Raw genomic sequence first — 55639 nt, 5'->3', positions numbered from 1 at the left:
CCAACGAGGATATTTCGACGTAGTGCGGAAAAAATCATGACAAGCCCCTGTGTTTTCTTATGAAGATGCGGTTGGGAAATGCAGGTCAATCGGTGAGCCGGAACAAGCGCCTTATCCTGCCCTAATGCAGCGTATGCGTCTCTTGGCAAATTCGCCTGCGGCGCGACTATAAGGGGCGCTTTTTAGGTGTAAAAATAATAAAAATTCACATTGTTATGCTTTTTATAAATATGCATCCCTGTAGCCGCTGCCGCAGGCTGCGACAGGTCCGCAGGACCTCCTGCGATCTCAAGTCCTGCGCCCCCCTTCGGTACGGAATGCCGCCCAATCGAGCGCAGCCTGCGCCAGCGGCTACAGGCATGGGTTATGCAAACAAGCCGGCATAAGCGAACAGTGCCGGCGCGCCGCCGGTGTGCAGGAAGAGGATCGGGCCGTCGTCGAAGCGCTGGCGGCCGATGCCGTCGAGCAGGCCGGCCATGGCCTTGCCGGTGTAGACCGGGTCCAGCAGCAGGCCTTCCTGGCTCGCCAGCAGCTTCAGCGCGGCCAGGGTGCCGGCATTCGGCTCGCCATAGCGCGGGGCGAAATACTCATCCCACAACTGCACCTTGAAGTGCTCGGGCAGCGGCACCCCGAGCAATTCGGCGGTGCGTTCGGCCAGGCCCTGGACCTTCGGCCGTTGCGCTTGCTCGGTGCGCGACACGGTGACGCCGATCACCGGCAACTGCGGCAGCACTTCGCTCAAGGCCAGGGCCAGGCCGCTGTGGGTGCCGGCGCTGCCCGAAGCCAGGACCACCGCGGCAAAGTCGAGCCCGGTGTTGTTGATCTGCTCCGCCAGCTCCAGGCCGGCGCGCACGTAGCCCAGGGCGCCCAGGGCGTTGGAACCGCCAATCGGCACCAGGTACGGCTGTTTGCCGCTGCGGCGCAGGCGCTCGGCCAGGGCCTGCAATTGTTCGTCGGCGTTGTCCAGGTTCTCCACCAGTTCGACCTTGGCGTCGAACAGGTCGAGCAGCAGGCGGTTGCCGTTGCCCAGGTAATTGCTGTCATCGGTGCCGATGGGGTTTTCCAGCAGGGCGACGCAGCCCAGGCCCAGCTTGGCGGCGATGGCCGCGGTCTGGCGCACGTGGTTGGACTGGATGGCGCCCGCGGTAATCAGGGTGTCGGCGTCCCGGGCCAGGGCATCGGCGGCCAGGTATTCGAGTTTGCGCAATTTGTTGCCGCCCATGGCCAGCGGCGTGGTGTCGTCGCGCTTGACGTAGACATCGCGACCCAGCCAGATGGACAGGCGTTCGAGTTTTTCCAGGGCGGTGGCGCCGCCCAGCAGGTCGAGACGGTGAAAACGGTCGAGCTGTTGTTTGATCATGAGGCCGCACGGGTTGTAAAAGGTGTCAGGGACTATAGGCAGCGATATTTGCCGGAGCAACCGCCAATCGCTTATGCCAAAAGGTGCTTAAGCCAGCACAATTAGTTCTTAATTTGGCCTGGGACGCATACCGTAAAGTGACATCGTTTACGCGGCCAGACAGTCCGGCCGCCTGAGTGAGGAGTCTTATCGTGAGCGAGCGTTCCAGCCATTGGCAATTGCAGACCATCGTCGGTCAACTGCGTGATGCCCGCGACCAATGGCGTACCCGCAACGGGCGGGTCAGTGGCGAGCAGGGCGGTCGTGAACTGCCGTCGCGCGCGGCCATGGCCGAGATTCTCGAGGCGCTGTGCGGCGCCCTGTTCCCGATGCGCCTGGGGCCGGTGGACCTGCGCGAGGAAAGCGAGGACTTCTACGTCGGCCACACCCTGGACGCGGCGCTCAATGCGCTGCTCGCCCAGGCTCGCCTGGAGCTGCGCTACGCCGCGCGCCAAAACGCCGAGGCCGACCAGGACGTCAACGCCAAGGCCATCCGCATCATCCAGGATTTCGCCCTGGCCTTGCCGGGCCTGCGGGTGCTGCTCGACACCGACGTGCTGGCCGCCTACCACGGCGACCCGGCGGCGCGCAGCGTCGATGAAGTGCTGCTGTGCTACCCGGGCATCCTGGCAGTGATCCACCATCGCCTGGCCCACCACCTGTACCGCGCCGGCCTGCCGCTGCTGGCGCGGATCAGCGCGGAAATCGCCCACTCGGCCACCGGCATCGACATTCACCCGGGGGCGCAGATCGGCCGCAGTTTCTTCATCGACCACGGCACCGGCGTGGTGATCGGCGAGACCGCGATCATCGGCGAGCGCGTGCGCATCTACCAGGCCGTGACCCTGGGCGCCAAACGCTTCCCGGCGGACGAGGACGGCCAACTGCAGAAGGGCCACCCGCGCCACCCGATCGTCGAGGACGACGTGGTGATCTACGCCGGCGCGACCATTCTCGGGCGCATCACCATTGGCAAGGGTTCGACCATCGGCGGCAACGTCTGGCTGACCCGCAGCGTGCCGGCCGGGTGCAACCTGACCCAGGCCAACCTGCAACATGACGATGGGTCGCAGAAGTAAGAGCCTTCCGCGCCTGTTCGATGTTTCGCGCGCAAGCCGCGTATACCTCTGTAGGAGCGAGGCTTGCCCGCGAAGCTTTTCAGGCCGTCTCGGGGTCTTTTGAAGGCCCCGCGCCCCTTGGCGCATCCTTCCGCAGCGGCTGATGGCACTTCGCTTATTTAGTGCTGAACGATTCGCCGCGCCACACGTCATACCCTTCCCCGAGCTAACGTAACCAGGCGACCGCCGAGCCCGGCGATTAGTCCTTGCGCGCTTATCCGTGTTTAACTTGAACGCTTGTTCAAGTTAAACCGGCAGCTTGCTGCCCGCTCACAACAGGAGGCTTACCTTTGCTGAGTCCGATCTTTTCAGCCGCGTTTTACCCCCTCGAGGTGCACGTTTGATGAGTGCATCGTCCATTCCTCCCAGCGGTCTGATCCGCATGAATCCGCCGGTGTTCTACTTCGCCGCGAGCTTTATCCTGGCCTTCGGCCTGGTGGTCATCGCCCTGCCGGAACAGGCCGGTGCCTGGTTGCTGGCCGCGCAGAACTGGGCGGCCAACACGGTCGGCTGGTACTACATGCTGGCCATGACCCTGTACCTGATCTTCGTGGTGGTCACCGCCTTGTCCGGCTACGGCAAGATCAAGCTCGGTGCCGACCACGACGAACCGGAATTCAGTTACCTGTCCTGGGCCGGCATGCTGTTCGCCGCCGGGATCAGCATCACGCTGTTTTTCTTCTGCGTCTCGGAACCCCTGACCCACATGCTGCAACCGCCCCAGGGCGAGGCCGGGACCGCTGACGCGGCGCGCCAGGCCATGCAGATTCTCTTCCTGCACTGGGGCCTGCACGGCTGGGGCGTGTTCGCCTTCGTCGGCATGGCCCTGGCGTATTTCGCCTACCGGCATAACCTGCCGCTGGCCCTGCGCTCGGCGCTGTACCCGCTGATCGGCAAGCGCATCAACGGCCCGATCGGCTACGCGGTGGACGGCTTCGGCATCATCGCCACGGTGTTCGGCCTGGGCGCCGACATGGGCTTTGGCGTGCTGCACCTCAACTCCGGCCTGGACTACCTGTTCGGCATCGCCCACACCCAGTGGGTCCAGGTGGGCCTGATCACCCTGATGATGGGCGCGGCGATCATCGTCGCGGTGTCCGGCGTCGACAAGGGCGTGCGGGTGATGTCCGACATCAACATGCTGCTGGCCTGTGCGCTGCTGCTGTTCGTGTTGTTCGCCGGCCCCACGCAGCATCTGCTCAACACCCTGATCCAGAACCTTGGCGACTACCTCGGCGCGCTGCCGATGAAGAGTTTCGACCTCTACGCCTACGACAAGCCCAGCGACTGGCTGGGTGGCTGGACTGTCTTCTACTGGGCCTGGTGGATTGCATGGTCGCCGTTCGTGGGCCTGTTCATCGCGCGGATTTCCCGTGGCCGGACCATCCGCGAATTCGTGTTCGGCGTGTTGCTGATTCCCCTGGGCTTCACCCTGGCCTGGATGTCGATCTTCGGTAACAGCGCCATCGACCAGGTGCTCAACCACGGCATGAGCGCGCTGGGCATGTCGGCCATCGAGAACCCGTCGATGACCCTCTACCTGCTGCTGGAAACCTACCCCTGGAGCAAGACCGTCATCGCTGTGACGGTGTTCATCAGCTTCGTGTTCTTCGTCACCTCGGCCGACTCCGGCACCGTGGTGCTCTCGACCCTGTCGGCCAAGGGCGGCAATGCCGATGAGGACGGGCCGAAATGGCTGCGGGTGTTCTGGGGCGCAATGACCGCGCTGGTCACCAGCGCGCTGCTGTTCGCCGGCAGCATCGACTCGCTGAAGTCGGCGGTGGTGCTGACCTCGCTGCCGTTCTCGATGATTCTGCTGCTGATGATGTGGGGGCTGCACAAGGCCTTCTACCTCGAGTCGCAGAAGCAGATCGCCCAACTGCATTCGCTGGCGCCGGTCTCGTCGTCTTCGCGGCGCGGCAAGGGCGGCTGGCGCCAGCGCCTGAGCCAGGCGGTGCATTTCCCGTCGCGCGACGAGGTGTATCGCTTCCTCGACCAGACGGTGCGACCGGCTATCGAAGAGGTGACGGCGGTCTTCGTCGAGAAAGGCCTGAACGTGATCACCCAGCCGGACCCGGCCAACGATAACGTCAGCCTGGAAATCGGCCACGGCGACCAGCATCCCTTTGTCTATCAGGTGCAGATGCGCGGCTACTTCACGCCGTCCTTCGCCCGTGGCGGCATGGGGCCCAAGGAGATGCGCAACCGGCGTTACTACCGGGCCGAGGTGCACCTGGCCGAGGGTAGCCAGGATTACGATCTGATGGGCTACACCAAGGAACAGATCATCAACGACATCCTCGACCAGTACGAACGCCATATGCAGTTCCTGCATCTGGTGCGTTGATCGCCGGCGGTGGCATTCGTGCCACCGCCATCGCGGGCAAGCCTCGCTCCTACAGATTGTGCGTGCTTCTGTAGGAGCGAGGCTTGCCCGCGACTAGGGCCCCTCAGCCCTGGCTCAACACCGTGAACAGCACCAGCGCTGCCACCGGCACGCCAAATACCACACTGCCCACCGCCAGTTCCGTGCTCAGGGACTGGCCGGCATGGACCATCCCCACCGCCCCGTTAATCACCGTCAGCGCCAGCCAGAGCACGACAAAGCTGTAGGCCAGGGTCTGGCGGCCGAGGCCGAGTTTTTCGCCGATGAACAGCATCAGTGCCAGGAGCGCCAGGCCGAAGCTGGTGATGATCGCGGTGTGCATGGTGAAGTCCTCACAAGCGGGATTCAGGCTGGCTTCAAGGTCGATGGCGCTCGAAGCTTTCGACCTAGAGTGTGGCCGAGGGCGTAGCGTCCTGCTGCGCGAAACAGAATGTAGATCGCCAAAAAACGTCAGCAGCACCGGGTATTCCGTGACCGATCAGGCTTCCCCCTGGTCGGGCGCACGGCAGGGCTCCGGGCGCGGGCCATCGGCAAGCGCTAATGGGCCCGTGGGTGAGGCGACTCAGACAAGGCCGCCGTTGGCGCGCAGGATCTGCCCGTTGACCCAGGCGGCGGCCGGGCTGACTAGGAAGGCGACGATGCCGGCGATGTCTTCCGGCTGGCCGAGGCGTTCCAGGGGCGGCATCTTGGCGAAGTTCTGGATCTGCTCTTCGCTCTTGCCGTGCAGGAACAGCTCGGTGGCCACCGGGCCGGGGGCGACGGCGTTGACCGTGATGCTGCGCCCGCGCAGTTCCTTGGCGAACACCTGGGTCAGGGATTCCACCGCCGCCTTGCTGGCGATGTACACCGCATAGCCCGGCAGGTTGAGGCCGACGGTGCTGCTGGAGAAATTGACGATGCGCCCGCCGGTGTTCAGCCGGGTGGCGGCCTCGCGCAGGGTGTTGAAGGTGCCGCGGGTGTTGATGGCGAAGGTCTGCTCGAACAGCTCGTCGCTGTGCTGCGCCAGGGGCAGGACCTTGAGGATGCCGGCGTTGTTGACCAGCACGTCGACCTTGCCCAGTTGCGTTTCGGTCTGCTCGAACAGCCGGCGCACGTCGTCGGCATTGGCCACGTCGGCCTTGATCGCTATGGCCCGGTGGCCGGCCTGGCGCAACTCCACCACCAGGGCCGAGGCTTCGGCGGCGCTGCTGGCGTAGTTGATGGCGACGGCGAAGCCTTCGCTGGCCAGTTGCCTGGCGATCACCGCGCCAATGCCGCGGGAGGCGCCGGTCACGATGGCAACTTTCGAAGTCTGGCTAGTCATGCGAATTTCCTTTCTGGTGGGTGAGGGCTGCGGTGCGGGAGCAGGTTCACATGTTTGTCCGGGGCGATAAATGCACCAGGGTTGGCTTTACTGTTCAATAATTGCCAACAATCCAATAACCCTGGAGCTCTCGTTCGTGGACCAAGTCAAAGCGATGAAGGTGTTCGTGCGGATCTACGAGCGCAGCAGTTTCACCCTGGCCGCCGCCGACCTGAACCTGCCGCGCGCCACCCTGACCCATACCCTCAACCAGTTCGAAGCCTGGCTCGGCACCCGCCTGCTGGAACGCAGCACCCGCCGCGTGCGCCCGACCCTCGACGGCGAGGCCTATTACCAGCGCTGCGTACAGCTGCTGGCGGAGCTGGAAGAGGCCGAGCTGGCCTTTCGCACGGTGGCGCCGAAGGGGCGTTTGCGGGTCGACCTGCATGGCACCCTGGCCAAGCATTTCGTGATTCCGGCCCTGCCCGAATTCATGGCGCGCTACCCGGAGATCGAGCTGTCCATCAGCGAGGCCGATCGTTTCGTCGACCTGATCGCCGAAGGGGTGGACTGCGTGCTGCGCGCCGGCGCGTTGGGAGACTCGACGCTGATCGGGCGGCGGGTGGCCAACCTGCAGCAGATCACCTGCGCCAGCCCGGCCTACCTGCGCAAATACGGTGAGCCAGCGAGCCTCGACGAACTGTCGCGGCACCGTGCGGTGAACTACGTCTCACGCACCACGGCCAAGCTGTTTCCGTTCGAATTCATGGTCGATGGCGAACTGCGGGAAGTCGCCATCGAGGGCGCGCTGTCGGTGTTTGGCGCGGAAATCTACGCCGCCTCGGCAGTGGCAGGCCTGGGCCTTATCCAGTGCCCGCGCTACCGCATGGTGCAGCAGATTTCCCAGGGGCTGGTGCGGGAAATCCTTACCGCCACGCCGCCGCCACCGATGCCGGTTTCCGTGCTCTATCCGCACAACCGCCACATGTCGCCACGGGTGCGGGTGTTCGTGGACTGGCTGGCGGAGGTGTTTGCCCAGGCGCAATAAGACGGCAGGCGCGAATTCTTTCGGCGCCATGCCGGAGTAACTACGGAACGACCAGACCTTCACGCGCGATCGGCGCTACCGCTCACATCCTGGCTTCCTCGCCGCAGATGTCCCTCCCAGGCATGGCCCGCTCCCCTCCCAGAGTTCCCCATGGGGGCATTGCCCGGCCTCTTCCCTCGATATTTTTCCTGTACCGCCCAGGCGTCGGAACCTCCGTTTCGGCCCGGCAGGGCGGTGTTTTCCCGTCTATAAACAATGGATGCAGCGCCTCGTTCGGTGCCGGCGTTGCCGGGCTATTCCGGGCCGCGCCGCACCGCTGTAGCCCCGTGTTTCCGGAGTTTTGGCCGTCAGTTCAGCCGCCTGGCCAAAGGGGCCTTTAGCCGAGATTTTGCAGCGTTCGAGACTGCCCATGAGCTACGATTTCGTACTGTGCTATGTGGTACGTAATATAATATTTCGTTGGTAATATTTTTCTTGGGGTTTTGGCCGGTGTCGGGTACAGCGCCGACATTGGTATTTTGGTTTTTGAGAAGGGGAAGTGCCGTTGCGGGGGCAGCGCGTCTGTTGAAGGCAGGTTTGTCGGTGGAGCATGGGGTGCCGCTATCGCGAGCAAGCTTCGCTCCTACGGGAATTGCGGTTTAGGCCTCGAGTGGCGGTCAGGGGGGGGGCGTTTCGATCTACCGCCAGGCGATGCGTCCGGCTGGGGACGCATCAGTTCCGACAGCACATTGGTGTCGAGCACGATCATTCGTCCAGGTCCGCCGCGCGTGCCGGATCGGTACGTGCTGGCAGCTCGAGCTTCACCCCGCCGGCCTCGGCAAAGCGTGCCCGGATATGACCGGCCAGGCCTTGGCTGTCGGCCGTTCTGCTCAGTGCGCGCTGCAAAATCAATCGGGCTTCTTCTTCCATGGAGTGGCCTTTATGAGCGGCCTCGATGCGCAGGCGTTCTTTGATGTGCTCGTCGAGGTGTCGGATTGTCAGGCTGGCCATGAGCTCCTCCGAATGAAATCAGTGAAATCATTGAAAGCCTAGCCGCGGGCCATCGCGGGCGCACAACCCCTTGTCGTCTGGTGAGGGCGCGACCCCTGGCCAGCCCAGCTGCAGGCAGGCTGGCGAGTAGCGGTTATCGAAAAAACGGCACATCCCCGAGAATCGTCGCGCGGTGCATCACCCGGCGCTGCGGGCGGTAGTCGTCGACCGCGTAATGCTGGGTCACGCGGTTGTCCCAGAAGGCCACGTCGTTGGTCTGCCAGCGCCAGCGGAGGGTGAATTCCGGACGGGTGGCGTGGGCGAACAGCAGTTTCAGGATCACTTCGCTTTCGCTGTCCGACAGCTCATTGATCCTGGTGGTGAAGCCTTCGTTGACGAACAGCGACTTGCGCCCGCTCACCGGATGGGTGCGGATCACCGGGTGCGATCGCGGCGGGTTTTTCCGCTTGGCTTCTTCCCAGCGCGCCAGGTCCTCCGGGGTATTGCCGAAGCGTTCCAGAGGGAAGGACTTGATGAATTCATGAGTCGCGGTCAGGCCTTGCAGCAGCTGCTTCATCGGTTCCGAGAGCGCCTCATAGGCCGCGATGCCGCTGGCCCACAGGGTATCGCCGCCGAAGGCCGGCAACAGCTTGGCGCTGAGCACCGCGCCCAGGGCCGGGGTGGGCAGGAAGGTCACGTCGGTGTGCCAGATGGCGTTGTCGCGCACATCGGTCTGCGCGGTGTCGAGGATCAGCACTTCCGGCTGTTCCGGCACGTTGGGGTAGATCGGGTGGATGTGCAACTCGCCAAAATTCGCCGCGAAGCGTGCCTGTTGCTGCGGGTCGATCGGCTGGTCGCGGAAGAACAGCACCTGATGCTGGAGCAACGCTTGCTCGAGGGTGTCGCGCTGTTCGCTGTCCAGTGGCTGGCTGATGTCGACGCCGCTGATCTGGGCGCCCAGGGCGGCGCTTAAAGGGGTGATGGTCAGGCTCATGTCGTTCTCGAATGGAGCGCCGAATTGCCGGCGTGGTCAGTTCTGTCTGCAAGAAGTCTTGCCCGCTACCTCTGTAGCCGCTGCCGAGCCCCGGCGAGGCTGCGATCGAGCGCAAAGCGTTCGCAAAACCTGGCGCCGCGGTATTCCAGATACAACGCGTCAGGCGGGTTGTGCCTGCTGCGCAGGCGATCGCAGCCTCGCCGGGGCTCGGCAGCGGCTACAGGGTTGCCGGGTCTCAATGGGCTTGGCCATGCCAGGGCACCAGCTTGCGTTGCAGGGCGCGCAGGCCCATTTCCATGGCGAAGGCGATCAGGGCGATGACCAGGATTCCCAGCACCACCACATCGGTGACCAAAAACTGCGCGGCGGATTGCACCATGAAGCCCAGGCCGCTGGTGGCGGCGATCAGCTCGGCGGCGACCAGGGTCGACCAGCCCACCCCGAGGCCGATGCGCACGCCGGTGAGAATGTCCGGCAGGGCGCTGGGCACGATCACATGGCGAATCAGCTGGGCCCGGGTCGCGCCCAGGGACTGCGCGGCGCGCAGCCGGGTCGGGTCGACGGTGCGCACGCCGGTGGCGGTGGCGATGGCGATCGGGGCGAAGATCGCCAGGTAGATCAGCAGCACCTTGGACAGCTCGCCGATGCCGCACCAGATGACGATCAGCGGCAGGTAGGCCAGGGGCGGGATCGGCCGGTAGAACTCGATCAGCGGGTCCAGCACGCCACGGGCGATGCGGCTGTGGCCGATGGCGATGCCCACCGGAATCGCCGTCAGCACGGCAAAGCCCAGGGCCAGGCCGATACGTCCGAGGCTCGCGCCCAGATGCTGCCACAGGGTGGAGTCCATATAGCCGCTGGTCGTCAGCAGCCAGGCCTTTTGCAGTACGGCGGCAGGCGAGGGCAGGAACAGTGGCTCGATCAGGCCGCTGGCCGTCACCGCCCACCACAGGGCGAGCAGCACGACCAGGGTCAGCCCGCTGATCCAGCGGGTACTCAAGCTGCGGCGCAGCGGCACCGTCGGCTGCGCGGTGGTGGTTTTGCCCGTGGTGGCCGGGAGGTCGTAGCTGCTCATGCGCGCTCCTGCCGCAAGGCGGCACTGCGTTGGGAGAACACCCGGGCCAGCACGTGTTCGCGGGTCTCGATAAAGCGCGGGTCGGACTTGATTGCCCGGGCCGATTCGCCCGCCGCATAACGCCGGCCGAAGTCCAGGCTCAGGCGCTCGACAATCTGCCCCGGGTTGGGCGCCAGCAGGACCAGCTCGGTAGCCAGGAACACCGCTTCCTCGATGTCGTGGGTAATCAGGAACACCGGCTTGGCGGTGCGTTGCCAGACTTGCAGCAACAGCTCCTGCATCTGCTCGCGGGTGAAGGCATCGAGGGCGCCGAAAGGTTCGTCCATCAGCAGCACGCGCGGGTCGGCGGCCAGGGCGCGGGCCAGGCCCACGCGCTGGCGTTGCCCGCCGGAGAGCTGCCAGATGCGCCGCTTGTCGAAGCCGGCCAGATCCACCAGCGCCAGCATCTCGCGGGCGCGGGCTTCGCGTGGCTCGCGGGCGACGCCGGCCAGCTCGAGGCCGAAACCGACATTGGCCAGCACGTCCTGCCAGGGCAGCAGGGCATCGTCCTGGAACACCACGCCGCGTTCGGCGCTCGGGCCGGCGACCGCTACGCCGTCCAGGGTGATGCGCCCGGCGCTGGGCTCGATGAAACCGGCAATCAGGTTCAGCAGCGAGGTCTTGCCACTGCCGGATGGGCCGAGGGCAACCAGCAGTTGCTGGGGGCCGAGCGTCAGGGAAATATCCGCCAGCACCGGCTCGGCGGCGCCGGGGTACTGTGCGCTGATGCGCTCCAGTTGAAGCAGGGCCATGACGGGCTCTCCTTTATTTTGCAGGGCTTTGGATGCCGCCCCTTTGCCTTGTCGATGCAGCGCGTCGTACGAGGCGCGCCGGGCCCTGGGCCCGGCGACCCCTGCGGCAGGCATTCAGTGGGTGATGTATTTGGCGCTGACGTATGGCGCGTAATCCGGCAGCACCGCCTCGACCTTGCCCTGCTCCTTGAGGAACACCGCGGTGTCGGTAATGGCCTGGGTGGTCGGCGCGCCAAGGCTGGTGACCTGGTCGGCCGCCAGCGGGTAGACGTTGCCCTGCAACAGCAGCGGAATGTCGCTGGCCTTGGCGCCGGAGAGTTTCACCAGCTTGTCGACGTTGCTCTGCTCGGCCAGCCAGGCCTTTGGATCCTTGCGGTAGTCGGCATAGGCATCCAGGGTCACCTTGGCGAAGGCGGTGACGATCTGCGGATGCTTCTCGGCGAAGTCCTTGCGCACGATCCAGGCATCGAAGGTCGGCGCACCGGAGCGGGCCAGTTCGCCGGAAGTGATCAGCACCTTGCCGTTTTCCTTGGCCACGCCCAGCGCCGGGTCCCAGACGTAGGTGGCGTCGATGTCGCCGCGTTTCCAGGCGGCGATGATCGCCGGTGGCGCGAGGTTGAGAATCTGTACTTTCGCCGGGTCGATTTTCCACTGTTTGAGCGCGGCCAGCAGGCTGTAATGGCCGGTGGAAACGAAGGGCACGGCGACTTTCTTGCCGACCAGGTCCTGGGGGCTGTTGATCCCGGACCCGTCGCGGGCCACCAGGGCCTCGGCGGCGCCGATCTGCGTGGCGATGAGGAAGGTTTCCACCGGCACCTTGCGGGTGATCGCGGCGGTCAGCGGGCTGGAACCCAGGTAGCCGATCTGCACATCGCCGGACGCGATGGCGGCGATGATGTCGGCGCCGTTGTCGAACTTGCGCCAGTCAATGCTGGCCTGGGTGGCTTTTTCGTAGGTGCCGTCGGCCTGGGCGACTTTCGCCGGATCGACGGTGGTCTGGTAGGCGACGGTGACGTCGGCCGCCTGGGCGAACAGGCTCGCGGTGGCCAGGGACACGGCCGCCAGGAGGCGAAGGGGGAAGTGCCGTTTCATCATGAAGCTCCTTGATAGGCGGCCGGTGTGGACGTCAGAGGAGGCTAAATGATCTAAGAATCTAAAAATAAATAACTTTTTAGAATTAGCTTAAAAGAGGAATCTTCTAAAGAGAGCACTTTTTTGAAGGGGAGCGCTTTGCGCTCCATCGCGGGCAAGCCTCGCTCCTACAGGACGGCACTGTGTAGGAGCGAGGCTTGCCCGCGAAAAGCGCCGCAGGCGCTTAGCTCAGTTACTGATCGCCAGGATGCTTGCCTGATACGCACCGACAAACACGTCGAAATCACCAACTTCGTTCTGTTCCAGCTCGGCTTGTTGCAACAGGGAGCTGCGCGCGGCTTCTTCGAAGCGCGCCTGGTCTTCCCTGCTCAGCGGTTCGCTGCGGAAGAACTCGGCGTGGGCCAGGCTCTGGCGCATGGAGAACTGGCTGAAGCTTTCCTTGTGCTCCTGCATGGCGGCCAGGACCTGGGCCGAAGGCGTCAGGGACGGATCCTTGACCTTGGCCAGCTGCGCGTCCAGCGCCTTGCTGTGGGCGTCGCTGCCTTGGCTGCGGTCGAGCAGGGCGGCCAGCGGGGCGATTTTCTCCAGCAGTTCGCCGGCCCATTCCTTGAGTTCCACCAGCTGGCCCTGGCGCAGCAGGTGCAGGCCTGGACGGCGACCTTCCTTGACCACCTTGAGGAAGTTGGACGTGGCGTTGCCGCACTCGTTGTTTTCCAGCAGCGGGCTCTCGTTGAGCGCGCAATACAGCAGGAACGCGTCGAGGAAGCGGGCTTCCTGCACGTCGATGCCCATCGGCAGGAACGGGTTGATGTCCAGGCAGCGCACTTCGACGTACTGGATGCCGCGGGCCATCAGCGCCTGGATCGGCCGCTCGCCGGTGTAAGTCACGCGTTTGGGGCGGATGTTGGAGTAATACTCGTTTTCGATCTGCAGGATGTTGGTGTTGAGCTGGACCCACTCGCCGTCCTGGTGGGTGCCGATCTCCACGTAAGGCGCGTACGGCGTGGCGACGGCCTTGCGCAGGCTGTCGGTGTAGCTGTTCAGGTCGTTGTAGCAAGGGGTCAGGCCGGCCTGGGCGTTGCTCTGGTAGCCCAGGTCGCTCATGCGCAGGCTGGTGGCGTACGGCAGGTACAGGGTGTCGGCGTCCAACTGTTCCAGCTGGTGCGAGCGCCCGCGCAAAAAGCCTGCGTCCAGCGCCGGCGAGGCGCCGAACAGGTACATCAGCAGCCAGCTGTAGCGGCGGAAGTTGCGGATCAGCGCGATATACGCCGAGGACTGATAGTCACGGTCGCTGCCGACGAAACCTTCGGCCTGCTTGAGCAGCGGCCACAGCGGCTCCGGCAGGGAGAAGTTGTAGTGGATCCCGGCGATACACTGCATGGTCTTGCCGTAACGCAGGGCCAGGCCCTTGCGGTACACGTACTTGAGCTGGCCGATGTTGGAGCTGCCGTAATAGGCGATCGGGATGTCTTCCTCGGCCGGCAACGGGCACGGCATCGATGGACTCCACAGGTACTCGTTGCCGAGCTTGCTGTAGGCGAAACGGTGAATCTTGTCGAGGCTGGCCAGGGTGTCTGCCGGATCGGCCAGGGCCGGAGTGATGAACTCCAGAAGCGACTCGGAATAATCGGTGGTGATCTGTTCGTTGGTCAGCGCGGAACCCAGCTCTTCCGGGTGCGGGGTCTGTGCCAGTCGCGCTTCGCCGGTCACGCGCAGGCATTCGCGCTCGATACCGTGCAGGCACTGCTCGAGCAGGGAGAGGTTAGCGCGCTCGCCGAGCAGAGCCAGGCGGCGGTTGAGAAGTTCGCTCAAGTTGGATTCCTTCACGCGTCAGTCGCCCCAATATGGGGGTGGGCAGGACGGTCTACAAGGGTGAAGTTGAAACTGGCGTTTTCGCCTGGTCGTTGAGCCTTACCGGCCCGCTTTGCAACGCCATTGCTTCATCCCTGACCTGGCTCGTGCACGCGCAAAAAACTCCGGCGCCGTGTGTGCAGCGCCGAAATTAACTCAAATCGCGGTTGAGCGGCTATAGAACAGCGAACGTGCCTTGTGCTTTAGCGACCAGTTTGTCGCCTTGCATCACATCGGCCTCGACCACCAGGGTGCGGCGGCCCGGGTGGAGCACCCGGGCGCGGCAGAGCACGTCGCCCTCGGCGACGGCGCGGATGTAGTTGATCTTGCATTCGATGGTCGCGCTCTGCTGGTCGAAGCCGTGGGTGCTGGAACAGGCCAGCCCCATGGCAATGTCGACCAGGCTGAAGATCGCCCCGCCGTGCAGCTTCTGGCCACGGTTGCGCAACTGCGGCGTCAGCGTCAGGGCGACGTCGGCTTCCCCGACCTCCAGGCGCTGCAGGCGGCAGCCAAGCAGTTGGCTGAACGCGCTTTCGGTCAAGCCGGCGGGGATTTCCATCAGCGCTTCTTCAACTGCTTGGCGTTGGCGAACAGCGAAGCCATGGCGTTGTTGGTCGGGGCCGCGGCCACGCTTTCCTTGCGCGGGGCGCTGTTGCCCGACGAGCGCGGCGCCGAGCCAGGGCGTGAGCCGCGAGCACCATCGATTTTCTCGCCCGGGGTGTCGCTCATGCGCATCGACAGGCCGACGCGTTTGCGCGGGATGTCGACTTCCATGACCTTGACCTTGACCACGTCGCCGGCTTTCACCGCTTCACGCGGGTCCTTAATGAACTTCTCCGACAGCGCCGAGATATGCACCAGGCCGTCCTGGTGCACGCCGATGTCGACGAAGGCACCGAAGTTGGTGACGTTGGTCACCACGCCTTCGAGGATCATCCCCAGTTGCAGGTCCTTGAGGTCTTCGACGCCTTCCTGGAACTCGGCGGTCTTGAACTCGGGGCGCGGGTCACGGCCCGGTTTGTCCAGTTCCTGGAGGATGTCGGTGACGGTCGGCAGGCCGAAGGTCTCGTCGGTGAACTTCTTCGGGTCCAGGCGCTTGAGGAAACCGCTGTCGCCGATCAGCGAACGGATGTCGCGGTCGGTCTCGGCGGCGATGCGCTGCACCAGCGGGTAGGCCTCCGGGTGCACTGCGGAAGCGTCCAGCGGGTTGTCGCCGTTCATCACACGCAGGAAGCCGGCGGCCTGTTCGAAGGTCTTTTCACCCAGGCGGGCGACCTTCTTCAGCGCGGCGCGGGTCTTGAACGCACCATTTTCGTCACGGTGGCTGACGATGTTCTGCGCCAGGGTGGTGTTGAGGCCGGAGATCCGCGCCAGCAGGGCCACGGACGCGGTGTTGACGTCGACGCCGACGGCGTTCACGCAGTCCTCGACCACCGCATCCAGGCCACGGGCCAGCTTCAGCTGCGACACGTCGTGCTGGTACTGGCCGACACCGATGGATTTCGGATCGATCTTCACCAGCTCGGCCAGCGGGTCCTGCAGGCGGCGGGCGATGGACACCGCGCCACGGATCGACACGTCGAGGTCGGGGAATTCCTTGGCGGCCAGTTCCGACGCCGAGTACACCGAAGCGCCGGCCTCGGAGACCATCACCTTGGTCATGCGCATGGCCGGGTATTTCTTGATCAGCTCGGCGGCCAGCTTGTCGGTTTCACGGCTGGCGGTGCCGTTGCCGATGGCGATCAGGTCCACCGAGTGCTTGGCGCACAGCGCGGCCAGCACGGCGATGGTCTGGTCCCACTTGTTGTGCGGTACGTGCGGGTAGACGGTGGCGTGGTCCAGCAGCTTGCCGGTGGCGTCCACCACCGCGACCTTGCAGCCGGTGCGCAGGCCCGGGTCGAGGCCCAGGGTCGCGCGCGGGCCGGCCGGGGCGGCCAGCAGCAGGTCGTGCAGGTTATGGGCGAAGACGTTGATCGCCTCGGTTTCCGCGTTGTCGCGCAGCTCGCCCAGCAGGTCGGTTTCCAGGTGGGTATACAGCTTGACCTTCCAGGTCCAGCGCACCACTTCGCCGAGCCATTTGTCCGCCGGGCGGTTCTGGTTCTGGATGCCGACCTGCTGGCCGATCATGCCTTCGCACGGGTGCATGGTGCCCGGCAGTTCGTCGCCGACTTTCAGCGCGGAGCTGAGGATGCCTTCGTTGCGGCCACGGAAAATCGCCAGGGCGCGGTGCGATGGCATGCTCTTCAGTGGTTCGTCGTGTTCGAAGTAATCGCGGAACTTGGCGCCTTCCTCTTCCTTGCCGGCGATCACGCGGGCACTGAGGGTGGCTTCCTGCTTGAGGTAGTTGCGCAGCTTGTCGAGCAGGCTGGCGTCTTCGGCGAAGCGCTCCATGAGGATGTACTTGGCGCCTTCCAGCGCGGCCTTCACGTCGGTCACGCCTTTTTCCGCGTCGACGAAGCGCGCGGCTTCGCTTTCCGGGGTCAGGCTCGGGTCGTTGAACAGGCCGTCCGCCAGTTCGCCGAGGCCGGCTTCCAGGGCGATCTGGCCCTTGGTGCGGCGCTTCTGCTTGTACGGCAGGTAGAGGTCTTCGAGGCGGGTCTTGGTGTCGGCGAGCTTGATGTCGCGGGCAAGTTCCGGGGTCAGCTTGCCTTGCTCCTCGATGCTGGCGAGGATGCTGATGCGCCGTTCGTCGAGTTCGCGCAGGTAGCGCAGGCGCTCTTCCAGATGACGCAGCTGGGTGTCATCGAGGCTGCCGGTCACTTCCTTACGGTAGCGGGCGATGAAGGGCACGGTGGAGCCTTCATCCAATAGAGCGACGGCCGCTTCGACCTGTTGTGGGCGTACACCGAGTTCCTCGGCAATGCGGCTGTTGATGCTGTCCATAAAACCACCTGACAAATTGTGAAAGCAGGCTCGCCGGCACGGAAAGATTGGGCTCGGCGAGTCTGGTTGAGCGGCCTGGCGTGCGCCGCTGCCTGGATCAAAGGGCTGCCTGTTGACCCGTGAAATCGAACAATTACTGCCTGGCCGCGGAAAATAAAAAATGGCCAAGGGCGATAACGATCAGAGGTTGCCTGACACAAAAGGCGGCGCATTATAACCAGCGTTCCCAACTTCGGGGGTATCGGCCCGCCGGCGGCCGACAGCGGGTTTTCTGGCGATAGAGGAAAAATCTGCTAACAATGCACACGGTGCGTATAACGGCAGCTACGCCATAATGCGCACCGAGATAAAAGGAGCATCTGATGAGCAGCACTGCACAAACTGCCGAAGGCGAAAAAATTCTTATTGTTGACGACGACCCGGGTCTGAGCAGCCTGCTCGAGCGCTTTTTCGTCAGCAAGGGCTACCGCGCCCGCGCGGTTCCCAACACCGAGCAGATGGACCGTCTGCTGGGTCGCGAAGTCTTCAACCTGGTCGTCCTCGACCTGATGCTGCCTGGTGAAGACGGCCTGACCGCATGCCGCCGCCTGCGCAGTGCGAACAACCAGATTCCGATCATCATGCTCACCGCCAAGGGCGACGAACTGAGCCGCATCAAGGGCCTGGAACTGGGTGCCGACGATTACCTGGCCAAGCCGTTCAACCCCGACGAACTGATGGCGCGGGTCAAGGCCGTGCTGCGTCGCCAGTCGGCTCCGGTGCCAGGCGCGCCGGGCAGCGAAGACGAAAACGTCACCTTCGGCGACTACGAACTGTCCCTGGCCACCCGCGAGCTCAAGCGCGGTGCCGAAGTGCACATGCTGACCACCGGCGAATTCGCGGTGCTCAAGGCCCTGGTGATGAATGCCCGCCAGCCGCTGACCCGCGACAAGCTGATGAACCTGGCCCGTGGCCGCGAGTGGGATGCGCTGGAGCGTTCCATCGATGTGCAGATCTCCCGCCTGCGCCGGATGATCGAACCCGACCCGTCCAAGCCGCGTTATATCCAGACGGTCTGGGGCGTGGGTTATGTGTTCGTGCCGGATGGCACCCCCACCAAGTGACCGATGATTTGTAGGAGCGAGCGCCCGGGCAGGCAAATGGCCCGGGCGCTCGCATTCCGCAACTCTGCGAGCGCGACTCGCTCCTGCAAAGCGTGCAATGGCTGTTTATGAAAACCCCGCTGTGGTTCCCGCAAAGCTTCTTCTCCCGCACCCTCTGGTTGGTGCTGATCGTGGTGCTGTTTTCCAAGGCGCTGACCCTGGTTTATCTGCTGATGAACGAGGACGTGCTGGTGGACCGCCAGTACAGCCACGGCGTGGCCCTGACCCTGCGCGCCTACTGGGCCGCAGATGAATCCAACCGCGACCAGATCGCCGAGGCCGCCGGGCTGATCAAGGTGGTCGGCAGCGGTGTGCCGGCGGGCGAGCAGCATTGGCCCTATAGCGAGATCTATCAGCGGCAGATGCAGGCCGAGCTGGGCGCCGACACGGAAGTGCGCCTGCGCATGCACGCGCCGCCAGCGCTCTGGGTGCGCGCGCCGAGCCTGGGCGACGGCTGGATGAAAGTGCCGCTGTATCCGCACCCGCTGCGCGGACAGAAGATCTGGAGCGTGCTCGGCTGGTTCCTGGCGATCGGGCTGCTCTCCACGGCTTCGGCGTGGATCTTCGTCAGCCAGCTCAACCAGCCCCTCAAGCGCCTGGTCTATGCCGCCCGGCAACTGGGCCAGGGGCGCAGCGTGCGCCTGCCGATCAGCGATACGCCGAGCGAGATGACCGAGGTATACCGCGCCTTCAACCAGATGGCCGAGGACGTGGAGCAGGCCGGGCGCGAACGCGAGCTGATGCTGGCGGGGGTGTCCCACGACCTGCGCACGCCACTGACCCGCCTGCGCCTGTCGCTGGAATTGATGGGCAGCCACAACGACCTGACCGACGACATGGTCCGCGACATCGAAGACATGGACGCGATTCTCGATCAGTTCCTGGCCTTTATCCGCGACGGCCGCGACGAGTCGGTGGAGGAAGTCGACCTCAGCGAGCTGGTGCGCGAGGTGGCGGCGCCCTACAACCAGAACATTGAAAAGGTGCGCTTGCGCCTGGAGCCGATCCCGCCGTTCCCGCTGCGCCGGGTATCGATGAAGCGCCTGTTGAACAACCTGATCGGCAACGCGTTGAACCACGCCGGCACCGAGGTCGAAGTGGCGGCCTATGTGTCGGGCGACACCAGCGCGCCGTATGTGGTGCTGAGTGTGATGGACCGTGGCGCGGGTATCGATCCTTCGGAGCTGGAGGCGATCTTCAACCCCTTCACCCGCGGCGACCGTGCCCGGGGCGGCAAGGGCACCGGCCTGGGCCTGGCGATCGTCAAGCGGATCGCCTCGATGCACGGCGGCAATGTCGAATTGCGCAACCGCGTCGATGGCGGCCTGGAAGCGCGGGTGCGCTTGCCGTTGGGCTTGTTGCTGCCCCGAGACGCGGTTTGACCTGAAGCCGCCGGCGAAGGCTGCGATAAGGCCGGGCCACGCTGGTCGCAGGACCTTCGCTCGATTTGCCAACGCTGCGTCTGCTACGCAGCCGATCGCAGCCTGCGGCAGCGGCTACAACTCAGCCCTTGCCCTTGGTCCGGGTCATGTTCGGGCCACCGTTTTTCTCGATGTGCTCGATGATGATCCCGGCCACGTTCTTGCCGGTAGTGGTCTCGATGCCTTCCAGGCCCGGCGAGGAATTCACTTCCATCACCAGCGGCCCGTGGTTGGAACGCAGGATATCCACACCCGCCACGCTCAGGCCCATGACCTTGGCCGCGCGCAGGGCCGTCATGCGTTCTTCCGGGGTGATCTTGATCAGGCTGGCGCTGCCGCCACGGTGCAGGTTGGAGCGGAATTCACCGGGCTTGGCCTGGCGTTTCATCGCGGCAATCACCTTGTCGCCGACCACGAAGCAGCGAATGTCGGCGCCGCCGGCTTCCTTGATGTACTCCTGGACCATGATGTTCTGCTTCAGGCCCATGAAGGCTTCGATCACCGACTCGGCCGCCGTGGCGGTTTCGCACAGCACCACGCCGATGCCCTGGGTGCCTTCCAGCACCTTGATCACCAGCGGCGCGCCGTTGACCATCTCGATCAGGTCGGGAATGTCGTCCGGCGAGTGGGCAAAGCCGGTCACCGGCAGGCCGATGCCACGCCGCGACAGCAGTTGCAGCGAGCGCAGCTTGTCCCGCGAGCGGGCGATGGCCACCGACTCGTTGAGCGGGAACACGCCCATCATTTCGAACTGGCGCAGCACCGCGCAGCCGTAGAAGGTCACCGAGGCGCCGATGCGTGGAATCACCGCGTCGAAACCTTCCAGTGGCTTGCCGCGATAGTGGATCTGCGGCTTGTGGCTGGCGATGTTCATGTAGGCGCGCAGGGTATCGACCACCACCATTTCATGGCCACGCTCGGTGCCGGCTTCGACCAGGCGACGAGTGGAATACAGACGCGGGTTACGCGACAGCACAGCGATCTTCATGCAACACCTGTGGCAGAGGTAGTGGACACCGGGAACACCGGTTTGTCTTGAACGTATTTAATCCCCGGATTGACCACCAGCTGGCCGTCGATCAGGGCTTTGGAACCGAGCAGCAGGCGATAGCGCATGGCCTTGCGGCAGGCGAGGGTGAACTCCACCCGCCACACCCGATCGCCGAGTGCCAGGGTGGTGCTGATCACGTAGCGCACCTGCGCCTGGCCGTTGGAACTCTTGATGGTCTTCATCGTCACCAGCGGCGCTTCGCAACGCCGATGACGCAACTGCACCACGCTGCCCAGGTGCGCGTTGAAACGCACCCATTGCTCACCGTCGCGCTCGAACGGCTCGATCTCGGTGGCATGCAGGCTGGAGGTGCTGGCGCCGGTATCGATCTTGGCGCGCAGGCCGGCGACTCCCAAATCCGGAAGCGCCACCCACTCGCGCAGACCGACGACGGTCAAATGGTCAAATGTTTTCAAATGTGCTCAACCGCTGAGGAACCCGCTCGCACCGTCAAGCGGCCGAATTCGCGGTATTCACGCAGAATAATGGGTAAAAGGCGACAGATATCTAAGCCCGGGTCCGCAGCTCCCGGGCGGGCTGCTGCGGAGCCTCGCATTCTAAACCGAGCCATCGCAATTCATGGCACGAGAGAAACGGTAGTACAGTTCGAAAATATTTCAGAATGAGGAAATGCCATGGCACAAAAAGCCGAAGACGACGACAAGGTCCGTCTGGATAAGTGGCTATGGGCGGCGCGCTTCTACAAGACCCGGGCCCTGGCCAAGGCTGCCATTGAAAGCGGCAAGGTGCATCACCGTGGCGAACGCTGCAAACCGGGCAAGGAGCCGAGGATCGGCGACGAGTACGAAATACGCACCGGTTTCGACGAGCGCACCGTGGTGGTCCAGGCCCTGTCGAGCGTGCGTCGGGGGGCGCCGCAAGCGCAGGCCCTGTATACGGAAACCGAAGCCAGCATTGCCAAGCGGGAGAACGCCGCGGCCCTGCGCAAGGCCGGTGCCCTGGGTGTGAGCACCGACGGCAAGCCGACCAAGAAACAGCGACGCGACCTGTTCAAATTCCACAGCCACGAATAAGCCAGGCCGCTTTCCCCCGTAGCAGCGAGGCTTGCCCGCGATCGGCCGAGGTTCCACCTTGCTTGGAACAAACCCGGATTGTTCATAAAATGCCCTCAAATGGCAGAAATTCGCGCACCGTAATGGTGCAAAAAAGCGCAATTTCATGCCCTGTACTCATTTTGTCATCACATCAGATACCCCAAACTTATGACTTATTTGCCGGATACCGACTTCACCCAACGCTTCATCTTCGATGACAGCGACGCCCGCGGCGAACTGGTGGCGTTGGAGCGCAGCTATGCCGAGGTCCTCGCCAAACACGCTTACCCGGAGCCAGTCGCGCAACTGCTCGGCGAGCTGATGGCCGCCGCCGCGCTGCTGGTCGGCACGCTGAAGTTCGACGGTTTGCTGGTCCTCCAGGCACGTTCCGAAGGCCCGGTGCCGTTGCTGATGATCGAGTGCTCCAGCGACCGCGAGATCCGTGGCCTGGCCCGCTATGACGCAGAGCGGATCGCCCCGGACGCGACCCTGGCCGACCTGATGCCCAATGGCGTGCTGGCCCTGACCGTCGACCCGACCCACGGCCAGCGCTACCAGGGCATTGTCGACCTGGACGGCGCGACGCTGGCGGAATGCTTCACCAACTACTTCGTCATGTCCCAACAGGTCGGCACCCGTTTCTGGCTGCACGCCGACGGGCGCCGCGCCCGTGGCTTGCTGCTGCAGCAACTGCCGGCCGATCGCCTCAAGGATGAAGAAGAGCGCGCCGCCAGCTGGCAGCACATCACCGCGCTGGGCGGCACCCTGACCGCCGACGAACTGCTGAGCCTGGACAACGAGACCGTGCTCCATCGCCTCTATCATGAAGAAGCGGTGCGTCTGTTCGATGTGCAGCCGTTGCGCTTCCGTTGCAGCTGCTCGCGCGAGCGCTCGGGCAATGCGCTGGTCAGCCTGGGCCTGGAAGATGCGCAGAAGCTGGTGGTCGAACACGGCGGCAGCATCGAGATCGATTGCCAGTTCTGCAACGAGCGTTACCTGTTCGATGCGGCCGATATCAGCCAATTGTTCGCCGGAGCAGGTGTCGACTCACCGTCAGATACTCGTCACTAAAACGGTTCAGCGCAGGTAAATTACCTGGCAAGCGCCGGATTAACGCCGTTCTGACGGGAGGGCCCTACTCTTTTTGGGCTTTTCTGGCATAATCCGGCGCACTTTTTTCGCGGTAGTAGTGCACGACTTTCTACTACAAAACGTTTGGAGCACTCGGCCAATGGCCGACGGGGAACCTCATGACGCAAGCCAATAACGCCGTGTACACCGATCTGAGTGTTGATGATCTGGTTAAAGAAGCCCTGAACCGCGGTGAGGGCGAGCTTGCCAATACCGGCGCGCTGGTTGTTCGTACCGGTCACCGTACCGGCCGTTCGCCAGTCGATCGTTTCATCGTTGAAGAGCCGACCACCCAGGACGCTATCGCCTGGGGCCCGATCAACCGCAAGTTCCCGGCCGACAAGTTCGATGCCCTGTGGGCTCGCGTCGAGGCGTTCAACAACGCGCAAGAGCATTTCGTTTCCCACGTGCATGTAGGCGCTTCCGAAGAGCACTACCTGGCCGTGAAAATGACCACCCAGACTGCCTGGCAGAACCTGTTCGGTCGTTGCCTCTTCATCAACCCGGCCCAGTACAACCCGGCTGGCCGTGAAGAGTGGCAAGTGCTCAACGTTGCCAACTTCGAATGCGTTCCAGAGCGCGATGGCACCAACTCCGATGGTTGCGTGATCCTCAACTTCGCTCAGAAGAAAGTGCTGATCGCCGGCATGCGCTACGCCGGTGAAATGAAGAAAGCCATGTTCTCGGTGCAGAACTTCCTGCTGCCGGCCGCCGACGTGCTGCCGATGCACTGCGCCGCCAACATCGGCGAAGAGGGCGACGTGACCCTGTTCTTTGGCCTGTCCGGTACCGGCAAGACCACCCTGTCCGCCGACGAAAGCCGTTACCTGATCGGTGACGACGAGCACGGTTGGGGCGAGGGCGTGGTGTTCAACATCGAAGGCGGTTGCTATGCCAAGTGCATCGACCTGTCCGAGAAGAACGAGCCGGTCATCTGGAAAGCCATCAAGCATGGCGCCGTACTGGAAAACGTGGTGCTGGACGACGCCAAGAAGGCTGACTACGCCGACGGCAGCCTGACCCAGAACAGCCGCGCCGCCTACCCGCTGGAGCACGTCGAGAAGCGTTCCGAGAAAAATCTCGGTGGCGAGCCGAATGCCGTGATCTTCCTGACCTGCGACCTGACCGGCGTACTGCCGCCAGTGTCGATCCTCAGCGAAGAACAAGCCGCCTACCACTTCCTGTCCGGCTACACCGCGCTGGTGGGCTCGACCGAAATGGGTTCGGGCGCTGGCATCAAGTCGACCTTCTCCACCTGCTTCGGCGCACCGTTCTTCCCGCGTCCGGCAGGCGTTTACGCAGAGCTGCTGATCAAGCGCATCCGCGGCTTCGGCTCCAAGGTCTACCTGGTCAACACCGGCTGGACCGGCGGTGGCTACGGCGTCGGCAAGCGCTTCAACATCCCGACCACCCGTGGCGTGATCGCGGCCATCCAGAGCGGCGCCCTGATCGGTGCCGAGACCGAGCACCTGGACACCATCAACCTGGACGTGCCACTGGCCGTTCCAGGCGTCGATACCGGCCTGCTCAACCCACGCAACACCTGGGCTGACAAAGCCGCCTACGACGAAGCCGCCAAGGCCCTGGCCGGCCTGTTCATCGAGAACTTCAAGAAGTTCGACGTGAGCGACGCCATCAAGGCTGCCGGTCCGAAGCTGTAAGCGTCGGGCAAGTGGTTTGAGAAGCCGCCCTTAGGGGCGGCTTTTTTGTGGGCGGCATTCAGTCCTGTTCAAACACTAGGTGGCTTGTCCGAGCGGTTCAATAAGCCAGATTCGACACGACTTGTAGGGTAAGTCCTTGTGCCCTTGCAGGGCTTAAATCCCTTCCAACTCCCGTGTATCCCAACGCTGGGCCTTGATCGCCCGATACAGCATGCCGATGGTCAGCGGGAGCTTGTCGCCGCGCCCCTTGGCCCGGCGCTTGAGGAAGACGTCGTAGCCTTCGGGCTGGAAATAGCGGTAGGCGTCGTAGTCGACAAAGTCGATGACAAACAGTTCTTCCAGCGCCTGCATCAGTTGATCGGCGTCTGCGCCGTCGCAGCCCAGGTCGAGGTTGATGGCGGTCTTGAGGCTGATGCCTTTGCGTTCGGGCAGGCCGATTTCTTCGTGCAGCAACTGCATGAGCTGGCGCATGGTCGGGTCGTCGGGGAAGCCGGGGGCGAGGTGCATGGTGGGGTGTCCGCAAGGTCTGTCGGTGGCGCCAGATCGGCCTGCAGTTTAGGGCCAATTGTTTGGGTTTGAGCGAAAAAGAAAAGTCGCTCGACCAGCTCGGATTTGCCTGACAGCCAGGCCCCCCTCGCACTGGTTACCGTGAGATCCCGGTTGAAGACCGGGGTTTTCCAGGCGACCGAGCAAAGGACTATGGCCCGCAACAAGGACGTGCCCCAGGTATGGCAGCTCCACGACGCTGACGGCGGCGGTTATCGCCGCCTGCGCAACATGACCGCAAGCGAGCTGGCCGAGCGTGACGAGGCACAGTTTCGTTATGAGCAGATGCTCGCTCGCCAGCAGGCTTATGAAGACCGGCTACCGACCACCCGGATGGAGCCGCAACCTGCCCCTGTCGGTTGTGTATTCACCAAGTCTTGCAAGCTGCCGGACGCCGTCATCGACTACGTCACCCCGACAGGCTTTATTCCGACCGATGCAGTGGCGAATTACGGCGCACTGACGCTGCTGGGCGGTCGCGAAGTGGAGGCGGATGGGCGCGTGCCCCTCAAGCGCATCAGCGGCACGTTGCCGGCCAATCTCGGCGCCTTGGCTCTGGGTGGTGTCTCCGTGAGTGCTGGTACCGCCGGCAACGGTCTGGGCCTTATCTCCTCGGGCGTGGCGGCTGGTGCGTTGCTGGGACTGGTGGCTTTGCTCGCTCCCTCGAGCCTGGGCGATGGCGCGCTGTACAGCGAAGAGCAGCTACGCAACCTCAAACAGGCTCGCACCCGTCTGCGCCTGCGGGTTGAACAGCAGGCCGACGGCCGCCTCAAGGGCTACGGCTTCAACACTCAGGGACGCCGCGAGTGGGAAATGATTCCTGTCGCTGAATTTGAGGCCCGTGGCGAGCAGCAAGTGGCCGATCTGGGCGATGGCATCACCCTTATCTGGACCCCGGCAGTGGACCCCTCGAGCACCACAGGGATACCACCGCTGGAAGCGGCGCCACAGACACCACCGATCTGGATTTTCCCGCCGACCGAAGCGGCGGAACGGATCATCGTGAGTCCGATTTATCCGCCGGAGTATCGGGATTTCATTCTGGTGTTTCCGCCTGGTTCTGGAGTTCAGCCGCTCTACATCGTGATCAACGCCCGGTACGAGCCAGGCATTGTCACTGGTCAAGGTAAGGATGTTTCTGGCTCCTGGCTTGCGGGTGCTGGTGAGGGGGCGGGAGTACCGATTCCATCTCGGATTGCAGATCAATTACGAGGACGGAAATTCAATAGATTCGACGACTTCAGAGAGGCATTTTGGACTGCTGTGGGGCGTGATACCGAGCTGCTTGGTCAGTTCAATGGAAGCAACCAAGGCAAGCTGTTAAAAGGCAGGGCGCCATTTGCTCCCAGGTCTGAACACTACGGAGAAAACTCTCGATATGAGCTACATCACATTGACTACATAAAACATGGTGGTGAGGTCTACGATATTGAGAATCTTGGGGTGATGACACCGAAACGACACATAGAAATCCACAAGCAGGATAGAAAATGATGCTGAAAAATAGCCTTTCGGATTACTCGGAACAGGAGTTTATTGAATTGCTCCAGCGCATTATTGGGAATGATGAGAGTGAGGATGTAGAAAACAAATTGGTCTATCACTTCAATATGATATGCGGGCATCCAGCGGGCTCTGATCTGATTTTTTACCCAGAGGAGGGGGCCGATGATTCAGCCGAGGGTATTACAAAGACGTTGAAAGAATGGCGCGCAGCGAATGGATTGTCTGGCTTCAAAAACAGCTGACATTCTCGATCATGCTCTTCCCGAGCGAGTGACAGGGAGGACACGCAATGGGACTGAAAGTCAGATTGGACTGGTACGACAAGAAAACTGATTTAGGCGAAGGGCAGGAATATTCAGAAGACTTCGGTGATGATGCGTCGCTTCTCAGCGCTCTTGGGTTACCGGTAGAAAACAATGTGAATAACGGTGGGTTTGATGTGGAGGGCGCTTGGGTTTCAGTACTCCAGCACTATTTTTCCCATGCCATTGATTTATCGGCGTATGACTACCAAGTGTCTTTTGATTATCGGGATCAGTGGTAATCATCAAGGCTAGGGCGGCGCTTATGTAGCCCTTGTTCTACGTTCGTAGTCATGGAGAAAGGAGCGAGAGTGCCTGATGATCTTTTCCATAATGGGCTTTCACCCTGGCGAGGATAAATTGGCTTTTGAGCTAAGCGTGAGCTTATCGAGCGCCGATCTGAGCCCCGTGATGAATTGGACCAATGACAGTGAATGTATTGGTGTCGAATTTCGGCTCACGGCGAGCCAGGTCCTTGAAGTTGAGCGGTTGTGTTTTGTTGATTTACCTAGAGGTTTTGACCTTTATCTAGCCTCGTCAGGTTGAACCGATATTGGTGGGGCAGTATCGGATGATTGCACCAAGAATGGGTGCATTGATTCGCTTAAATACATCCTCAACTGCAGCGTTTCTGCATAGATGGAACTGATGTCAAGTCAGTGCAACTGAACAGCACAGACATAAGGTTTTTCCTCTGGAGCGCTTCATCTTCCATTTACCACCCTTAGGTAGTTTCAGGGATTCCCGCAGACGCGAGCTTTTGTGATGGATTCGCAAGCAAACCCCGAAAAATCTGTGTATCGTGCGCGCGAAATCTGCCGGGTACCTCTGGGTGCCGACTTCATACACTTAAAGGGAATTAGGTATGCGATTGTTTCGCGTGACTTCGATTTTTTCGTTGTGGGCACTGGCATTCTCGGTGACCGCGCAGCAGTTGCCGGTCGAGGTGCTGAGTGCGGTGGTCAAGGACCAGAAGATCGCCGACGCCGAGGTGCTGGTGCAGCGCAACGGCGCCCAGAGCGCGGTCGGTCGCACCAATGCGCAAGGCCAGGTGACCCTGACCACCGACTTCGCCGATGACCCCAGCAACCTGCTGATCATCAAGAAACCCGGCTATTCCAACCTGGTGGTCAAGTGCCCGTGCAGCGGCATGACCTATGCCATCAGCCCGGTGATGCAGAACCTCGACGGTCTGCGCGTGGTGCTGACCTGGGGCGCGAACCCCAGCGATCTCGACTCGCACATGATCTTCCCGGGCAACAACATCTACTACCGCAACCAGCAAGGCGATGACGCCCACCTGGACGTCGACGATGTCGACGGCTACGGCCCGGAAACCATCACCCTGGAAAAGAAACACTACGGCGAAAGCTATGTGTACGCGGTGCATGACTTCAGCAACCAGAGCCTCCCGACGTCCCGCCAGCTCTCTGCCAGCCAGGCCAAGGTGTTCGTGTACATGGGCCAGTCGCTGGTGCGCACTTACTATGTGCCGACGAACCGCAGCGGTAACCTGTGGACCGTGTTCCGCATGACCGGCAATGGCGACTTCCAGGACATCAACACCCTCAGCGGCGTGACCGTCGACGCGCAGGACGTGCTGAACGAAGTGTCGCCGCTGCTCGACGACAAAGTGGAAGTGGCCGCTGTCGCCGTCAGCAGCAGCGCGCAAGCTGATGCGAAAACCCTCAACCGCAAGGGTGAAGAGGCTTACCACGCCGGCAACCTGCAACAAGCCATCGACTTCTACCGCCAGGCCATCGAGCTCAACAACGGCTATGGCCAGGCTTACAGCAACCTCGGCCTGGCCTATCAGAAAGCCGGCAACACCGCCGAGTCGATCTGGGCCAACCGCAAGGCCATCGCCCTGGCCAGCGGCAGCTCGGCGGCCACCGTGCGCGCCAGTTCCTACTACAACATCGCGCGGATCTACGAAGCGGCCGGCCAGTTCGCCGATGCCCTGCGTCACTATCAGTTGGCCAAGCAGCAGAAGGCCAACCCGGTGTACGACAAAGCCATCGAGCGTGTGCAAAACCGCTGATTCACGGGTGTTGATCTGACCCCCATAACGCGCCGTCCCACGGCGCGTTATGCATTCATGGAGGTTGTTATGCGGGTTCTGGTTGTTGCATTGATGTTGTCCCTGTGGACTGCCGTGGCCCAGGCTGCCGGCCCGATGGTGTTCGCCACTATCGACCGCAGTAGCTGGCCAGGTTCGCTGGCTACCGCGGCAGGTTTCGATACCGCCTCGCGCGCGGAAATCCTCATGTTCGGCAAGGCCCTGCTGGCCAGCGAGGCGCTGGACGATGCCAGCCTCAAGCAGCGCCTGGGCGTCAAGACGCTGGACCATCATTCGGTCGAGCAAGTGCGCGAGCGCTTCTGGATTCGCCTGCTCAGCAGCTACCACAGCGCCAGCCAGGACTGTGAAGGTGCCGTTTTCTGCCCTCCGGTGCGTAACCTGGATGACTTGCGGCAACTGGCCCAGGGCTTTACCGGAACGATCAGCCCGGCCTATGACGCCTGGGCCCAGGCAAGCCGACAGTTCCATGAGCAGTATCTGAACGAACAGCTGCGTCTGGCCGCGCTGTTCCCGAAGATCAGCAGTGAGATCGAACGTTTCGACAACGCTGAGCTGACGGGCGACGAGCTGGCGGACCGGCAGTTCCTGCTGACCTTCGACGACGGTCCGACGGCCGTGGGCGGCCACACCGACACGCTGGCCGAGCTACTGCGGGCCAACGACCTGCATGGCCTGTTCTTCGTGCTGGGCGAGCCGTTCCAGGCGCGGCTGCGCAAGTCGTCGCCGGCGCAAATGCGCGAGTTGTACAGCGGCCAATGTGTGGCCCTGCACGGCTGGGTGCACAAGTCCCACAGCGCCTGGAGCGAATGGCAGCAGTCCATCACTCGCTCCGCGACCCTGGTGCGCGGCACGTTGCCGGATGACTACCAGCCGCTGTTCCGTCCGCCTTATGGGCAGCGCCAAAGCGACAGCGCGGCCTTCTTCAAGGCCCAGGGCATCAAGGTCATGCTCTGGGGCATCGACTCCCAGGACTGGAGCAAGGCCATCAGTGCCAGCGCGGCGAGCCAGCGGGTGCAGACGCTGATGCTGTTGTGGCGCCGGGGGATCATTTTGTTCCACGACATTCACAACAAGGCGCCTGCCGCAGTGCCGGCGTTGATCGCCGCAAACAGGGGCAACGGGGTTAAGTGGGTGGATTGCCGCACCCTGCGTTGAGGTCCTGAACCGCCATCGCGAGCCGGGTCGTCCTCTACAGAGGCGAGCCGGCTCGCGATACACCCTGCAAAACACCGCGTATCCCTCTGCATACGCGGCTCTTCATCCCCCTGTATCATCCCGTATCCTTTCTTCCCCGACCTTTCCCCGCCCCCTGTGCCAGGCTTCAAGGCACGTCAGCGGTCAAAGGAGTGACAGCTCATGCACGACACCCTCGAACAGGTCTTCGGTTATCCACAGTTTCGTCCCGGCCAGGAGGCGGCGGTCAGCGCGGTGCTGGCCGGGCGCTCGGCGGCGGCGATTTTTCCCACGGGTTCCGGTAAGTCGCTGTGCTATCAGCTGCCGGCCTTGCTGCTACCGCACCTGACTTTGGTGGTCTCGCCGTTGCTGGCGCTGATGCAGGACCAACTGGCATTCCTGCAGCGCCATGGCATCGCCGCGGCGAGCATCGATTCCGCACAGAGCCGCGACGACGCCAACCAGGTCATGGCGCGAGCCCGTTCCGGCGAACTGAAGATCCTGATGATCTCGGTGGAGCGCCTGAAGAACGAGCGTTTTCGCAACTTCCTGCAGCAGGTGCGGATTTCCCTGTTGGTGGTGGACGAGGCGCACTGCATCTCCGAATGGGGCCACAACTTTCGCCCCGACTACCTCAAGCTGCCGGACTACCAGCGCCAGTTCAATATTCCCCAGGCGCTGCTGCTGACCGCTACCGCCACGCCCAAGGTAATTGCCGATATGCAGGCGAAATTCGCTATCGCCGAGCAGGACGTGGTGACCACCGGTTTCTACCGGCCCAACCTCAACCTGCTGGTGGAGCCGGTGCGCGGCCAGGACAAGCGCCGGCGCCTGGTGCAGTGGCTGAGTGAGCGTCCCGGGCAGCCAAGCATCGTCTACGTCACCTTGCAAAAAACCGCCGAGCACATCGCCGAGCATCTGGGTCGCAACGGCATCCAGGCCGAGGCCTACCACGCCGGGCTGCCCCATGAACAACGCGAGGCCATCCAGCGCCACTTCATGGCTGGCCAGTCCAACTGCATCGTCGCCACCATTGCCTTCGGCATGGGTATCGACAAGAGCGACATCCGCAACGTGGTGCATTTCGACCTGCCCAAATCCATCGAGAACTACAGCCAGGAAATCGGCCGCGCCGGGCGCGATGGCCAGCCTTCCGACTGCCTGGTGCTGGCCAATCGCGACAGCCTCAACGTGCTGGAAAACTTCGTCTACGGCGATACACCGGAGCTGGACGGCATTCGCTGTGTCCTGGACGAACTGCAGGGCGCGGCGCCTGACGGGCAATGGGAGTTCTTGCTGGGCCCGCTGGCGGACCAGAGCAACATTCGCCAACTGCCGCTCAAGACCTTGCTGGTGCAGCTGGAACTGCGTGGCCTAATCGCGCCGCGTTACGCCTACTTCGCCGAATACCGCTTCAAATTCCTCGAGGAGCCACAGGTGCTGCTGGAGCGTTTCGAAGGGGAGCGCCGGCAGTTCGTGGCGGCGATCATCGAAACCTCCAGCCGTGCCCGGACCTGGGCCACGGTGAATTTCGACGCGCTTTATCAGCAGCATCAGGCTGAGCGTGGCCGGGTGGTGAAGGCTTTGGACTACTTCCAGGAAAAGGGCTGGGTCGAGCTGGAAAGCAAGCAGATGACCGAGGTCTACAACCTGCTGGAGACGGGCTTCGATGCCGCGACCCTGAGCCAGCAACTGCATGCCTACTTCAAACAGCACGAAAGCAGCGAGATCGCGCGGATCCACGCGATGCTCGAGCTGTTCGCCACCGAGCAGTGCCTGGGGCACCGTCTGGCGCAGTACTTCGGCGACGACCAGGCACCGCGGCAATGCGGGCATTGTTCGGTGTGTCACGGTCAGGTGGCCCGCCTGCCGGAGCCGCCAGCCTTGCCGGCCCTTGTGGATAAAAATTTCGAGGCGCTGTGCGGTGAATTTATCCACAGGCATCGGCAACACAGCGGTATGCCGCCGGCGGCGGAACGCTTGACGCGTTTCCTCTGCGGAATCAGCGTGCCGCTGTTCACCAAGCTCAAGGCGCGATCGATCCCGGGTTTCGCGGTGCTCGAGGATTACCCCTACGCCGAGGTGCGCGATTGGGCCGAGCATCACCTCCAGCAGTGATGCGGCCACGATGGCTGGCCCGATCCATCCGCTGAATGCCGCTCATCACAGGAATAAATTTCAAAAATACCCTGGGCCTGATTAAGGTGGTTTACGTCTGCGAGCCATCAATAAGAGAGCCAATATGAGCCAGATCGACATTCAGCGCGCCGCGGTGATCGGTGCCGGAACCATGGGCCGCGGAATTGTGATGTGCCTGGCCAATGCCGGGATAGCGGTGCGGTGGGTGGACAACAACCCGCAGATGCTCGAGCAGGCGTTGGCGGCGGTGACCGAGACTTATGCACACAATGTGCGTCAGGGCCGGATCGATCAGGCAGAGGCCGACGCACGCCGGGCCCGGATAAGCGTCGCGGACTACCCGGCGATCCGCGATGTGGACCTGGTGATCGAGGCGGTCTACGAAAATCTTGAGCTGAAGCAGCAAATCTTTCGCCAGCTCGATGGCCTGCTCCAGCCACAAGCGATCCTCGCCAGTAACACCTCGGCGCTGGATATCGATGCCATCGCCGCGGTCACCCGGCGTCCGCAACAGGTGTTGGGCCTGCATTTCTTCAGCCCCGCCCACATCATGAAACTGCTGGAAATCGTGCGGGGTGCCGCGACGGCCCCGCCGGTGCTCGAGGCCGCCCTGGCGCTGGGTGAGCGCATGGGCAAGGTCAGTGTGGTGTCCGGCAATTGCCCTGGGTTTATCGGCAACCGCATGTTGCGCACCTATGTGCTGGAGGCGCGCAAGATGTTGCTGGAAGGGGCTTTCCCTTATCAGGTGGATGCCGCATTGCAGGGGTTTGGTTTTGCCATGGGCCCGTTCCGTATGTACGACGTGGTCGGCATCGACCTGGAGTGGCGCGCCCGGCAACTGGCCGGCAAGGGCCAGGAGGCGCACGAAGTGCAGGTCGATAATCGACTGTGCGAAGCGGGTCGTTTCGGCCAGAAAAGTGGCAACGGTTATTACCACTACGAACCTGGCAGTCGCCAGGCCGAACACGATGTGCAGGTCGATGCCCTGGTCCAGGAAGTCAGCGAAGGCCTGGGCTATCGCCGTCGCGATATCGGCCCCGAGGAAATCCTCGAGCGCTGCCTGCTGGCGCTGGTCAACGAAGGCGCGAAGATCCTGGAGGAAGGCATCGCCGGCTCGGCACAGGACATCGACCGGGTGTACCTCAACGGTTATGGCTTCCCGGCGGACAAGGGCGGGCCGATGAGCTGGGCGGACGGGCAGGGGCTGGCGTCGATTCGGCAGCGGTTGCTGCAACTGCAAGCCGAGTCGGGTGCGCACTGGCGGCCGGCGCGGTTGATTGACGAACTGGTTTCAGCGGGTAAAGGGTTTGCCGATCATCGGGCCATCGGTTGAAATAGCCGACTGCCTGATCGACCACCCTTTCTCTTCGAGTACCCGCCAATGACCGACCGCATGCCGCAACGCACCGATTACCGCCACTTCCAGCCAATCATCACGCGCTGGCATGACAACGATGTCTACGGTCATGTGAATAACGTCACCTACTACAGCTTCTTCGACACGGCCGTGAATACCTACCTGATCGAAGAGGGCGGCCTGGATATCCATGGCGGCGAGGTGGTGGGGTTCGTGGTGAGTTCAGCCTGCGATTACTTTGCCTCGATCGCCTTTCCCGAGCGCATCGAGATCGGCCTGCGTGTCGGCAAGCTGGGCAACAGTTCGGTGCAGTACGAGCTGGCGGTGTTCAAGGTGGGGGAAATCGATGCCTGCGCGGCGGGGCGTTTCGTGCATGTGTTCGTCGATCGGGCGTCGAATCAACCGGTAGGGATTCCTGCCGGGTTGCGCGCAGCGTTGGAACGTTTGCTGATGTAAGGCACAAAAAAGACCGCAGCCTTCGCAGCTCCTGGAAGGTTCATCCCGGGGGTGATGAACCTTGTCTGGCAGGAGCCGCCGTCAGGCTGCGGTCGGTTTTTTTGTCAGCGGGTTGCGACCGTTTCAGGTCTTAGTCGCGCCAGTGACGTTTGTGCTTGCGATGGCCGTAGGCATGGCCACGACCTGGATGGCCGTCGCGGTAGTAGCGGCGGTCATCGCGATCGTAATCGCGGTAGCGATGATCATCTCGATCGCTGTCGTTACCCATGTAGTTGCCCAGTGCGCCGCCGGCGCCGCCGCCCGCTGCCGCACCGATCAGGCTGCCGGTGGTGCCGCCTACGCTGCGACCGACCACGTTACCGCCCGCTGCACCCAGTGCCCCGCCGATTGCGGCTTCGCCACGGCTGCGACGGTCGGCACCCACGGCGCTACCGCCTGCGCCGCCCAATGCAGCACCGATGGTCGAACCGGTGTTGCCACCAATCGACTGACCGACGACCGAGCCTAGAACCCCGCCCAATGCGCCGCCCACACCTGCTTCAGTGGTGCCACCGGCAGAGGCAATGCCGCTGACCAGGCCAAGGGACAACAAGAGAATCGAGGAGAACTTCATAGAGGAGCCTCAAAGGGATGACGGCGCGATCCTGAGGCTGTGTTGAGGCGCTTACAATCGAAATCCGACGAATAGCACGAGTTGTACACAATCTTCTAACTTATTGTTTTTAGTACGGAACTTATCCGCTTTCGGCGAGTCTGTAGCTACTTGGAAGAGGCCGCTTTTGTATGAAAGCGGCCTTTTTTGTGCCTGCGATTTCGCTTTCGCTGGAACCTCCTGACTGTAGCCGCTGCCGCAGGCTGCGATCGGCTCCGTAGGAGGCGTTGCTCTTGAGGGCCATGGAAGGCGCTGCGCGCCTTATCGCAGCCTGCGGCAGCAGCTCCAGGGCCCGCGACTTCGCCGATCAGGCCGAGCGGGCCATGATCAGGCCGCTGTCGCTGGCCGCTTCCAGGCGGATCGCAATGAATTTCGAGGTCGGGGTATGGCTGCCGTCCCCGGTGCTTTCCAGCGGCACCAGCGGGTTCACCTCCGGGTAGTAGGCCGCCGCCTGGCCCGCAGGAATATCGAAGGCCAGCAGGGTGAACCCCTTGACCCGACGTTCGCGCCCGTCATCCCACAACGAAACGATGTCGGCTTTCTGCCCCGGCTTGAAGCCCAGGCGGATGATGTCGGCTTCGTTGACGAACAGCACGTCGCGCTGGCCCTTCACGCCGCGATAGCGATCGTCCAGGCCATAGATGGTGGTGTTGTACTGATCGTGGGAGCGCATCGACTGCATGATCAGGTCCGGCAATTGCCCGGTGGCGCGGGTGCGCTCATGCACCAGGTCCTTGGGCAGCAGGTTCGAGCGGAAGTTGGCGCGGCCCGACGGGGTGTTCCAGCGCCGGACGCCGGCCGAGTTGCCAAGGTAGAAGCCGCCAGGGTTTTTCAGCCGTTCGTTGAAGTCTTTGAAGCCTGGAATGGTGTCGGCGATCAGGTCGCGGATGCGGCCGTAATCGGCCACCAGCCAGTTCCAGTCCACCGGATGGCTGCCCAGGGTGGCAGCGGCGATGCCCGCGAGGATCCACGGCTCCGAACGCATCTGCTGCGACAGCGGCTGCAACTGGCCGTTGGAGGCGTGGACCATGCTGAAGGAGTCTTCCACCGTCACCGCTTGCGCGCCTTTGCTCTGCAGGTCGATGTCGGTGCGCCCCAGGCACGGCAGGATCAGCGCTTCCTTGCCGTGGGCCAGGTGGCTGCGGTTGAGCTTGGTGCTGATCTGCACGGTCAGGTCGCAGTTGCGCAGGGCCTGGAAGGTCCGTGGGCTGTCCGGAGTGGCCTGGGCGAAGTTGCCGCCCAGGCCGATGAAGACTTTCGAGCGGCCTTCGAGCATGGCGTGGATCGCCTCGACCACGTTGTGGCCATTCTCGCGTGGCACCTTGAACTGGAAGCGCCGCTCCAGGGTGTCGAGGAAGGCCGCCGCCGGCCGTTCGTTGATGCCCATGGTGCGGTCGCCCTGCACGTTACTGTGGCCGCGCACCGGGCACAGGCCGGCGCCCGGACGGCCGATGTTGCCGCGCAACAGCATCAGGTTGGCGATTTCCTGGATGGTCGGCACCGAGTGGCGATGCTGGGTGATGCCCATGGCCCAGCACATGATCACGTTCTTGCCCTTGGCGTACATGCGCGCCGCCTGCTCGATCTCCACCAGGGTCAGGCCGGACTGCTCGACAATGTCCTCCCATGGGGTGTCGTCGATGACGCCCAGGTAGTCCAGCACGGCGGCCGTGTGTTCGTTGAGGAAGTCATGATCGAACACGGCCGGGGCGCCGCTCTTCTGCGCGTCGCGTTCCCATTGCAAGAGGAACTTGGCCATGCCGCGCAGCAGGGCCATATCGCCGCCCAGGGCCGGGCGGAAATAGGCGGTATTGGTCGGCTTGTTGCCGTTGGTGAGCATTTCGATCGGGTGCTGCGGATGCTGGAAACGCTCCAGGCCGCGTTCTTTCAGCGGGTTGATGCACACCACCTGGGCCCCGCGTTTCACCGCTTCACGCAGCGGCTCGAGCATCCGTGGGTGGTTGGTGCCGGGGTTCTGGCCCCAGACGAAAATCGCATCGGCATGCTCGAAGTCGTCGAAGGTCACGGTGCCTTTGCCGACCCCGACGCTTTGCGCCAGGGCCACGCCGCTGGCCTCGTGGCACATGTTCGAGCAGTCGGGGAAGTTGTTGGTGCCGTAGGCGCGCACGAACAGCTGATAAAGATAGGCGGCTTCGTTGCTGGCCCGGCCCGAGGTATAGAACTCGGCCATGTCCGGGCTTGGCAGCGCTTGCAAGTGCTTGCCGATCAGGGCGAAGGCGGCATCCCAGCTGATGGGCTTGTAGCGATCGGTCTCGGCGTCGTAGCTCAGGGGCTCGGTCAGGCGGCCCTGGTATTCGAGCCAGTAGTCGCTCTGCTCCAGCAACGAACTGACGCTGTGCTTGGCGAAGAACTTACCGTCCACGCGGCGCTTGGTGGCTTCCCAGTTCACCGCCTTGGCGCCGTTCTCGCAGAACTTGACCATGCCGCTTTCCGGCGAGTCGCCCCAGGCGCAGCCCGGGCAGTCGAAACCGCCGTTCTGGTTGGTCTTGAGCATCATGCGGATGTTTTTCAACGCGTTGTCGCTGGTCAGCCAGGCCTGGGCGACGCTGATGAGCGCGCCCCAGCCGCCGGCCGGGCCCTTGTAGGGCTTGTAGCGTGGGGTAGGTGTCTGGTCGGCTTGATGATGAGCACTCACGCTTGATTCTCCATCGCAGGGCTGTAGACCCGCGGCGCACTTTTTTGCGGCAGGTGGATGAGATTGAGGTTGTGCCGGCGCGCCCATTGCAGGGCCAGGCCGGTGGGGGCCGAGAGGCTGACCAGGGTCTGGATGCCGGCCCGCAGGACTTTCTGGATCAGCTCCAGGCTGCAGCGGCTGGTGACAATGGCCACGCCGCCGGCGGTGGGTATGTTCTGGCGGACCAACGCGCCGATCAGCTTGTCCAGGGCGTTGTGCCGGCCGATATCTTCACGGCCCAGCAGCAACTCGCCCCGGGCATTCATGAACACCGCGGCATGTACCGCGCCGCAGTGCTGGCCCAGCGGCTGGAAGGCGCCGATGCGCTGGCGCAGGCCATCGAGCCATTGGATGGGCGGCAAGGGCGCGCCGGGCAGCACCTTGAGGTCGGGCAGGGCCTGTTCCACGGCTTCCACGCCGCACAGGCCGCAACCGCTGGTGCCGGCCAGCTGCCGGCGTTGCTGCTTGAGGTTCCAGAAGGCGCGGCTGGAAATCTGCACCTGGGCGTACTGGGCCGAACCGCTGCCGCTCAGTTGCAGGTCATAGATGTCCGATGCGTCATCGATGATGCCGCTGCCGAGGCTGAAGCCGACGATGAAGTCTTCCAGGTCGCTGGGGGTCACCAGCATCACCGCCTGGCTGATGCCGTTATAGGCGATCGCCAGCGCGACTTCCTCGGCAAGCGCGGTGCTGGCCGATTCCGTGTGGTCGAGGTTGCTGTAGCGGTAGTTTTGACTGGCGGCGGGCGCGGGCGTTTTCGGGGCTGGCGTCGCGCAAGCCGGGCGCTGGGTTTTCATGGGGCATCACCGGCAGAACATCCAGCCCTAAGACTAAGCGCGTCAAAGTGTCGCGTCTAATTGCTAGTACTGATGTGCCGATAGATGGCGTCGATCAAGAATCGCCTGGCGATTTCTGCTGCAAGGCAAAACAGGCCTCGGCCAGGGCCGAGCGCGGTGCGCCGCGGCGCATGATCAGGCCCAGCTGGGCCAGGGTGCTGGCGTTTTCTATGGGTTGCAGGCGCAGGTCTTCGGCGAGGGCCTCCAGGCCGCCGTGCAACGGCATGATCGCGCAGCACAGGCCGCCATGTACGGCGTGCAGCAGCTGATGCACGGCGTCGGTTTGCAACAGCGGTTGCGGAGTCAGGCCGCGGCTGTGGAAGTTGTGGTCGATGGACTGACGGAAATGCATGCCGCTGGTCAGCATGCCCAGCGGCAGTTCGATCAACGCCTCCCAGCTCAGCGGTTGTTCGCCGAAGCTGAAAAAGCGTTGGTCGTAGAGCAGGCCCATGCGGGTTTCGCCAAGGGCCAGGGATTCGAAGCGCTCGCCGTCCAGGCGTTCCAGGTAGGAAACCCCCAGATCCAGGCGGTTGCTCGCCAGTTGTTCGAGGATCTGCTCCGAACTCAGCGCCGACAGCTCAAAACGCAGGTTCGGGTGCGCCTGGTGCAGGCGCTGCATCAGCGGCAGCGGGTCGAAGCTCGACAGCGGCACCACCCCCAGGCGCAGGGTCCCGACCAGGCTGCCGCGGCAGGCCGCAGCCTCGGCCTGCAATCCGTCATAGGCGGCCAGCACGCTGCGGGCCCAGGCCAGCACCCGCTCTCCCGGGGCGGTGAAGCCTTCGAAACGCTGGCCGCGGTTGACCAGCGGCAGCTCGAGTTCTTCCTCGAGGCTGCGCAAGCGCATGGACAGGGTCGGTTGGGTGATGTGACAGCGCGCCGCGGCCTGGCCGAAATGGCGGGTTTCGTCGAGGGCGATGAGGAATTTCAGCTGCTTGATGTCCATCTTCGCTCCAGGGCGTCGGGGGTGGGCAATTCTAGCGTGCTTGCCGGGCGTGGGGGTCAGCGGTCGATTTTGAACCTCGTCTCGCAAGGCTGGTCTAGTCTTTCGCGACTGGACCCATAAAACCCAAGGAGTGTGCACCATGAGTATTTTTAGCTTTGTGAAAGAAGCAGGCGAAAAGCTTATCGATTTGTTGACGCCGGGTAACGCCAATGCGAGCGAACAGCTGAAGGACCACATCGCCAAGGTCGGTTTGGGTAACCCCAATATCAAGGCGACGGTGGAAGGCGACAAGGTCATCGTGACCGGCGAAGTGGCCAGTCAGGAAGAGAAGGAAAAGATTCTGCTGGCCGTGGGCAACATTGCCGGCGTCGGCAGCGTCGACGACCAGATCACCGTCACCGGCCCTGTAGCGGCTGCCGCGCGTTTCGTCACCGTGAAAAAAGGCGACACCCTCAGCGCCATCTCCAAGGCCGAGTACGGCGACGCCAACAAGTACAACAAGATTTTCGAGGCCAACAAGCCAATGCTGTCGCACCCGGACAAGATCTACCCGGGCCAGGTACTGCGCATTCCAGAATGATTGCGTAACAACCTTCGCGGGCAAGCCTCGCTCCTACGGGGGCGAGATTGCCCGCGATGCATTCATAGCCCCTCGATCAATTCTCGATAGTCCCTCACCGCGGCAAACTCCGCCGTGTCTTTCGGCCCTTTGCGGCTGTCCGGTTCACTGACCGCCAACAGATGCGTCACCCCGAAATCCCGCGCGCTGCGCAGGATCGGCAAGGTGTCGTCGATAAACAGGCTGCGCGCCGGGTCGAAACCGATGTCCGCTTGCAGCGCGTCCCAGAACTGCGGGTTCTCCTTGGCAAAGCCGTAATCGTGGGAACTGATCAAGCGTTCGAAATAGGGCGCCAGCTCGATTCTTTCCAGCTTCAACGACAGCGAATCGCGGTGCGCATTGGTGATCAGCACCACGCGTTTGCCGGCCTGCTTGATCGCCGCGAGAAAGGTGTCGGCGTCCGGGCGCAGGGCGATCAGGTGGGCGATCTCCAGCTTCAGTTCGCGCACCGGCAGCTTCAGTTCGGCGCTCCAGAAGTCCAGGCAATACCACTGCAATTGCCCGGCGTTGTGCTCGAACAACGGCTGCAATTCCATTTCCGCCATGGTGCGGCTGACGCCATGCAGCTCGGCATAGCGCTGGGGCAGGTGTTCCAGCCAGAAGTGGTTGTCGAAGTGCAGGTCCAGCAAGGTGCCGTCCATATCCAGCAGAACGGTATCGATGTCGCGCCAGGGCAGTGAAGGCATGGAAAACGTCTCGAGCGGTAGAAGATATCCGACACAAACAATCGGGAAAGCCGCGTTATAGTAGCGCGTTCACGCCAAGGAGCCTTTTATGCGCCAGAAACCCACCGTACTCGCTCGCGAGATCGTCGCCACCAGCCGTCTGTTTTGCGTCGAAGCGGTGCAGTTGCGCTTCTCCAATGGCGTGGAGCGCACTTACGAGCGCCTGGTGGGCAAGGGCGCGGGCTACGGCGCGGTGATGATCGTGGCGATGCTCGATGCCGATCACGCGGTGCTGGTCGAGGAATATTGCGGCGGCACCGACGCCTACGAGCTGTCGCTGCCCAAGGGCCTGATCGAGCCCGGCGAGGATGTGCTGGCCGCCGCCGAGCGTGAGCTCAAGGAGGAGGCCGGTTTTGGCGCGCGGCAACTGGAGCACTTGACCGAGCTGTCGCTGTCCCCCGGCTACATGAGCCAGAAGATCCAGGTGGTGCTGGCCACCGACCTCTACGAAGAGCGGCTGGAGGGCGACGAGCCCGAGCCGATGCGCGTGGACAAGATCAACCTGCGCGAGCTGTCGAGCCTGGCGCAGAATCCCCAATTCACCGAGGGTCGCGCCCTGGCCGCGCTGTATCTGGCCCGCGACCTGTTGACCCAGCGCGGCGCCTTCCAAGCATGAGTGAACCAACGATGAATTTTCCCCACCCGTTGCTGGCGCCAGTGATCGACCTGGCCCTGAAGGCCGGCGAGGCGATCCTGCCGTTCTGGCGCGCCAACGTCGCCGTCACCAGCAAGGCCGACGAATCGCCGGTGACCGCGGCCGACATGGCGGCCCACCACCTGATCGTGCAAGGCCTGATCGCGCTCGACCCGAGCATCCCGGTGCTTTCCGAAGAAGACGCCGACATTCCCCGGGACGTGCGTGCCGGCTGGCAGCGCTGGTGGCTGGTGGACCCGCTGGACGGCACCAAGGAGTTCATTTCCGGCAGCGAAGAGTTCACCGTCAATATCGCCCTGATCGAACAGGGCCGGGTGGTGTTTGGCGTGGTGTCGATACCGACCAGCGGTCGCTGCTATTTCGGCGGCGCCGGTTTGGGCGCCTGGCGCGCGGACAAAGGCCAGGCACCGCTGGCGATCCATGTGCGGGAAAGCCTGGCGGCGGGTGAGGCGTTTACCGTGGTCGCCAGCCGGCGGCATTCCAGCCCCGAGCAGGAACGCCTGCTGGCCGGGCTGAGCGCGAGCCTGGGCGAATTGCAGCTGGCGAACATCGGCAGCTCGTTGAAGTTCTGCCTGCTGGCCGAAGGCGCGGCGGATTGTTACCCGCGGCTGGCGCCGACTTCGCAGTGGGACACCGCGGCCGCCCAAGGCGTGCTGGAGGGAGCTGGAGGCGAGGTGCTGGACCTGCGCGGCGAACCGTTCCGCTACCCGGCGCGCGAGTCGCTGCTCAATGACTTCTTCCTGGCGCTGCCGGCCAAGGCCGCCTGGCGCGGGCGCTTGCTGGAGCTGGCGCGCAGCTGATCCTGGTAGCCGCTGGCGCAGCCTGCGATCGGCTGCGCAGCAGTCGTAAACGGCCAGCGCGGTGTGTCAGACAGAATATCGCCAGTCGATCCACGGCCGCTTCGCGCGCAGGCTGCGCCAGCGGCTACAGGTTCAGCGGTGCAGCACGTACTGCCCGGTGAAGCGCACCGCGTCTTCATCGCTGCCGGCATTCACCACCCGGGTATGCAGGATCAGCCGCGCACGGCCGTAGCGCTCATACATGCTGACGAACCGGTGCCACACTTCTTCGCTCGGCGCGGCGCAGATGGCCGTGGCGTCGCTGGTCACCGGTAGCGGGTAATTGATCTGCCCTTCCTGGATCACGATGTGCCCGTCGTCGATCCCCGCTTCCTTCAGCCGCAGGTGCAGCCAGCCCCAGCCGGCCAGCACCGCGGCGCAATACAGGCTGCCGCCGAACATGGTGCTTTTGTGGTTGACGTTGGCCTCCAGCGGCAGTTGCAGGCGCAGCTCATGCGCGTGCCAGCCGAGCACTTTCAGGCCCATGTCCCGCGTCAGGGGAATGTCGTGATGGAGGATGGATTCCAGGTAACGACTGTCGCGGTTCATGCAGGGCCTCGGTGGTGAAATGGTGCATTAACAAGATTAGTCGGCATCGTTCAGTCGATATCGTCGCCGCCGGAACTGGCGCCGCTGTCGCCGAAGCTCAGGCCGTGTTTGCGCAGTTTGTCATGCAGCGTCTTGCGCGGAATACCCAGGGCTTCGGCGAGGCTGCGCAGCGAGTTGTGCGAGCGGGCCAGCTCGGCGGCGATCAGGCTCTTCTCGAAGTTTTCCACCTGTTCGCTCAGGCCGCCCTCGACCATCGCCGGCGCCGGCTGCGAGGAGCCGCCATCCGCCGCGCTGTTGTCCAGGGCCAGCTCCAGGCCGAGGGCGAAGCGTTCGGCGGCGTTCTGCAGCTCGCGCACGTTGCCGGGCCAGCTGTGGCGCAGCAGCAGGGCGCGCTGCCCGGGTTGCAGTTCGTGGGGCGGCAGGCCGTGGCGGGCGCTGGCCTCGTCGGCGAAATGCTGGAACAGCAGCAAGGCGTCCTCGCCGCGTTCGCGCAATGGCGGGATCCGCAGCGGCGCGACATTCAGGCGGTAATACAGGTCGGCGCGAAAGCGCCCCTGGTCCGCCGCCTGGCGCAGGTCTTCCTTGGTCGCGGCGATGATGCGGATGTCCAGCGGGATCAGTTGGTTGCCGCCCAGGCGTTCCACCACCCGTTCTTGCAGCATGCGCAGCAGCTTGACCTGGACGTCCAGGCTCATGCTTTCGATTTCATCGAGGAACAGCGTGCCGCCGTTGGCGAATTCGAACTTGCCGATGCGGCGTTTCTGCGCGCCGGTAAAGGCCCCCGGTTCGTGGCCGAACAGTTCGCTTTCGACCACCGATTCGGCCAGGGCGCCGGCGTTGATCGCCACGAACGGGCCATTGCGCCGGCTCGACAGGTCGTGCAGCGCCCGCGCCACCACTTCCTTGCCGGCGCCGGTCTCGCCGAGGATCAGCACGTCGGCCTTGGTCGCCGCCAGGGCGCCGATCTGCTCGCGCAAACGTAGCATCGGCGCCGACAGCCCGACCAGGCGCGCACTGAGCTCCTGGCGGTCGCTCAGGGCCAGGCGCAGGCTGCGGTTGTCCAGCACCAGGCGGCGCAGCGCCAGGGCCCGGCGCACGCTGTCGAGCAGGGCATCGCTGGCGAAGGGTTTCTCCAGGAAGTCGTAGGCCCCGGCGCGCATCGCCTGCACCGCCAGCGGCACGTCGCCGTGGCCGGTGATCAGCAGCACCGGCAGCTCCGGGTCCTGGCCGTGCAGTTCGCCGAGCAGTTCCAGGCCATCCATGCCGGGCATGCGGATGTCGCTGACCACCACGCCCGGCCAGTCGCGCTCCAGGCGCGCGGCCAGGCCCTGGGCTTCGCCCAGCGGCAGGATCTTCAACCCGGCCAGGTCCAGGGTCTGGCTCAGGGCTTGGCGCAGGTGCGGATCGTCGTCGATCAACACCACCTGCACGTCACTGGTGATCGGTGTACTCATACGCTGCGGTCCTCGGACGGTTGCAGGCTCACTCCCGGCGCGCCGGCGCGCAGCCGCAGGGTAATCAGGGCGCCGCCTTCGCGGTGGTTGGAGAACGACAGTTCACCGCCAAAGGCGCGCATCAGGGTGTCGCAGATCGCCAGGCCCAGGCCCAGGCCCTGGGTGCGGGTCTTGGTGGTGTAGAAGGGCTCGCCGGCGCGGCCCAGGGCCTCCATGCAGAAGCCCGGGCCGTTGTCGCGAATGTACAGATTGACGCCCGTGGCGGTGGATTCGGCACTCAGCCAGAGTTTGCGCGGCGGGGCCTTTTCGGTCAGCGCATCCAGGGCGTTGGCCAGCAGGTTGCCGAGCACCTGGCGCAGGCGCGTCTCCCCGGCCTCGACCCACAGGGTGGCCGCCGGCAGGTCGCGGATCAATTCCACTTCCATCGCCCGTCGGCGCTTGGCCAGCAGCGCCAGGGCATCGTCCAGCGCCGGTTGCAGGGCGACGCTTTCCGGCGCGTGGCGGTCGCGCCGGGCAAAGGCGCGCAGGTGGGCGATGATCGAAGCCATGCGCCCGGTCAGCTCGCTGATCAGCTTGAGGTTGCCGCGGGCGTCCTCGGTGCGCTGGTGGTCCAGCAACACCTCGGCGTTTTCCGCGTAGCTGCGGATCGCCGCCAGCGGCTGGTTGAGTTCATGGCTGATGCTCGCCGACATGGTGCCCAGGGCGGAGAGCTTGCCGGCCTGCACCAGGTCGTCCTGGGCGCGCACCAGTTCCTGCTGGGCGTGCTCGCGCTCCAGCACTTCCTGCTTGAGGCGCCGGTTGAGGCCTTCCAGGTCGCTGGTGCGCTCGGCCACGCGCATTTCCAGCTCGCGCCGGGCCTTGGCTTCGAAGGCAATGCGCTCCAGGTAGTGGCGACGGCGCTGCATCATCAAGCCAAGCAGCAGCATCAGCACCAGCAGCGTGGCGCCACCCACCGCCACCACCGTGCGCACCGGGCGGTCGATCAGGGTGCGTGGGGCGAGGATGCTCACGCTCCAGCCGGTCTCGTCGATCTGCCGGGTCTGGGTCAGCCAGGCGTTGGCATCGAGGTTCAACGGCCGTGGGTCGCGGGTCGGATAGGGCTGGATGGCGACGATGGCCTGGTTCTCTTCCTCGCTCAGCGGACGGGTCGAGCGGAAACGCCATTCCGCCCGCGAGGTGAGGATCACCACGCCGTTGTGGTCGGTGACCACCAGTTGCTCGGGGGTCTTGCCCCAGAGGCTTTCGGTGTGGTCCAGGTCGACCTTGACCACCAGCACGCCGATGATTTTTTCGCCGTTGCGCACGGCGGCGGCAAAGAAGTAACCGCGCTTGGCCGAGGTGGTGCCCAGGCCGAAGAACCGTCCCAGGCGCCCGGCCATGGCTTCGCTGAAATACGGGCGGAAGGAGAAATTGCGGCCGACGAAACTGTCGTGCTTGTCCCAGTTGGACGCCGCCAGGGTCTTGCCGGAAGTGTCCATCAGGTACATCACTTCGGCCCCGGTCTGGGCGCTGATGTTTTTCAGCAGGCGGTTGGCGTTGCCCTGGGTCACACCGTCGTCCGGCGCGCCGAGGACCGCGCGCAGCGCCGGCAGTTCGCCGAGGATCTGCGGCAGCACTTCGTAGCGGTGCAGCGTGCCCAGCAGGTTGGCGACATACAGGTCGAGGGTCTGGCGGTTCTGCCCCGCCAGTTCGCTGCGGTAATAACGCTCGGCCAGATGCTCCAGCGGCCACAGCAGCGGCGCCAGGCACAGGGCCAGCAAAGCCAGGCTACGCCAGCGGGGGCGTCGGGGAAGGGGTGGAGTCATGGGGACGATGCGCCTGTGGGTACAAGCGCATTATGCCTAGGTTCTATACGTAAACTGCCTGCGCGACGATCATGCTGCGTTAAAAACAGACTCGGAATGCTCATTTAGACTCCTAAAGTCGAGCGCGACCCCGGCCGTTCCTCGTCTGTTTTGATTCGCTGCGCTCACCCTTCGGGCCAGCCCTTGGCTGTTACTCCCGCTGGTCGTTGCGCCTTGCCTGATCGCCGCTCGGCGACTTTCCGTACAGAACCTAGCCCTGCCCGGCAAGACACTCGTGCAATGCGCTACGCCATTCCGGCTGCGCCACACCCCACTCGCGAGCGAGGCGGGTGCAATCGAGGCGAGAGTTCAGGGGCCGCGGGGCGGGTGTCGGGTAGGCGCTGGAGGGGATGGCCTCCAGGGTCGCGCAGGCTTTGCCCTGGGCCAGCAGGTGTTCGCCAATGGCCTGGGCGAAGCCGAACCAGGAGGTCTCGCCGCCAGCGGTCAGGTGGTAGGTCCCCCATTCTCCCGGCTTGCCCGCCTGCCAGCGCTCGATCAGCGCGGCGGTGCTGGCAGCGATGGTGCCGGCCCAGGTGGGCGCGCCGATCTGGTCGGCCACCACCCGCAGGTGCGGCTTTTCCTGCAGCAGGCGCTGCATGGTCAGCAGGAAGTTTTTGCCGGTGTTCGAATACACCCAGCTGGTGCGCAGGATCAGGTGTTCGCCACCTACCGCGCCAATGGCGCGTTCACCGGCGAGTTTGCTCTGGCCGTAGACGCTCAGCGGGTGGGGTTCATCGTCTTCGGTGTAGGGGGCCGGCTTGCTGCCGTCGAAGACATAATCGGTGGAGTAGTGAATCAGCGGGATGCCCAGTTCCCGCGCTTCCTCGGCGAACACGCCGGGGGCGCTGGCATTGATCGCAAAGGCCAGCTCCGGCTCGCTCTGCGCCTGATCGACGGCAGTGTGCGCGGCGGCGTTAATGATCAGCTGCGGGCGCAGGCTGCGCACTTGCTGGCGAATGGCGTCCGGGTGCGTCAGGTCGAGCAGCCCGCGACCGGGCACGATCAAGTCATGCCGGGCTCCCAGGCATTGCTGCAGGGCCTGGGAGACCTGGCCGTGCTGGCCGCTGATGAGGATTTTCAGCCGGCCGCTCATGGGAACAGCTCGGCTTCGCTGAGCAACTTGCCGGCCTGGTCCTTGGCCGAGAGCTGCGCCGGCCCGGTGAGTTGCCAGTCGATGGCCAGGGCCGGGTCATCCCAGCGAATGCAACGTTCGGACGCCGGGTGGTAGTAATCGGTGGTTTTGTAGAGGAACTCGGCGTACTCGCTCAGCACCACGAAACCATGGGCGAAGCCTTCCGGCACCCACAGCTGGCGATGGTTGTCCGCCGACAGCCGCACCCCGACCCATTTACCGAAATGCGGCGAGCTGCGGCGGATGTCCACCGTCACGTCGAGCACTTCGCCGGCCACCACCCGCACCAGCTTCCCCTGGGTATTTTCGATCTGGTAATGCAGGCCGCGCAGCACGCCCTTTTGCGAGCGCGAATGGTTGTCCTGGACGAACTGGGTGCGCACGCCGGTCGCTTCCTCGAAAGCCTTGGCGTTGAAGCTCTCGTAGAAAAATCCGCGTTCGTCGCCAAAGACCTTGGGCTCGATGATCAGTACGCCGGGCAGTTCGGTAGCCAGGACTTTCATTGGGCTTCTCCCGCCAGGCTGTAGAGGTACTGGCCGTAGCCAGTCTTGCCGAAATACTTGGCGTGCTCGAGCAGATGCTCGCGGTCGATCCAGCCCTGGTTGTAGGCGATTTCTTCAAGGCAGGCGACTTTCAAGCCTTGGCGGTGCTCGATGGTCTGCACATATTGCGAGGCTTCCAGGAGGCTGTCGTGGGTGCCGGTATCGAGCCAGGCGAAGCCACGGCCGAAACGTTCGACGCTGAGGTTGCCGCGTTGCAGGTAGGCATTGTTGACGTCGGTGATTTCCAGTTCACCGCGTGGCGACGGCTTGACCGCCTTGGCGATCTCGACCACCGAGTTGTCGTAGAAATACAGCCCGGTCACGGCATAGCTGGACTTGGGCTGCAGAGGCTTTTCCTCGATCGAAAGGGCGTTGCCCTGTGCGTCGAAATCGATCACGCCAAAGCGTTGCGGGTCCTTGACCCAATAGCCGAAGACCGTCGCTCCGGACGGTTTCGCCGCGGCGTTCTGCAGCTTCTCGGTGAAATGCTGGCCGTGGAAGATGTTGTCGCCGAGGATCAGGCACACCGGATCCTCGCCAATGAATTCCTCGCCGATCAGGAACGCCTGTGCCAGGCCGTCCGGCGATGGTTGTTCGGCGTAGCTGAAGCGCACGCCGAACTGGCTGCCGTCGCCCAGCAGGTTGCGATACTGCGGCAGGTCCTGGGGAGTGGAAATCAGCAGGATGTCCTTGATGCCGGCCAGCATCAGCACCGAGATCGGGTAATAGATCATCGGTTTGTCGTAGACCGGCAGCAGTTGCTTGGACACACCGAGGGTGATCGGGTGCAGGCGCGTGCCCGAGCCACCCGCCAAAACGATACCTTTCATCATGCGATCAAATCCTTGGTGTCAGTGAAGCCGAGCCGTTGCCCTTGATAGCTGCCGTCTTGCACATGCTGGCACCACTCGAGGTTGTCCAGGTACCACTGCACGGTCTTGCGCAGGCCGCTGGCGAAGGTTTCTTCGGGAACCCAGCCCAGTTCGCGCTCGATCTTGCCGGCGTCGATGGCGTAGCGCTGGTCGTGGCCGGGGCGGTCCTGGACATAGGTGATCAGGTCGGCAAATTGTTTCACACCGGCAGGTTTATGCGGAGCCAGTTCTTCCAGCAATTGGCAGATGCCGCGCACCACGTCGATGTTTTTCTGCTCGTTGTGGCCGCCGATGTTGTAGGTCTCGCCGACCACGCCTGCGGTCACCACCTTGAGCAGGGCGCGGGCATGGTCTTCGACGAACAGCCAGTCGCGCACTTGCAGGCCGTTGCCGTACACCGGCAGCGGCTTTCCGGCCAGGGCGTTGAGGATCACCAGCGGGATGAGTTTTTCCGGGAAGTGGAACGGCCCGTAGTTGTTCGAGCAGTTGGTGACCAGCACCGGCAGGCCGTAGGTGCGCTGCCAGGCGCGGACCAGGTGGTCGGACGCGGCCTTGCTGGCGGAATAGGGCGAGCTGGGCGCGTAGGGCGTGGTCTCGGTGAACAGGTCGTCGACGCCGTGCAGGTCGCCGTACACCTCGTCGGTGGAAATGTGGTGGAAGCGGAAGGCGCTTTTCTCCGCCGCCGGCAGGGCCTGCCAATAGGCGCGAGTGGCTTCCAGCAGGCTGTAGGTGCCGACGATGTTGGTCTGGATGAAGTCCGACGGACCGTCGATGGAGCGATCGACATGGGACTCGGCGGCCAAATGCATGATCGCCTGGGGCTGGAAACGTTCGAGCAGCGCGCTGACGGTGGCCTGGTCGACGATATCGGCCTGGACGAATTCGTAGCGGGTGTCGGTGGCGATACTTGAAAGCGACTCCAGGTTGCCGGCGTAGGTCAGTTTGTCGAGGTTGAGCACTTCGTGTTCGGTGTTGCGGATCAGGTGGCGAACCAGCGCCGATCCAATAAAACCGGCCCCGCCGGTAACGAGAATGCGCATAGTGGTAGGCCTTCTTCCCTAAATATGAGTCGCAAATGCAGCATAGCTTGTCGACAGCCAGCAGCCGCTGCAAGGGCTGACGACGATTCGCCGCCGGTTTGCCGCTGCGCGGGCGATCAAGCCCTTGTCGGCCGCCCGGCTGTCGGGGGCTTGCGTAACGCCTGACGCAATGGCGATATAAGCGTCTGACAATAATTCCAGGGGTCGTTCCATGTTGCTCGCCACGTTGATTCACCGCGCCAGTCTGCCCGGTCCGCAAGTCAGCCCACAGCAGGCGCTGGACCTGCTCGAAGCGCACTACGGCCTCGGCGGCACGCTGCAGTCACTGGGCAGCCAGCAGGACCTCAACTACCGGCTCGACAGCGCCCAGGGGCGTTTTGTCCTGAAGATCTGCCGTGGCGACTACGCCGCCCAGGAGCTGCAAGCCCAGCACGCGGCCCTCAAACACCTTGGCGCCCACCCCGAACTGCATGTGCCCCGGGTGATCCCGGCAAAAAACGGCGCCGACCTGCTGTCCCTGGAGGTCGATGGCCAGGCGGTGCATGTGCGCCTGCTCGATTACATCGAAGGCCAGCCCCTGACCCACCTCAAGCACCTGGGCCCCGAGCTGGCAGCCGGCTTCGGCCGGCTGTGCGGGCAGATGGACCTGGCCCTGGCGGACTTCCAGCATCCGGGCCTTGAGCGCACCCTGCAATGGGACGCGCGCCACGCCCATAGCCTGATCAATCACCTGTTGCCGGTGATCGCCGACGAACAGCAACGCAGCCTGATCGCCGAAGTGGCGGAAGTGGCCGAGCGTCGTGTGCAGCGCCTGGCCGAGCAATTGCCGGTGCAGCCGATCCACCTGGACATCACCGACGACAACGTGGTGTGGCAGCGTGACGCCCAGCGCCACTGGCAGGTGCAGGGCGTGATCGATTTCGGCGACCTGGTCCGCACCTGGCGCATCACCGATCTGTCGGTGACCTGCGCGGCGCTGCTGCACCATGCCGAGGGCGACCCGTTCCGTATCCTGCCGGCGGTCCGCGCCTACCACGCGGTCAACCCTTTGCAACAGGCCGAGCTGCTGGCGCTGTGGCCGCTGATCGTGGCCCGCGCCGCGGTGCTGGTGCTCAGTGGCGAGCAACAGGTGAGCATCGACCCGGGCAACCAATACAGCCGCGACAACCTGAGCCACGAGTGGGAGATCTTCCGCGTCGCCACTTCGGTGCCGTTCGAGTTGATGGAAGCGGCGATCCTCGCGGCGCTCGGCCAGCCGCTGCCGGCCATCGCCAGCGAAGGTTTCGCGCCCTTGCTGCCGGGCCTGGTGGGGCGCGAGTTCGCCCTGATCGACCTGGGCGTGCTCAGCCCGCATTTCGAGGCCGGCAACTGGGAGCAGCCGCAGATCGATACCCAGCTGTTGCAGCAGGCTGCCGCTGCCCATGGGCTGGCCGCCAGTCGCTATGGGCAATACCGCCTGTCCCGGACCCGCCCGGACAGTGCCGTCGAGCCGGACACCTTCGCCCTGCATGTGCAGTTGCAGGTGCCGGCGGGCACGGCGGTCGAGGCGCCTTTTGCCGGCGTGCTGCACTGCGCCGCCGACGGTGCGTTGCGCCTCGATGGCCCGCAATTGAGTGTGCGGCTGTGGGGCGTCACGCCTTCGGTGCACGCCGGCGCGGCCCTGGTCAAAGGCCAGGTGCTGGGGGCGGTGGACGGCGGGCTTAAAGTCCAGCTGTGCCGTGGCGCGCGGCTCGACCCGCCGCTGTTCTGCACGCCCTCGCGGGCCGCGGCCTGGCAGGCGCTGTGCCCGTCGCCGGCGGCATTGCTGGGCCTGGCCTGCGACGCCGAGCCGGAGCTCGATCCGCAGGAACTGCTGGCGCGCCGCGATGCCAGCTTCGCCCGCTCGCAGAAGCATTATTACGTCGACCCGCCGCGCATCGAACGCGGCTGGCGCAACCACCTGATCGACATGCAGGGCCGTTCCTACCTGGACATGCTCAACAACGTCGCGGTGCTTGGCCACGGTCATCCGCGCATGGCCGCCGAGGCGGCGCGCCAGTGGTCGCTGCTCAACACCAACTCGCGTTTTCACTACGCGGCGATTACCGAGTTCTCCGAGCGCTTGCTGGCGCTGGCGCCGGATTCCATGGACCGGGTGTTCCTGGTCAACAGCGGCAGCGAGGCCAACGACCTGGCGATCCGCCTGGCCTGGGCCTACAGCGGCGGGCGCGACATGCTCAGCGTGCTGGAGGCCTATCACGGCTGGACGGTGGGCGCGGATGCGGTGTCCACCTCGATCGCCGACAACCCCCAGGCCCTGAGCAGCCGCCCGGACTGGGTGCACCCGGTGACCGCGCCCAATACCTATCGCGGCGAATTCCGCGGCCAGGACAGCACCGCGGATTACGTGCGCAGCGTCGAACACAACCTGGCCAAGCTGGCGGAGCACAACCGCCAGCTGGCCGGTTTTATCTGCGAGCCGGTGTATGGCAATGCCGGCGGTATCGCTTTGCCGCCGGACTACCTGAAGCAGGTCTATGCGCTGGTCCGCGCCCAGGGCGGGGTGTGCATCGCCGATGAGGTGCAGGTCGGTTACGGGCGCATGGGCAAGTTCTTCTGGGGCTTCGAAGAGCAGGGCGTGGTGCCGGACATCATCACCATGGCCAAAGGCATGGGCAACGGCCAGCCGCTGGGGGCGGTGATTACCCGCCGGGAAATCGCCGAGGCGCTGGAGGCCGAAGGTTATTTCTTCTCCTCGGCCGGTGGCAGCCCGGTGAGTTGCCGGATCGGCATGGCGGTGCTGGACGTGATGCAGGAAGAAAAGCTCTGGGAAAACGCCCAGGTGGTCGGCGACCACTTCAAGCAGCGCCTCGAGGCCCTGATCGAGCATTATCCGCTGGTGGGCGCGGTGCATGGCTCGGGGTTCTACCTGGGCCTGGAACTGATCCGCGACCGCCAGACCCTCGAGCCGGCCACGCAGGAGACCGCCCTGCTGTGCGATCGCCTGCGCGAGCTGGGGATCTTCATGCAGCCCACCGGCGACTACCTGAATATCCTCAAGATCAAGCCGCCGATGGTCACCACACGCCAGAGCGTCGACTTCTTCGTCGACATGCTGGCGAAGGTGCTGGACGAAGGGCTCTGAAGCCACGAGCTGCAGGAGCGGTGCTTCTGCAGAAGCGGGGGACGCCCAGTCCTTGCCCGCGATAGCGCCCGTACAGGTATCCTCAAACCTCGATAAACACCGATAATAATCGGTGTTTATAGCCATATTTTTCCTTCTGATGGATGTTTGTACTTTTAAAGTCGATTTTTATCGGATATAAAGTCGTCCCTATCAGGACAGGCTCAAGCCGCGCCTGGTCGTTACCTTTTCTGTCATCGACCGATGCCACCCTCGGTCCTTTGCTGCTGCCCAGGAGATGATCCATGAGCCGTATCGTTACCGTCGCCGCAACCCAGATGGCCTGTTCCTGGGACCTTGAAGCCAATATCGAGACCGCCGAGAAGCTGGTTCGCGAGGCCGCCGCCAAGGGCGCGCAGATCATCCTGATCCAGGAGCTGTTCGAGGCCCCGTACTTCTGCCAGAAACCCAACCCGGACTACCTGCAACTGGCGACGCCGGTGGCCAGCAACGTGGCCATCGCGCACTTCCAGAAAGTCGCCAGGGAGCTGCAAGTGGTGCTGCCGATCAGCTTCTACGAACTGGCCGGGCGGGCGCGTTTCAACAGCATCGCGATCATCGATGCCGACGGCAGCAACCTCGGGATTTATCGTAAAAGCCACATTCCGGACGGCCCCGGCTATCACGAAAAGTATTATTTCAACCCGGGCGACACCGGCTTCAAGGTATGGGACACCCGCTACGCGAAAATCGGCGTGGGCATCTGCTGGGACCAGTGGTTTCCCGAATGCGCCCGCAGCATGGCGCTGCAAGGCGCAGAGATCCTGTTCTACCCGACCGCCATCGGCAGCGAGCCGCACGACAAGAGCATCTCGTCCCGCGACCACTGGCAGCGCGTGCAACAAGGCCATGCCGGCGCCAACCTGATGCCGCTGATCGCCAGCAACCGCATCGGCAACGAAGAGCAGGACGGCTACGACATCACCTTCTACGGCTCGTCGTTCATCGCCAACCAGTTCGGCGAGAAGGTTCAAGAGCTCAACCAAACCGAAGAAGGTATCCTTGTGCACAGCTTCGACCTCGACGAGCTCGAGCACATCCGCAGCGCCTGGGGCAGTTTCCGTGACCGCCGTCCGAACCTCTATGGCGCGCTGAAAACCCTCGACGGTTCCCTGGAGTCCTGAACCCATGACCACTTTGCACAGCACCCCTCGCGCCGACGGTTTCTACATGCCCGCCGAGTGGGCGACGCAGACCCAGACCTGGATGATCTGGCCCGAGCGCCCGGACAACTGGCGCCTGGGCGGCAAGCCGGCGCAAGCCGCACACGTAGCGGTGGCCAAGGCCATCGCCCGCTTCGAACCGGTGACCGTGGCAGTCTCCGCGGGCCAGTATGAAAATGCCCGGGCGCGCCTGGACGTGCCGAATATCCGCCTGGTGGAGATGTCCAGCGATGACGCCTGGGTCCGCGATACCGGCCCGACCTTCGTCATCAACGACCAGGGCGAAGTCCGTGGCGTGAACTGGGATTTCAACGCCTGGGGCGGTTTTGATGGCGGCCTGTATGCGCCGTGGAACCGTGACTCGCAGGTGGGCGGCAAGATCCTCGAGATCGAGCGCAGCCCGCGTTACCGCACCGAGGGCTTCGTGCTCGAAGGCGGTTCGATTCATGTCGACGGCGAAGGCACGGTGATTACCACCGAAGAGTGCTTGCTCAACCGTAACCGCAACCCGCACATGAGCCGCGCCGAGATCGAAGCGATGCTCAGCGCCAACCTGGCTGTGGATAAAGTCATCTGGCTGCCGGACGGCCTGTACAACGACGAAACCGACGGCCATGTGGATAACTTCTGCTGCTACGTGCGCCCGGGCGAAGTACTGCTGGCCTGGACCGACGACCCGCAGGACCCGAACTACCCGCGCTGCCAGGCGGCGCTGAAAGTGCTGCAAGACAGCACCGACGCCAAGGGTCGCCCGTTCACGGTGCACAAGATGCCGATTCCGGGGCCGCTGTACGCCACTGAAGAAGAATGCGCGGGCGTCGACCCGGTGGATGGCACCCAGGAACGTAATCCGTCGGTGCGCCTGGCCGGTTCCTACGTGAACTTCCTGATCGTCAACGGCGGCATCATCGCCCCGAGTTTCGACGACCCGCTGGATGCCCGGGCCAAGGAAATCCTGCAGTCGTTGTTCCCGCAACATGAAGTGGTGATGGTGCCGGGCCGGGAGTTGTTACTGGGCGGCGGAAATATCCATTGCCTTACTCAACAGCAGCCGGCGCCGCACAAGGTTTGAGTGTTGTTGTAACAGCCTGTGACGCCTGATTCGCCGGCTGTTACATGGATCCAATCCGGCGTCGCCCGGCAAGCCCGCAGCCCTGATGGACTGCGGGTTTTTTTTGGATCCGGAAGCTGGCAATTACGGGACCTTGGCATAGCTCTTGTATCCCTCCCGGGGTCAATCCGAGGCCGGTAGAACTGCGATGTTCTGTCATAAACCTTGGATAAGTTAGCCGCTCACAAACCGGGAGAAAGCGCTGGAGATGAATATGGTCAGCGAGCGGGCTTCCGCAATAAATAGCGAGTCGCTTCAAGTTCTGGCGCAATGGTTGAAGTCCAATGGAACGCGACAGGTTCGGGAAACCGACCCGCGCCGGACGATCCTCGATCGTTACCCCGTTGGCTTGTTCAGCGAGGCGGAACTCGAAGCGTTGTGGGATGTGCTGGAAGGATAAGCAAACAACGGATTGGTAAAAGCGCTGCCCGGATGGCAGCGCTTTTTTTTTGCGTTTTTAAAATCCCCGCCCAACCCACTCACTGCGGTTTTTCGCGTAGGAGCGAGGCTTGCCCGCGAAGGGCGCGCGCGGTCTACCTGGGGTAGCGCGTCATCGTTTTTCGCGAGCAAGCTTGAACTGGTCAAGTAATCCTGGACACCGATTACGGTCTACGCCGCCCGTTTCTCCCTCGCGATCGGCGACCAATAGTCGTTGTAACTGTGAGGCCTGATCGTGTTGTAGCGCGTGACGTAACGCTGCACATCCACGCGGGCCTCATGCTCCGAGTCGTAGCCTGTTTCAGGCACCCACTCCGATTTCAAACTGCCAAAGAAACGCTCCATCGGGGCGTTGTCCCAGCATTCGCCTTTACGACTCATGCTTTGCCGGTGTCCATGTTCCAGCAGCTCATTTCTGAACTTATGGCTGGTGTACTGGCAACCTTGATCGGAGTGAAA

The 55639-nt window shown here is 63.5% G+C and carries 53 protein-coding genes (1 of these 53 cut by a window edge); 24 read left to right on the top strand and 29 right to left on the bottom strand.

All coding sequences use genetic code 11. The annotated features are described in order from the left end of the window. Together tcyJ and BLV20_RS28750 are read right to left on the bottom strand one after the other, a co-directional pair. Nucleotides 1–38: the 5' portion of a cystine ABC transporter substrate-binding protein gene (gene tcyJ, locus BLV20_RS28755; protein ID WP_092305753.1), read on the bottom strand. The gene continues 760 nt to the left of window position 1, outside the view; 38 of the gene's 798 nt are visible here — the first part of the coding sequence; the start codon lies at nucleotides 36–38; its stop codon lies off the left edge, out of view. Between the two features lie 326 nt (nucleotides 39–364). After that, nucleotides 365–1360: a D-cysteine desulfhydrase gene (locus tag BLV20_RS28750; RefSeq protein ID WP_092305752.1), complete on the bottom strand. Its 996-nt coding sequence runs from the start codon at nucleotides 1358–1360 to the stop codon at nucleotides 365–367. 191 nt (nucleotides 1361–1551) lie between these two features. On the opposite strand from BLV20_RS28750, the gene epsC reads away from it, so the two are divergent. Together epsC and betT are read left to right on the top strand one after the other, a co-directional pair. Beyond that, the gene (epsC, locus tag BLV20_RS28745) at nucleotides 1552–2478 is read left to right on the top strand and encodes a serine O-acetyltransferase EpsC (protein WP_092305751.1); all 927 of its coding nucleotides are present in this window, start codon (nucleotides 1552–1554) and stop codon (nucleotides 2476–2478) included. 421 nt (nucleotides 2479–2899) lie between these two features. Further along, nucleotides 2900–4864 carry a choline transporter BetT gene (gene betT / locus BLV20_RS28740; protein ID WP_175540277.1) on the top strand — a complete coding sequence of 655 codons (1965 nt, stop codon included), beginning with the start codon at nucleotides 2900–2902 and terminating at the stop codon, nucleotides 4862–4864. Between the two features lie 103 nt (nucleotides 4865–4967). Here betT and BLV20_RS28735 read toward each other — a convergent pair whose 3' ends face one another. Beyond that, nucleotides 4968–5225, bottom strand: a complete 258-nt coding sequence (locus BLV20_RS28735; protein ID WP_092305749.1) for a hypothetical protein — start codon at nucleotides 5223–5225, stop codon at nucleotides 4968–4970. 240 nt (nucleotides 5226–5465) lie between these two features. After that, nucleotides 5466–6206, bottom strand: a complete 741-nt coding sequence (locus BLV20_RS28730) for an SDR family oxidoreductase (RefSeq protein WP_092305748.1) — start codon at nucleotides 6204–6206, stop codon at nucleotides 5466–5468. Nucleotides 6207–6342: 136 nt separating this feature from the next. On the opposite strand from BLV20_RS28730, the gene BLV20_RS28725 reads away from it, so the two are divergent. Beyond that, the gene (locus BLV20_RS28725) at nucleotides 6343–7233 is read left to right on the top strand and encodes a LysR family transcriptional regulator (RefSeq protein WP_092305747.1); all 891 of its coding nucleotides are present in this window, start codon (nucleotides 6343–6345) and stop codon (nucleotides 7231–7233) included. 744 nt (nucleotides 7234–7977) lie between these two features. Here the strand turns inward: BLV20_RS28725 and BLV20_RS28720 are convergent. The 8 genes from BLV20_RS28720 to BLV20_RS28685 all read right to left on the bottom strand — a co-directional run bounded on the left by BLV20_RS28720 (nucleotide 7978) and on the right by BLV20_RS28685 (nucleotide 16888). Beyond that, nucleotides 7978–8223, bottom strand: a complete 246-nt coding sequence (locus tag BLV20_RS28720) for a FitA-like ribbon-helix-helix domain-containing protein (protein ID WP_092305746.1) — start codon at nucleotides 8221–8223, stop codon at nucleotides 7978–7980. Between the two features lie 133 nt (nucleotides 8224–8356). After that, the gene (tauD, locus tag BLV20_RS28715; protein WP_092305745.1) at nucleotides 8357–9196 is read right to left on the bottom strand and encodes a taurine dioxygenase; all 840 of its coding nucleotides are present in this window, start codon (nucleotides 9194–9196) and stop codon (nucleotides 8357–8359) included. Nucleotides 9197–9431: 235 nt separating this feature from the next. Continuing rightward, nucleotides 9432–10271, bottom strand: coding sequence for a taurine ABC transporter permease TauC (tauC, locus tag BLV20_RS28710; RefSeq protein ID WP_092305744.1), 840 nt, complete (start codon nucleotides 10269–10271; stop codon nucleotides 9432–9434). Next, nucleotides 10268–11062, bottom strand: coding sequence for a taurine ABC transporter ATP-binding subunit (gene tauB / locus BLV20_RS28705; RefSeq protein ID WP_092305743.1), 795 nt, complete (start codon nucleotides 11060–11062; stop codon nucleotides 10268–10270). Before tauB ends, tauC begins: the two co-directional genes overlap by 4 nt. A 114-nt stretch (nucleotides 11063–11176) precedes the next feature. Then, on the bottom strand, nucleotides 11177–12154 hold the full coding sequence (tauA, locus tag BLV20_RS28700) for a taurine ABC transporter substrate-binding protein (protein ID WP_092305742.1): 978 nt from the start codon (nucleotides 12152–12154) through the stop codon (nucleotides 11177–11179). Between the two features lie 228 nt (nucleotides 12155–12382). Next, a complete protein-coding gene (gene gshA, locus BLV20_RS28695) occupies nucleotides 12383–13966 on the bottom strand; it encodes a glutamate--cysteine ligase (protein ID WP_092305741.1) in 1584 nt (527 codons plus the stop codon). Between the two features lie 214 nt (nucleotides 13967–14180). After that, the gene (locus BLV20_RS28690) at nucleotides 14181–14564 is read right to left on the bottom strand and encodes a PaaI family thioesterase (RefSeq protein WP_092305740.1); all 384 of its coding nucleotides are present in this window, start codon (nucleotides 14562–14564) and stop codon (nucleotides 14181–14183) included. Further along, nucleotides 14564–16888 carry a Tex family protein gene (locus BLV20_RS28685; RefSeq protein ID WP_092305739.1) on the bottom strand — a complete coding sequence of 775 codons (2325 nt, stop codon included), beginning with the start codon at nucleotides 16886–16888 and terminating at the stop codon, nucleotides 14564–14566. The genes BLV20_RS28690 and BLV20_RS28685 overlap by 1 nt, the downstream gene beginning before the upstream one ends. A gap of 362 nt (nucleotides 16889–17250) precedes the next feature. Here BLV20_RS28685 and ompR point away from each other — a divergent pair, with 362 nt between their 5' ends. Together ompR and BLV20_RS28675 are read left to right on the top strand one after the other, a co-directional pair. Then, a complete protein-coding gene (ompR, locus tag BLV20_RS28680; protein WP_092305738.1) occupies nucleotides 17251–17991 on the top strand; it encodes an osmolarity response regulator transcription factor OmpR in 741 nt (246 codons plus the stop codon). Between the two features lie 107 nt (nucleotides 17992–18098). Further along, the gene (locus BLV20_RS28675) at nucleotides 18099–19412 is read left to right on the top strand and encodes an ATP-binding protein (RefSeq protein WP_092305737.1); all 1314 of its coding nucleotides are present in this window, start codon (nucleotides 18099–18101) and stop codon (nucleotides 19410–19412) included. Nucleotides 19413–19533: 121 nt separating this feature from the next. On the opposite strand, the gene rimK is transcribed toward BLV20_RS28675, so the two are convergent. Continuing rightward, entirely contained in the window at nucleotides 19534–20439 is a 906-nt protein-coding gene (rimK, locus tag BLV20_RS28670) for a 30S ribosomal protein S6--L-glutamate ligase (RefSeq protein WP_007931744.1), read from the bottom strand. Then, nucleotides 20436–20918 carry a retropepsin-like aspartic endopeptidase RimB gene (locus tag BLV20_RS28665; RefSeq protein WP_092305736.1) on the bottom strand — a complete coding sequence of 161 codons (483 nt, stop codon included), beginning with the start codon at nucleotides 20916–20918 and terminating at the stop codon, nucleotides 20436–20438. The genes rimK and BLV20_RS28665 overlap by 4 nt, the downstream gene beginning before the upstream one ends. Nucleotides 20919–21137: 219 nt before the next feature. On the opposite strand from BLV20_RS28665, the gene BLV20_RS28660 reads away from it, so the two are divergent. The 3 genes from BLV20_RS28660 to BLV20_RS28650 all read left to right on the top strand — a co-directional run bounded on the left by BLV20_RS28660 (nucleotide 21138) and on the right by BLV20_RS28650 (nucleotide 24349). Further along, complete coding sequence (locus BLV20_RS28660) at nucleotides 21138–21536, top strand: RNA-binding S4 domain-containing protein (protein WP_092305735.1); 399 nt, start codon at nucleotides 21138–21140, stop codon at nucleotides 21534–21536. 189 nt (nucleotides 21537–21725) lie between these two features. Continuing rightward, on the top strand, nucleotides 21726–22628 hold the full coding sequence (gene hslO, locus BLV20_RS28655; RefSeq protein WP_092305734.1) for an Hsp33 family molecular chaperone HslO: 903 nt from the start codon (nucleotides 21726–21728) through the stop codon (nucleotides 22626–22628). A 179-nt stretch (nucleotides 22629–22807) separates the two neighbouring features. Then, entirely contained in the window at nucleotides 22808–24349 is a 1542-nt protein-coding gene (locus BLV20_RS28650; RefSeq protein ID WP_092305733.1) for a phosphoenolpyruvate carboxykinase, read from the top strand. 153 nt (nucleotides 24350–24502) lie between these two features. Here the strand turns inward: BLV20_RS28650 and BLV20_RS28645 are convergent, their stop codons facing one another. Continuing rightward, on the bottom strand, nucleotides 24503–24856 hold the full coding sequence (locus BLV20_RS28645) for a DUF1493 family protein (protein WP_092305732.1): 354 nt from the start codon (nucleotides 24854–24856) through the stop codon (nucleotides 24503–24505). Between the two features lie 192 nt (nucleotides 24857–25048). On the opposite strand from BLV20_RS28645, the gene BLV20_RS28640 reads away from it, so the two are divergent. From BLV20_RS28640 to BLV20_RS28600, 9 genes are all read left to right on the top strand, one after another. Further along, complete coding sequence (locus tag BLV20_RS28640; protein ID WP_092305778.1) at nucleotides 25049–26389, top strand: S-type pyocin domain-containing protein; 1341 nt, start codon at nucleotides 25049–25051, stop codon at nucleotides 26387–26389. After that, nucleotides 26386–26643 (top strand): bacteriocin immunity protein, encoded by a 258-nt coding sequence (locus BLV20_RS28635; protein ID WP_092305731.1) that lies wholly within the window; start codon nucleotides 26386–26388, stop codon nucleotides 26641–26643. Before BLV20_RS28640 ends, BLV20_RS28635 begins: the two co-directional genes overlap by 4 nt. A 47-nt stretch (nucleotides 26644–26690) precedes the next feature. Beyond that, nucleotides 26691–26945: a colicin E3-like toxin immunity protein gene (locus tag BLV20_RS28630; RefSeq protein ID WP_092305730.1), complete on the top strand. Its 255-nt coding sequence runs from the start codon at nucleotides 26691–26693 to the stop codon at nucleotides 26943–26945. Nucleotides 26946–27021: 76 nt separating this feature from the next. Next, nucleotides 27022–27249, top strand: a complete 228-nt coding sequence (locus tag BLV20_RS28625; RefSeq protein ID WP_092305729.1) for a hypothetical protein — start codon at nucleotides 27022–27024, stop codon at nucleotides 27247–27249. 319 nt (nucleotides 27250–27568) lie between these two features. Next, the gene (locus tag BLV20_RS28620; RefSeq protein WP_092305728.1) at nucleotides 27569–28744 is read left to right on the top strand and encodes a tetratricopeptide repeat protein; all 1176 of its coding nucleotides are present in this window, start codon (nucleotides 27569–27571) and stop codon (nucleotides 28742–28744) included. A gap of 69 nt (nucleotides 28745–28813) precedes the next feature. Next, on the top strand, nucleotides 28814–29938 hold the full coding sequence (locus BLV20_RS28615) for a polysaccharide deacetylase family protein (RefSeq protein WP_092305727.1): 1125 nt from the start codon (nucleotides 28814–28816) through the stop codon (nucleotides 29936–29938). A gap of 201 nt (nucleotides 29939–30139) precedes the next feature. Continuing rightward, nucleotides 30140–32074 (top strand): RecQ family ATP-dependent DNA helicase, encoded by a 1935-nt coding sequence (locus BLV20_RS28610; RefSeq protein WP_092305726.1) that lies wholly within the window; start codon nucleotides 30140–30142, stop codon nucleotides 32072–32074. 124 nt (nucleotides 32075–32198) lie between these two features. Further along, nucleotides 32199–33428 (top strand): 3-hydroxyacyl-CoA dehydrogenase, encoded by a 1230-nt coding sequence (locus tag BLV20_RS28605; protein ID WP_092305725.1) that lies wholly within the window; start codon nucleotides 32199–32201, stop codon nucleotides 33426–33428. Between the two features lie 48 nt (nucleotides 33429–33476). Continuing rightward, entirely contained in the window at nucleotides 33477–33908 is a 432-nt protein-coding gene (locus BLV20_RS28600) for an acyl-CoA thioesterase (RefSeq protein ID WP_092305724.1), read from the top strand. 130 nt (nucleotides 33909–34038) lie between these two features. On the opposite strand, the gene BLV20_RS28595 is transcribed toward BLV20_RS28600, so the two are convergent. The 4 genes from BLV20_RS28595 to BLV20_RS28580 all read right to left on the bottom strand — a co-directional run bounded on the left by BLV20_RS28595 (nucleotide 34039) and on the right by BLV20_RS28580 (nucleotide 39034). Continuing rightward, nucleotides 34039–34521: a glycine zipper domain-containing protein gene (locus BLV20_RS28595; RefSeq protein ID WP_092305723.1), complete on the bottom strand. Its 483-nt coding sequence runs from the start codon at nucleotides 34519–34521 to the stop codon at nucleotides 34039–34041. Nucleotides 34522–34867: 346 nt separating this feature from the next. After that, nucleotides 34868–37216: an FdhF/YdeP family oxidoreductase gene (locus BLV20_RS28590; protein ID WP_092305722.1), complete on the bottom strand. Its 2349-nt coding sequence runs from the start codon at nucleotides 37214–37216 to the stop codon at nucleotides 34868–34870. Then, nucleotides 37213–38052: a formate dehydrogenase accessory sulfurtransferase FdhD gene (fdhD, locus tag BLV20_RS28585; RefSeq protein WP_092305721.1), complete on the bottom strand. Its 840-nt coding sequence runs from the start codon at nucleotides 38050–38052 to the stop codon at nucleotides 37213–37215. The genes BLV20_RS28590 and fdhD overlap by 4 nt, the downstream gene beginning before the upstream one ends. A gap of 94 nt (nucleotides 38053–38146) precedes the next feature. After that, the gene (locus BLV20_RS28580; protein ID WP_092305720.1) at nucleotides 38147–39034 is read right to left on the bottom strand and encodes a LysR family transcriptional regulator; all 888 of its coding nucleotides are present in this window, start codon (nucleotides 39032–39034) and stop codon (nucleotides 38147–38149) included. Nucleotides 39035–39173: 139 nt separating this feature from the next. On the opposite strand from BLV20_RS28580, the gene lysM reads away from it, so the two are divergent. After that, nucleotides 39174–39614 carry a peptidoglycan-binding protein LysM gene (lysM, locus tag BLV20_RS28575; protein ID WP_092305719.1) on the top strand — a complete coding sequence of 147 codons (441 nt, stop codon included), beginning with the start codon at nucleotides 39174–39176 and terminating at the stop codon, nucleotides 39612–39614. A gap of 62 nt (nucleotides 39615–39676) precedes the next feature. Here lysM and yrfG read toward each other — a convergent pair whose 3' ends face one another. After that, nucleotides 39677–40339, bottom strand: a complete 663-nt coding sequence (yrfG, locus tag BLV20_RS28570) for a GMP/IMP nucleotidase (RefSeq protein WP_092305718.1) — start codon at nucleotides 40337–40339, stop codon at nucleotides 39677–39679. 88 nt (nucleotides 40340–40427) lie between these two features. On the opposite strand from yrfG, the gene nudE reads away from it, so the two are divergent. Together nudE and cysQ are read left to right on the top strand one after the other, a co-directional pair. Further along, a complete protein-coding gene (gene nudE / locus BLV20_RS28565) occupies nucleotides 40428–40994 on the top strand; it encodes an ADP compounds hydrolase NudE (protein WP_007931715.1) in 567 nt (188 codons plus the stop codon). Nucleotides 40995–41005: 11 nt separating this feature from the next. Next, nucleotides 41006–41833 carry a 3'(2'),5'-bisphosphate nucleotidase CysQ gene (gene cysQ, locus BLV20_RS28560; protein WP_092305717.1) on the top strand — a complete coding sequence of 276 codons (828 nt, stop codon included), beginning with the start codon at nucleotides 41006–41008 and terminating at the stop codon, nucleotides 41831–41833. 132 nt (nucleotides 41834–41965) lie between these two features. Here the strand turns inward: cysQ and BLV20_RS28555 are convergent, their stop codons facing one another. The 7 genes from BLV20_RS28555 to rfbB all read right to left on the bottom strand — a co-directional run bounded on the left by BLV20_RS28555 (nucleotide 41966) and on the right by rfbB (nucleotide 49305). After that, a complete protein-coding gene (locus BLV20_RS28555) occupies nucleotides 41966–42421 on the bottom strand; it encodes a YiiD C-terminal domain-containing protein (RefSeq protein ID WP_092305716.1) in 456 nt (151 codons plus the stop codon). Nucleotides 42422–42471: 50 nt separating this feature from the next. Further along, complete coding sequence (locus BLV20_RS28550; protein WP_092305715.1) at nucleotides 42472–43875, bottom strand: sigma-54-dependent transcriptional regulator; 1404 nt, start codon at nucleotides 43873–43875, stop codon at nucleotides 42472–42474. Further along, nucleotides 43872–45680 carry a sensor histidine kinase gene (locus BLV20_RS28545; protein ID WP_092305714.1) on the bottom strand — a complete coding sequence of 603 codons (1809 nt, stop codon included), beginning with the start codon at nucleotides 45678–45680 and terminating at the stop codon, nucleotides 43872–43874. Before BLV20_RS28545 ends, BLV20_RS28550 begins: the two co-directional genes overlap by 4 nt. Before the next feature lie 250 nt (nucleotides 45681–45930). Further along, a complete protein-coding gene (gene rfbD / locus BLV20_RS28540; RefSeq protein ID WP_092305713.1) occupies nucleotides 45931–46812 on the bottom strand; it encodes a dTDP-4-dehydrorhamnose reductase in 882 nt (293 codons plus the stop codon). Further along, complete coding sequence (gene rfbC / locus BLV20_RS28535; protein ID WP_092305712.1) at nucleotides 46809–47354, bottom strand: dTDP-4-dehydrorhamnose 3,5-epimerase; 546 nt, start codon at nucleotides 47352–47354, stop codon at nucleotides 46809–46811. The genes rfbD and rfbC overlap by 4 nt, the downstream gene beginning before the upstream one ends. After that, a complete protein-coding gene (gene rfbA / locus BLV20_RS28530; RefSeq protein WP_092305711.1) occupies nucleotides 47351–48226 on the bottom strand; it encodes a glucose-1-phosphate thymidylyltransferase RfbA in 876 nt (291 codons plus the stop codon). The genes rfbC and rfbA overlap by 4 nt, the downstream gene beginning before the upstream one ends. Next, on the bottom strand, nucleotides 48223–49305 hold the full coding sequence (rfbB, locus tag BLV20_RS28525) for a dTDP-glucose 4,6-dehydratase (protein WP_092305710.1): 1083 nt from the start codon (nucleotides 49303–49305) through the stop codon (nucleotides 48223–48225). Before rfbB ends, rfbA begins: the two co-directional genes overlap by 4 nt. A 211-nt stretch (nucleotides 49306–49516) precedes the next feature. Between rfbB and BLV20_RS28520 the strand changes: the two genes are divergently transcribed. Beyond that, nucleotides 49517–52429 carry an aminotransferase gene (locus BLV20_RS28520; RefSeq protein WP_092305709.1) on the top strand — a complete coding sequence of 971 codons (2913 nt, stop codon included), beginning with the start codon at nucleotides 49517–49519 and terminating at the stop codon, nucleotides 52427–52429. 82 nt (nucleotides 52430–52511) lie between these two features. Here BLV20_RS28520 and BLV20_RS28515 read toward each other — a convergent pair whose 3' ends face one another. Next, on the bottom strand, nucleotides 52512–52715 hold the full coding sequence (locus tag BLV20_RS28515) for a hypothetical protein (RefSeq protein ID WP_092305708.1): 204 nt from the start codon (nucleotides 52713–52715) through the stop codon (nucleotides 52512–52514). Here BLV20_RS28515 and aguB point away from each other — a divergent pair. From aguB to BLV20_RS28500, 3 genes are all read left to right on the top strand, one after another. Further along, nucleotides 52714–53592, top strand: a complete 879-nt coding sequence (gene aguB, locus BLV20_RS28510) for an N-carbamoylputrescine amidase (RefSeq protein WP_092305707.1) — start codon at nucleotides 52714–52716, stop codon at nucleotides 53590–53592. The two genes, BLV20_RS28515 and aguB, sit on opposite strands and share 2 nt — an antisense overlap. Before the next feature lie 4 nt (nucleotides 53593–53596). Next, nucleotides 53597–54703, top strand: a complete 1107-nt coding sequence (aguA, locus tag BLV20_RS28505; RefSeq protein WP_092305706.1) for an agmatine deiminase — start codon at nucleotides 53597–53599, stop codon at nucleotides 54701–54703. A 247-nt stretch (nucleotides 54704–54950) separates the two neighbouring features. Continuing rightward, the gene (locus tag BLV20_RS28500) at nucleotides 54951–55142 is read left to right on the top strand and encodes a hypothetical protein (protein ID WP_092305705.1); all 192 of its coding nucleotides are present in this window, start codon (nucleotides 54951–54953) and stop codon (nucleotides 55140–55142) included. Between the two features lie 209 nt (nucleotides 55143–55351). On the opposite strand, the gene BLV20_RS28495 is transcribed toward BLV20_RS28500, so the two are convergent. Next, nucleotides 55352–55639, bottom strand: a 288-nt coding sequence (locus BLV20_RS28495; protein WP_139192758.1) for an integrase core domain-containing protein, incomplete at its 5' end; no start/stop codon positions are given.

Source organism: Pseudomonas sp. NFIX28 (assembly GCF_900107395.1).
In the GTDB taxonomy this organism is placed as follows: domain Bacteria; phylum Pseudomonadota; class Gammaproteobacteria; order Pseudomonadales; family Pseudomonadaceae; genus Aquipseudomonas.
This window is presented reverse-complemented; position numbering and strand designations above follow the sequence as displayed.

What these genes read in the sequence shown, in the direction of transcription:
- rfbD (WP_092305713.1), bottom strand. Translation starts at nt 46,812, where the DNA reads ATGAGCGGCCGGCTGAAAATCCTCATCAGCGGCCAGCACGGCCAGGTC.
- BLV20_RS28640 (WP_092305778.1), top strand. Translation starts at nt 25,049, where the DNA reads ATGGCCCGCAACAAGGACGTGCCCCAGGTATGGCAGCTCCACGACGCT.
- betT (WP_175540277.1), top strand. Translation starts at nt 2,900, where the DNA reads ATGAATCCGCCGGTGTTCTACTTCGCCGCGAGCTTTATCCTGGCCTTC.
- nudE (WP_007931715.1), top strand. Translation starts at nt 40,428, where the DNA reads ATGCGCCAGAAACCCACCGTACTCGCTCGCGAGATCGTCGCCACCAGC.
- BLV20_RS28500 (WP_092305705.1), top strand. Translation starts at nt 54,951, where the DNA reads ATGAATATGGTCAGCGAGCGGGCTTCCGCAATAAATAGCGAGTCGCTT.
- BLV20_RS28620 (WP_092305728.1), top strand. Translation starts at nt 27,569, where the DNA reads ATGCGATTGTTTCGCGTGACTTCGATTTTTTCGTTGTGGGCACTGGCA.
- BLV20_RS28580 (WP_092305720.1), bottom strand. Translation starts at nt 39,034, where the DNA reads ATGGACATCAAGCAGCTGAAATTCCTCATCGCCCTCGACGAAACCCGC.
- BLV20_RS28690 (WP_092305740.1), bottom strand. Translation starts at nt 14,564, where the DNA reads ATGGAAATCCCCGCCGGCTTGACCGAAAGCGCGTTCAGCCAACTGCTT.
- BLV20_RS28520 (WP_092305709.1), top strand. Translation starts at nt 49,517, where the DNA reads ATGTTGCTCGCCACGTTGATTCACCGCGCCAGTCTGCCCGGTCCGCAA.
- cysQ (WP_092305717.1), top strand. Translation starts at nt 41,006, where the DNA reads ATGAATTTTCCCCACCCGTTGCTGGCGCCAGTGATCGACCTGGCCCTG.
- tauA (WP_092305742.1), bottom strand. Translation starts at nt 12,154, where the DNA reads ATGAAACGGCACTTCCCCCTTCGCCTCCTGGCGGCCGTGTCCCTGGCC.
- BLV20_RS28685 (WP_092305739.1), bottom strand. Translation starts at nt 16,888, where the DNA reads ATGGACAGCATCAACAGCCGCATTGCCGAGGAACTCGGTGTACGCCCA.
- BLV20_RS28730 (WP_092305748.1), bottom strand. Translation starts at nt 6,206, where the DNA reads ATGACTAGCCAGACTTCGAAAGTTGCCATCGTGACCGGCGCCTCCCGC.
- BLV20_RS28550 (WP_092305715.1), bottom strand. Translation starts at nt 43,875, where the DNA reads ATGAGTACACCGATCACCAGTGACGTGCAGGTGGTGTTGATCGACGAC.
- aguB (WP_092305707.1), top strand. Translation starts at nt 52,714, where the DNA reads ATGAGCCGTATCGTTACCGTCGCCGCAACCCAGATGGCCTGTTCCTGG.
- BLV20_RS28600 (WP_092305724.1), top strand. Translation starts at nt 33,477, where the DNA reads ATGACCGACCGCATGCCGCAACGCACCGATTACCGCCACTTCCAGCCA.
- tauB (WP_092305743.1), bottom strand. Translation starts at nt 11,062, where the DNA reads ATGGCCCTGCTTCAACTGGAGCGCATCAGCGCACAGTACCCCGGCGCC.
- BLV20_RS28630 (WP_092305730.1), top strand. Translation starts at nt 26,691, where the DNA reads ATGGGACTGAAAGTCAGATTGGACTGGTACGACAAGAAAACTGATTTA.
- BLV20_RS28660 (WP_092305735.1), top strand. Translation starts at nt 21,138, where the DNA reads ATGGCACAAAAAGCCGAAGACGACGACAAGGTCCGTCTGGATAAGTGG.
- tauC (WP_092305744.1), bottom strand. Translation starts at nt 10,271, where the DNA reads ATGAGCAGCTACGACCTCCCGGCCACCACGGGCAAAACCACCACCGCG.
- hslO (WP_092305734.1), top strand. Translation starts at nt 21,726, where the DNA reads ATGACTTATTTGCCGGATACCGACTTCACCCAACGCTTCATCTTCGAT.
- tauD (WP_092305745.1), bottom strand. Translation starts at nt 9,196, where the DNA reads ATGAGCCTGACCATCACCCCTTTAAGCGCCGCCCTGGGCGCCCAGATC.
- yrfG (WP_092305718.1), bottom strand. Translation starts at nt 40,339, where the DNA reads ATGCCTTCACTGCCCTGGCGCGACATCGATACCGTTCTGCTGGATATG.
- aguA (WP_092305706.1), top strand. Translation starts at nt 53,597, where the DNA reads ATGACCACTTTGCACAGCACCCCTCGCGCCGACGGTTTCTACATGCCC.
- rfbB (WP_092305710.1), bottom strand. Translation starts at nt 49,305, where the DNA reads ATGCGCATTCTCGTTACCGGCGGGGCCGGTTTTATTGGATCGGCGCTG.
- BLV20_RS28650 (WP_092305733.1), top strand. Translation starts at nt 22,808, where the DNA reads ATGACGCAAGCCAATAACGCCGTGTACACCGATCTGAGTGTTGATGAT.
- BLV20_RS28605 (WP_092305725.1), top strand. Translation starts at nt 32,199, where the DNA reads ATGAGCCAGATCGACATTCAGCGCGCCGCGGTGATCGGTGCCGGAACC.
- BLV20_RS28675 (WP_092305737.1), top strand. Translation starts at nt 18,099, where the DNA reads ATGAAAACCCCGCTGTGGTTCCCGCAAAGCTTCTTCTCCCGCACCCTC.
- BLV20_RS28515 (WP_092305708.1), bottom strand. Translation starts at nt 52,715, where the DNA reads ATGGATCATCTCCTGGGCAGCAGCAAAGGACCGAGGGTGGCATCGGTC.
- BLV20_RS28750 (WP_092305752.1), bottom strand. Translation starts at nt 1,360, where the DNA reads ATGATCAAACAACAGCTCGACCGTTTTCACCGTCTCGACCTGCTGGGC.
- rimK (WP_007931744.1), bottom strand. Translation starts at nt 20,439, where the DNA reads ATGAAGATCGCTGTGCTGTCGCGTAACCCGCGTCTGTATTCCACTCGT.
- BLV20_RS28720 (WP_092305746.1), bottom strand. Translation starts at nt 8,223, where the DNA reads ATGGCCAGCCTGACAATCCGACACCTCGACGAGCACATCAAAGAACGC.
- rfbA (WP_092305711.1), bottom strand. Translation starts at nt 48,226, where the DNA reads ATGATGAAAGGTATCGTTTTGGCGGGTGGCTCGGGCACGCGCCTGCAC.
- fdhD (WP_092305721.1), bottom strand. Translation starts at nt 38,052, where the DNA reads ATGAAAACCCAGCGCCCGGCTTGCGCGACGCCAGCCCCGAAAACGCCC.
- BLV20_RS28635 (WP_092305731.1), top strand. Translation starts at nt 26,386, where the DNA reads ATGATGCTGAAAAATAGCCTTTCGGATTACTCGGAACAGGAGTTTATT.
- ompR (WP_092305738.1), top strand. Translation starts at nt 17,251, where the DNA reads ATGAGCAGCACTGCACAAACTGCCGAAGGCGAAAAAATTCTTATTGTT.
- BLV20_RS28625 (WP_092305729.1), top strand. Translation starts at nt 27,022, where the DNA reads ATGATCTTTTCCATAATGGGCTTTCACCCTGGCGAGGATAAATTGGCT.
- BLV20_RS28735 (WP_092305749.1), bottom strand. Translation starts at nt 5,225, where the DNA reads ATGCACACCGCGATCATCACCAGCTTCGGCCTGGCGCTCCTGGCACTG.
- BLV20_RS28545 (WP_092305714.1), bottom strand. Translation starts at nt 45,680, where the DNA reads ATGACTCCACCCCTTCCCCGACGCCCCCGCTGGCGTAGCCTGGCTTTG.
- BLV20_RS28595 (WP_092305723.1), bottom strand. Translation starts at nt 34,521, where the DNA reads ATGAAGTTCTCCTCGATTCTCTTGTTGTCCCTTGGCCTGGTCAGCGGC.
- BLV20_RS28645 (WP_092305732.1), bottom strand. Translation starts at nt 24,856, where the DNA reads ATGCACCTCGCCCCCGGCTTCCCCGACGACCCGACCATGCGCCAGCTC.
- BLV20_RS28610 (WP_092305726.1), top strand. Translation starts at nt 30,140, where the DNA reads ATGCACGACACCCTCGAACAGGTCTTCGGTTATCCACAGTTTCGTCCC.
- BLV20_RS28615 (WP_092305727.1), top strand. Translation starts at nt 28,814, where the DNA reads ATGCGGGTTCTGGTTGTTGCATTGATGTTGTCCCTGTGGACTGCCGTG.
- rfbC (WP_092305712.1), bottom strand. Translation starts at nt 47,354, where the DNA reads ATGAAAGTCCTGGCTACCGAACTGCCCGGCGTACTGATCATCGAGCCC.
- lysM (WP_092305719.1), top strand. Translation starts at nt 39,174, where the DNA reads ATGAGTATTTTTAGCTTTGTGAAAGAAGCAGGCGAAAAGCTTATCGAT.
- BLV20_RS28555 (WP_092305716.1), bottom strand. Translation starts at nt 42,421, where the DNA reads ATGAACCGCGACAGTCGTTACCTGGAATCCATCCTCCATCACGACATT.